We start from the raw sequence: 57,671 nt of genomic DNA, 5'->3' as shown, positions 1-57,671 counted from the left end.
TGGAACACCTCGTCCGGGCCGATGCGCTCGTCCGCCCACATCCTGGCTATGCCCGGCAGGCCGACGATCGGTGTCCGGTAGGGCCCCTGCAGATAGCTCGCGTCCGCGGTGAAGATCGTGGCGAGCAGCTCCGTCCCCGGCGCCCGCCACGCCTGCTCGTACGCCCCGAGCCAGCCAGTCACCTGCTCCCTGTCCACAGGATCCAGCTTGCCCGGTGACTGACCTCTCCCGGCGGGGATCGAGCCGGACGGTGAGGACTGCGCTGGCGGATCCACCTGATCCTGGTGGACCGCGAGATTGCGCTGACGAGCTCGGGTGAGTGATGTTTCGCTACCCGGCCGACGAAGCGAGCAAAAAGACCCAGGTCATGATCGGCGACAAATCGATGACCTGGGCCTTCCCACTGGGCCGCCTGACGGAATCGAACCGTCGACCTACCCATTACGAGTCAGCACCCGGGCGCGGGCCCACCACCCTGGTCCTTATACGGTCACGATGCCCAGCCCATTCCATAGGTGCTGGTCATCAGCTCCCGGAATCTGGGAACAGGTAAAGGTCGAACCACAGTCCCTGACTGTCAACCTCCAACTGCTGGCTGCTGCCCGAGAGGCTGGGCGGGCCAGCATAAGTGCCGGTCAGCGTGTAGAGACCCGGATCAACAGCGAATTGAAAGCCGCCGTCAGAGCCAGTAACAACCTCGATCCCCACCGGCTCCAGCCGGATCGTCGCCCCCGCCACCGGCAGCCAGGTGTTCATGTCGAGCGCCTGGCCCCTGAGGCTCCACATGACGGACACCGTGAAGGATCCCTGCGTCATGGGACTGACCCGGCCTCGGCGGTCGACTGCCACCGCGTACACCGGACGCTCACCGTTCACGTTGCCGACGTCGATCGTCACATTGGCCGCCCCGTCAGGCCCCGCCGGGACCATGCTGTCCAGGCTGGTGCCGCCGACGCTGTACCGGTAACTGGTCACCGAGGTGTCACCGTTCGCGTCGAACCTGATGGCAAGCTGACCGCCTTCGACCACGCTGTCCCCGTTCGGGAAGCTGATCGTCGGCTGGAGGGGCGCCTTCGTCTTGACCGACCGCGCGACGCCCGCCGACGCGGGCGGCGCCAGCAGCGTCGAACCGGCGGCCAGCAGCACCAGCGACGCGGTCAGCGCAACGAGCCCACGACGAGTGGAACGGGTGCGCGCACCCGAGGTTGATTCGATTAACAATTCCGGCCCCCGAATCATCAGAACGTCATATCGTGGTCAAACTAGTCGGCAAGTTGACCTCCGTCAACATCCTTCAATCCAGCGAGCTGCCAATTTTCGAGGTACAGCTGATGGTGAATCAAACTGCCAACAGCAAGCAGTTTTGAGCAACAGGGCTCAGCGGCGGTCTACGTGAAGCCGGTGGAGGGTCGGAGTCGGCACCGCCTCCCACGCAAATGCGGTCAACTCACGGTCGTGTTCGTCGCACAACACCAGCCGGACCGCGAGGTCCTTGACGGAGCGGTTGAGCTTGATCCTCTTCTGGTGCCGCTCGATTCCCTCCAGCGGCTCGTCGGTCCACGCCTCTCCACGGGTTGCCGGACGATGACGGCTCTCGAAGTTGAGCAGGGTTCTCGGCTGGGGCGACGGGCGACCCGAAACCCAGGCCGATCCGAGGTTGAGGTACTCAGCGCCTGGTCTCGTACCTGGTCAGGACCACGCCGTCAGGGAACGTCCGGGTCTCCACCAGGGTCAGGTTCACCCAGTTGTCCAGGGCCGCAAAGAACGGCGTGCCGCCACCTACCAGGACCGGATGGGTGACGATCGCGTACTCGTCGATCAACCCGTCCCGCATGGCCACTGCGGCGAGTGTGGCGCCGCCGATGTCCATGGGGCCGCCGTCCTCGGCCTTCAGCCGGGTGATCTCGGTGACCGCGTCGCCGGTGACCAGGCGGGTGTTCCAGTCGACCGTGCTGGTCGTCGAGGAGAACACCACCTTCGGCATGTCCCGCCAGCGGCGGGCGAACTCGATCTCCGCCGGTGTGGCATCCGGCTGCTGGTCGGCGGTCGGCCAGTGGGAGCTCATCGTCTCCCACAGTCTGCGCCCGTACAGCGCCGTGCCTGTCGCCCTCACCCGGTCGGACCACCACTGGAACAGCTCGTCGCTCGGCACACTCCAGCCGAGGTCGTCGCCGGGCGCGGCGATGTAGCCGTCCAGGCTCAGGTTCATGCCGAAGGTCAGTTTTCCCATGGTGTCAGCCTCCCGTGAGTCGGTACTCGGCATACAGACCAGCACGGCGCGGAAGAATCATCGGTCAGGCCACACCGAGGGCTGGTTCACCGAGGATGTGTCGAGCCAACTTGGCGTTCCGGTGAGCACCCTCCACCAGTGACGCTACGGGCGGCATGAGCTGGCGTCACGGCGTCAGATCCTTGTTCGGTGACGACCTGGACGCGGTCGCGAACCGGCTGGACGAGGCGGTCGCGGCGCGGGATGCGGACTGGCACGGCCAGCGGCGATGCGGTCGACCTCGGGAAACGGCGAAGCCCAGGCCTATGACCTGGGCTTCTATACCGAGCCGCCTGACGGAATCGAACCGTCGACCTACGCATTACGAGTGCGTCGCTCTAGCCGACTGAGCTAAGGCGGCAACGATCAGCAAGTGTACGCCACGCCCCGACCACCGGCCGAGGGGGTTCCCTTCCCCGACCCGACCAACGACCCGGACACCACCCGGCCCGTCGATCGATCCCGACATCGCGCACGATCGGGCCGTTCGCCGGACAGCGGTAGCGGCAGGTCCGGACTACGCTCCGCCGGGTGACGGACGATTCAGGAATCCACCCCGAAGCCGCTCACCCCGAGGACGGCGAGCACGTCCCCGGTGAACGGGCCGTCCGCCGGCCGCGCAGCCTCGACCCGGTCGAGCTGGGCTTCACCCCACGCAGGCCGGTCCCGTGGCTCGCGCCGTTCCTGCTGATCAGCACCGGCATCCGTACGCTGCTGGCGATGCTGTTCGGGGCGTACCTGGACAAGCGGGAGCTGCAGAACGCCCTGGACGCGAGGATCGCGAGGCAGGTGGGGCCGGACGGTGGGCTCTGGCTGGACTACGTGGCGGACCTGGGTGACGGCTTCAACGCCACGTACTCGGTGGCGTACCTGCTGGCGCAGCCGGAGCTGGTGGTGGACGGGCACCGGCTGCCCCGGGCGCAGACGCTGGTGATGGGTGGCGACCAGGTCTACCCGTCGGCGGGCTACGAGGCGTACGAGGACCGCTGCAAGGGGCCGTACCAGGCCGCCATGCCAGTGGCCCCACCCGAGCGTCCGACGCTCTTCGCCGTGCCCGGCAACCACGACTGGTACGACGGCCTGACCGCCTTCCTGCGGATCTTCGTCCGCTCCCGGGACCGGCACTTCGGCGGCTGGGGCACCGGCCAGTCCCGGTCGTACTTCGCGGTGGAACTACCCGGCGACTGGTGGCTGCTCGGCCTCGACGACCAGTCCGGGTCGTACCTGGACGATCCGCAGCTCGCCTACTTCGACGAGGTGGCCCGCCGGCTGGGGCCGGGAAGCCGGGTGGTCCTGGCAGTGCCGGCGCCGACGTGGGTCAAGGCCGTCGACCATCCCACCGCGTACGACTCGATCGACTACTTCATTCGTACGATCATCGCCCCCACCGGCGCGCACGTACGGCTGCTGATCTCGGGCGACCTGCACCACTACGCCCGGTATGCCGGCCCGGACCGGCAGCTCGTCACCTGCGGCGGGGGCGGGGCGTACCTCTACCCGACGCACAAGCTCCCGCAGCGGATCGAGGTGCCGCCGAAGGACACTCTCTCCCGGCGGGCCAGCCGCACCCGCGGGTACGACCTGGCCGGCTGCTACCCGGACGCGGCGCGCTCCCGGCGGTACGGCTGGGGGATCTTCGCCCGGCTCCCGTTCCGCAACCCGGGCTTCACGACGCTGCTCGGCACCGTGCACACGCTGCTGATGCTGGCCATGGCCGGTACGGCGGCGAACCGGGCGGGCACCACCGAGCAGCGGCTGTTCAGCGTCCCGCTGGTGATCATGGTGGGGGTGGCGTTGCTCGGCGCGGCGTTCTTCGCCAAGCCGCCGAGCGCCGGCGGGAAACGGCACGTCCGGCACTGGATCCTGGGGATCGGCCACGGCTTGACGCACGTCGGGCTGGCCGCCGCCGGCACCTGGGCCTGGCTGGCGTTGCCTCTCTACGAGTGGCCGTGGCCGCTGCCGGCGGTCGCCGCGGCGGTCGTCTACGGGCCGGTGATCGGGCTGGTCTCCAGCCAGGTGGTGGCCGCGTATCTGCTGATCGCGGGCAGTTTCGGGGTGAACCTCAACGAGCTCTTCGCCGGCCAGGGCATCGAGGACGCGAAGTCGTTCCTGCGCCTGCACGTCACTCCCGACGGCGCCCTGACGATCTACCCGATCGCCGTCGACCGGGTCTCCCGCGACTGGCGCCTCAACCCCGACCAGTCCCCCACCGCCAGCTGGCTGCTCCCGAAGGGCCCCCTCACCCCCCGCCTAGCCGAACCCCCCATCACCCTCACCTGACTGCAAACCTGTCCGGATAGCCCCCCCCCACCACCCGACCACCCACCACCGCCCACCGGCAGCCGGAGTTGACCAAGAAGTTTGCGGCGTCCAGGGGGGTCGGATCAGGACCAAAACTTCTTGATCACCGGCGAAGGGCCGGGGCGGGGGTGGGACGTCCGGCTCACCTGGTTGGAGGCAGCGTCACGTGGCGAAGGATTCGATGAACCTGTGGAAGTTCCGGGAGCCCTCGCAGAGGAAGGTCAGCGGCTCGTCGTGGCCGGCGACCAGCGCCCTTACGTCATCCCGCGCCAGATGTGGTGCTCGTGCCCGAGACCGTCCAACGGCTCACCAGTCTCCGGGTCGCCTTGATAAGCCAGTTCCCGGTCACCATTGATGGCATGGTAGCCGCGCCGCTGCAACTCTTTGCAGACCGAAGTCTTGCCGGTTCCGGAGACGCCTTCGATCAGATAGTTCCGCACGCCCATCGCGGGATCACCGCCGTGAGCGACGAGGCACGTCGATCATCGCGCTGCACCCTCCGGGCCTGACAGGTCACGGCTTTCGTAGGCGCGGCGGGAGCCGCAGACGTCGGCGCGGGAGCACATGGAGCGCGAGCCGTCGGCGTCCAGGCGGACGGTCACCGCGTCTCTCGGCACACTGTGGCTGACCACGCGGCCCTCCCCTTCCGGCGTGGTGACGCGGGTGCCGATGGCCGGGGCCGACTCCTGGAACCGCTGGTAGAGCGGGTGCTCGTACTTCAGGCAGCACATCAGCCGACCGCAGGCGCCGGAGATCCGCAGCGGGTTCAGCGGCAGGTCCTGGTCCTTCGCCATCCGGATGGTCACCGGCTCGAAGTCGTTGAGGAAGGTCGCGCAGCACAGGTCGCGCCCGCAGGAGCCGATGCCGCCCTGCACCCGCGCCGAGTCGCGTGCCGATAGTTGGCGCAGCTCCACCCGGCAGTGCAGGGTCGCGCCCAGGTCACGGACCAGCGAGCGGAAGTCGACCCGGTGCGGGGCGGTGAAGTAGACCGTGGTCCGGTCGCCGGAGCCCTCGACGGTGCCGAAGACGTGGTCGACGGCGACCACCTTCATCGGCAGCCCGTGCTCCCGGATCAGCCGCTTCGCCGCCACCTTCGCCTCGGCCTTGCGCCGGCGCAGCAGTTCGTCGCGGCGCAGGTCCTCCTCCTGCGCCAGCCCGGCCAGCTTCGGGAAGCCGTCGGTGTCCTCGGTGACCCACTGCGCGGCCCAGACGCACTCCGCCACCTCGGGCCCGTCGTCGGTGGGCACCAGCACCCGGTCGCCGACCTGCGGACGCAACTCACCCGGGTCCAGGTAGTAGAGGCGCCCGTACCGGTTGAAGCTGACCGCGCAGAGCATGCCCATGCGCTCCACCCTACGACGGACGACCGGCCACCACCGGCCCACCCGTCGCCGGCCGGTCACCCCGTGCAGTCGTCCACGGTCGCCGACTCGTGCCCTGATCCCTCGCCCGGACGGTGGAATCCGGCCGGTGCCGGAGGACAAACGGCCACGGTGGGCGTTGAGTGGAGTCAGACCTGCGGGGGGTGCAGGGGAAAGGCCACGGCGCCGCCGCCGGGCCCGGCCGGTCCGGGCGTCGCGCGCGGCGCCGTGGTCCGCCCGCCTGAGGATCAGCGCTCAGCGGCCCACGCGCAGCGTGCCGTCGTAGCGGACCCCTGCCGTGCCGGCCTGCCCGCGCCACGTCGACTCGGCCAGGCTCGGCGACCACTCGCGCAGCAGCGTCTCCGCGCCGTCGTACGCCACGCCGAGCACCGAGAGCACCCGGGTGGCGATCTCCGCCGCCGCGAGGGTGCCCGGACCGGGTTCCGCACCGAGGGCGGTGGCGGCGTGCACGTGTACGGCCTCGGTGGAGCCGATGACCTCGGCGAGCACCCGGGCCACCGCCAGCCGGCTCCCCTCCACCCAGTGGGCCAGGGCGTCGGCGTAACCGGCGGTCGACTCCAGCCGCCCGACCAGGCTCTCCGGCCCCTCGTCGAGGTGGCGCAGCAGGGCCGAACGGGCCTCGTCGTACGCCGACGCGGCCGGACCGGACCACAGGCCCGGATCGGTCAGGGCGGCGGACGCGTCGTCGTACCCCCGGACGAGCCGGCGCACCGCGTGCCCGGCGGTCGCCAGCGGCGCGGGGTGCAGGTCGAGGAAGGCGCGCAGCGCGTCGCCGGGGAGCACCTGCATGCGGCGCAGCAGCGGCCAGAGCCGGTGCCCCTCGGGAGCCCCGGCGGCGAGCAGCCGATCGACCCGGCGCAGCAGGTCCAGGCCGGGCTCGGCGAGCCGGTCGAGGGCGTCCATCAGCGCTCCCCGGCCAGCCGCCGCCGGGCGATGTCGTCGGCGTCGGCGTAGCGGTCGGCGGCGCTGCGCACGGCGGAGGCCGCGGCGGCGAGCCGGGCGGCGGCCGCGCTCGCCTCACGGGCCCGGTCGCCGGTGGCGGTGGTCCACTGCCGGTGCAGGGCACGGCCGATCTCCCCGGGCCGGCCCGGGGCGTCGGCGCCGAAGGCCGGGTGGGCCGGGTCGGCGGCGGTGACCGTGCGGGACAGCACGGCCAGCGTGGCGCTCGCCTCCTCCAGCCGGGCAGCGAGGGCGCGCAACGTGTCCATCAGGCCCCCGCCAGCGGCCGGTACGCCGCGAAGGTCTCGTTGTGCAGCTTCTCCCGGGCCCACTGGGCGGCGTCCGCGGCGGCGGTCACCGCGGCCTGCACCGAGCCGGCGACGTCGCGCGGGTGGCGGTGGTGCAGCGGCCCGAGGAAACGCACGTCGGTGATCCGGCCGCCGGCGGTCACCACCACCTCGACCAGCCCGTCGGGCGAGCGGACGGTGACCTCGACCGTGTCGACCGCCTGGTCGAACTCGGCCTGCAGGGACTCGATACGGCGGTAGCGCCGCACCGCCTCCTCGATCCACGCCTCGTCGATCTCGCGCGGCATCGGTTCTCCCCCCGGCCGACCTCACCCTGCGTACCGCCACCGTCACCACGGCACACCGGACCGTACCGCACGCCCACGACGCCTGTCGATGCCGCCCGGGGGTGGCCCCTACCCCTTCCAGAGGGCGAGCATCATCGCCTCCACCGCGATCCGCGGCTTGACGTTCGCCTCGATGGCCGTGCGGCACTCCAGCACGGCCTCCAGCCGCCGCAGCGCGCCCTCGGCCGCCCACTTCTGCGCGCCCGCCTCGGCCATCGCGGCGGTGTCGGTGTGCACCGGGGCCACCGGCGCGCGCAGCGCCATGGTGAGCGCGTCCCGGTAGAAGCCGGCCAGGTCGACCAGGGCCCGGTCGAGGGCGTCGCGCTGGGCCCGGGTGGCCCGCGACTTCTGCCGCTTCTCCAGGTCCTTGAGCTGCCCGGCGGCGCCGCGCATCGCACCGGCCGCACCCCGCCCGGTGCCGCCCGCGCCGAGCGCGGTCTGCAGGGCGGCCCGCTCGGCCGCGTCGGCCTCCGCGACGGACGCCTCGGCCTCCGCCTCCGCCGCCTCGATCAGCGCGGACGCCGCGTCCAACGCGGTGCCGACACCGGTGAGCCGGCGCGGCACCGCCAGCACGGCGTCCCGGCGCTGCCGGGCCTCCGGGTCGCGGGCCAGCCGCCGGGCCCGCCCGACGTGCCCCTGCGCGGCCGCCGCCGCCCACTGCGCCACGTCGGGCGCGATGCCGTCCCGGCGGACCAGCACCTCGGCCACCGCGCTGGCCGGCGGCTGCCGCAGCGGTACGACCCGGCAGCGCGAGCGGATGGTCACCGACACGTCGTCCGGGTGGGTGGACGGGGCGCAGAGCAGGAAGACGGTCCGCGGTGGCGGCTCCTCGACCGCCTTGAGCAGCGCGTTGCCGGCCGCCTCGGTGAGCCGGTCGGCGTCGGAGACGATCACGATCTGCCAACGGCCGCCGGAGGGGGTGCTCGCGGCCCGGAGCACCAGCGCCCGCATCTCGCTCACCCCGATGGAGAGCCCTTCGGGCACCACCAGCCGGACGTCGGCGTGGGTGCCGGTCATCGTGGTGTGGCAGCCGGGGCACTCGCCGCAGCCGGTGCCGTGCACGCACTGGAGGGCGGCGGCGAAGGCGCGGGCGGCCACCGACCGGCCGGAACCGGGCGGGCCGGTGAAGATCCAGGCGTGGGTCATCCCCGCGCCCGGGTCGACCGCGGGGCCGTACCCGTCGAGGTCGTCGGGGGCCGGCCCGGGCCCGTGGGCGGCGCGCAGCACGGCGGCGGCCGACGCGGCGGCGCGGCGCAGCGTGTCGACCGCCTCGTCCTGGCCGACGAGGTCGGCGAAGACGTCCGGCATCAGGTCCGATGCTCCATCGTCACCAGCTCCGCGTCGGATAACTCGGGCTGCACCGAGGTGTCCGGCCCGTGGGCGGGGCGCGGATGCACGATGCCGGCCGGATCCACCAGGAACTCCTGCACCCGGCGGGCGACCAGGGCGGAGATCTCCTCGGCCGGTCGGGAGGCGTCGAGCACCAGGTAGCGCTTCGGGTCGTTGGCGGCCAGGTCGAGGAAGGCGTACCGGACCCGCTCGTGGAAGGCGAGCGACTCGGCCTCCAGCCGATCGGTGCCCTGGTTGCGGGAGGCCACCCGGGACAGGCCGGTGTGCGGGTCGACGTCGAGGAGCACCACCAGGTCGGGCTTGAGGCCGCCGGTGGCCCAGGAGGAGAGCCAGGAGACCTCCTCGACCGGCAGCGTCCGCCCGGCCCCCTGGTACGCCAGGGAGGAGTCGACGTACCGGTCGCTGATCACCACCGCGCCCCGCACCAGCGCCGGACGGACCACGGTGGCGACGTGGTGGGCGCGGTCGGCGGCGTAGAGCAGTGCCTCGGCGCGTGGGGACGGGGCGTCGGCGCCGGAGTTCTCCAGCACCAGCGAGCGGACCCGTTCCCCCACCGGCGTCGCGCCCGGCTCGCGGGTGACCACGACCTCGCGTCCCTGCCCGCGCAACTGCTCGGCGAGCGCGCGCAGCTGGGTGGACTTGCCGGCGCCCTCGCCGCCCTCGAAGACCACGAACAGCCCGCTGGAGACGAAGGGCTCGGCCGGCATCAGCGGACGGCCCCGGATCGAGCCCCACAGGTCGGCGAGGACCGGTACACCCTTCTTGTCGTCCATCTGCCCGAAGGCGCTGATCCCGGCGAAGATGCCGGCGGCACCCGCGGCGAGCAGCAGCAGCCGGGTCGAGGAGACGGAGATGCCCAGGTCGGCGATGGTGAGCTGGCGGGAGCCACCGACGCCGACCAGGAGACTGCTCAGCGCGATGGCGAGGATCAGCACCAGCCGGGTGCCGATCTGCACCACCGCGAAGACCCGGCCGCGCACCTCGTCGGCGACCTCGCCGCCGAGCAGTGTGGTGCCGGCGAGGAAGGCCATCCCGGCACCGGCGCCCACCATGATCGCGCCGAGCATCGCCATGGACAGGTGGATGGCGAAGGCGAGCACCAGCACGGAGGCGCTGGCCAGCACGATGCTCATGCCGAACCAGCGGCGGCGGGACATGTCCCGGACGATCATCGGACCGAGCCCGATGCCGACGGCCAGGCCGATGAAGATCGCGCCGAAGAGCATGTAGAACGCCGCGTCGCCGGCACCCAGCGAGGCGGCGAAGAACTTGGCCGTGCCGATCACGATGCCGCCGCCGGCGAACGCGCCGAAGATGCCGAGCACCAGGCCGCGCACCAGCGGGGTCTGCCGGATGAACTTCCAGCCCTCGGTGAACTGACGCATCATGCTCTGCTCGGTGCGCTCCCGCTCACTGGCCTGCGTCTGGCTGATCTCCTTGATGCCGAACGCCACCACCAGCGCGGTGGCCAGCCGGGAGAACGAGTTGAACCAGAGGGCGAGCTGCGCCGGCTCGGCCCAGCCCGGCATCTCGCCGCCGGTCACCGCGCGGACGCTGCGGTCGAGCACCGCCAGGGCGACGGCGGCGGCCACCGGGGTCAGCCCGTACGTGGTGATCAGGGTGAGCTGGTTGGCGGTCTCCAGCCGGGCGCGCGGGATCAGGTTGGGGACCGCGGCCTCCTTGGCCGGGATCCAGAGCAGGGTGACCGTCTCGATTCCGAAGGTGGCGATCGCCGCCCAGGTGACCACCACGCCGCCGCTGGCCCCGGTGAGCGCGAGCAGCGGGATCGAGGCGAAGAGCACGAAGCGCAGCAGGTCGCAGATGACCATCGTCCAGCGCCGGTCGAACCGGTCGGCGAGGACGCCGGCCACCGGGCCGAGCACCAGAGCCGGGAGCAGCCGGATCGCGATCAGGGTGCCGAAGGCGGCGCCCTTGGCGGTGCTGCCGGAGACCTGGGCGGCGGCGAAGACCGAGGTGGCGAGCAGGCCGAGCCAGTCGCCGAAGGAGGCCGCGCCGAGCACGATCCAGAGCCGGCGGAACGGCCGGATGCGCAGTACCGATCGGATCGCGGCGTACCCGGAGCGGTCGGACTGTGTCCCGGACGACGACACGCCGGACGACTCGCCGTTCTTCTGGCTTTCGATGGCCGTACCTCCACGTGCCGGCCCAACACTGGGCGGTCCCGGTGCAACACTCTAGTCCCGGTGGGAGGCCTTCCCACCGCGACATTCTCCTGCTCGCCGAGCCTAGGCCGCCGGAACCAGCGTCCGCAGCCGACGGACATGAGGGTGTTTCGCATTAGTATCCCGGACAGTTAGCGTGCAACCGTGGCCACCGACAGCGACACCCTGCGCGAGCGCCTCGACCGGGCGACCGCCCACCTCGACCCGCCCTACGCCGTGGTCGACCTCACCGCCTTCGACGCCAACGCCGCCGCGCTGGCCGGACGCAGCGGCGGCAAGCCCGTCCGCGCCGCCAGCAAGTCGATCCGGGCCCGGGATCTGATCAGCCGGGCGCTCGACCGGCCCGGCTGGGCCGGGGTGATGGCGTTCACCCTGCCCGAGGCGATCTGGCTGGTACGTACCGGCGTGACCGACGACGCCCTGGTCGCCTACCCGACGGCCGACCGCCGCGCGCTCGCCGAGCTGGCCGCCGACCCGGCGCTCGCCGCGGCGGTCACCCTGATGGTCGACGGGACCGAGCAGCTCGACCTCGTCGACACGGTGTGTGCCCCCGGCCGCCGGACCGAGCTGCGGGTCTGCCTCGACCTGGACGCCTCCTGGCGACCGCTGGGCGGGCGGGTGCACGTCGGGGTGCGCCGCTCGCCGGTGCACAGCGCCCGGGCCGCCGGCGCGCTCGCCGCCACCGTCGCCGCCCGGCCGGGCTTCCGGCTGGTCGGGCTGATGTCGTACGAGGCGCAGATCGCGGGGCTCGGTGACGCACCGCCGGGGCGGGCGGCGCTGGGCGCCGCGATCCGGATCGCCCAGCGCGGGTCGTGGCGGGAACTGCTGGCCCGCCGAGGGGCGGCCGTGGCAGCGGTACGCGAGCACGCCGACCTGGAGTTCGTCAACGGCGGAGGCACCGGCAGCGTGGCCGCCACCAGCGCCGATCCCGCCGTCACCGAGGTCACCGCAGGATCGGGCCTGTACGGGCCGACGCTCTTCGACGCGTACCGGGCCTGGCGGCCGACCCCGGCGGCGTTCTTCGCCTGCACGGTTGTGCGCCGGCCGGGGCCGGGCCTGATCACCGTGCTGGGCGGGGGGTGGACCGCCTCGGGTCCGGCCGAGCGGAGCCGGTTGCCCCGACCCTGGCTGCCGGCCGGGTTGACGCTGGTCGGCACCGAGGGCGCCGGTGAGGTGCAGACGCCGCTGGCCGGTCCGGCGACGGCCGGGCTGCGGGTCGGCGACCGGGTCTGGTTCCGCCACGCGAAGGCCGGTGAGCTCTGCGAACACGTCAACGAACTGCACCTGGTCGAGGGGGACGAGGTGTTCGGCGTCGTGCCCACGTACCGGGGCGAGGGCCACGCCTTCCTCTAGACCGGGCGCCGGCCGCGCCGGACGCCGCCCGGCGCGGCGGCCGGACGGCCGGGCGGTCAGCCCTGCGTGACCGGCTCGGCCGGTGCGTCGACGTGCCGGTGCAGGTACTCGCGGATCAGCGCCTTCGCCTCGGCCAGCACCCGCTCGTCACCCTCCGGCTTACGCCGGAACGCCAGCTTGATCAGGGCGTCCGCGGCCTCGACGGCGATCTCCAGACAGAACCGCAGCCGCGGCTCGTCGACCATCCCGAACCGCTCGGTCAGCACCCGGGCCAACTGGTCGGCGATCACGCCGTTGTTGTCGCGCTGCTCATCGAGCAGGTGCAGGTCGACCACGTCGCCGAAGTGCAGGGTACGGAACCCGGGGACGGTGCGGTGCATCGTGATGTACTCGTCGATGCCAGCGTCGACGCCGTCCCACCAGTGGGTCAGGTCGTCCGAGGCGAACCGCTCGTCGAGCCGCTGCAGGTAGGACTCCATCGTGCGCAGGGTCAGCGCCTGCACGATGGCCCGCTTGTCCGGGAAGAACTGGTAGACCGATCCGATCGCCACCTCGGCCCGCTCGGCGAGCAGCGTGGTGGTCAGCCCCTCGTACCCCACTTCGTCGACGAGTTCGGCACAGGCGTCCAACATCCGCTGGACCCGCGCGACACTTCGACCCTGCACCGGAACGCGGCGCAGCGGTCCGGTCGTGGCGGCTGGTGTGGACACTCGGCGCCACCCCCCTTCGACGGAAGAACATATCTGCATGTCACGTGCTCGTGACTACCGGTACAACGAGCGGACCTCGATTCCGGTATTTACCAGCTACAACGTTCCTGATATGAAGATGGCTCATATTCACGTCGAGGAGCGCCGATGGCCGGTACCACCACCGCATGGTCCAACTGGGCAGGGAACCAGCACAGCCTCGCCAACGCCATCCTGCGCCCGAGCACGGTCGACGGCGTCACCGAGGCCGTCCGGGACGCCGCCGCGGCGGGCGAGCGGATCCGGGCGGTGGGCAGCGGCCACTCCTTCACCCCGATCGCCCGGCCCGACGGGCGGCTGCTGGACCTGACCGCGCTGGAGACCGACGTCCGGGTGGATCTCGCCAGCCGGCTCGTCACCGTCCCGGCCGGGATGACCCTACGTACGCTCAACGCGCTGCTCGCCGCGCACGGCCTCGCCATGCCCAACCTCGGCGACATCGACGCCCAGACCATCGCCGGAGCGATCTCCACCGGCACCCACGGCACCGGGGCGGCGTACGGCTGCCTCGCCACGTTCGTCGAGGCGCTGACCCTGGTCACCGGCACCGGCGAGGTGCTGCACTGCTCCGCCGACGAGCACCCCGACGTCTTCGCCGCCGCCCGGGTCGGGCTCGGCGCGCTCGGCGTGCTGGTCGAGGTGACCCTGCGCTGCGTCGACGCCTTCGTGCTGCGGGCCCACGAGCGCCCCGCGCCGCTGTCCGCCGTGCTCGCCGACCTGCCCGGGCTGATCGACCGGCACGACCACGTCGAGTTCTACTGGTTCCCGTACACCGACCGGGTGCAGGTCAAGACCAACGACCGGGTGCCCGCCGACGACCGGCCGCTGCCCCGCTGGCGCGGCTGGCTGGACGACGAGTTGCTCGCCAACACCGTCTTCGCCGGAGCCTGCCGGCTGGGCAGAGCCGTGCCGGCGCTCGCCCCGACCATCAGCGCGGTCTGCGCCCGGGCCCTCACCGAACGCACCTACACCGGCCGCTCCGACACGGTCTTCTGCACCCCGCGCCGGGTCCGGTTCGTGGAGATGGAGTACGGCGTCCCGCGCGCCCACCTGACCACCGCGCTGGAGGAACTGCGCCGTATCGTCGACCGACTGCCGTTCAAGGTGCTCTTCCCGGTCGAGGTGCGGTTCACCGCCGCCGACGACATCTGGCTGTCGCACGGCTACGGCCGGGACTCCGCGTACATCGCCGTCCACCAGTACGTCGGGATGCCGTACGAGCCGTACTTCCGGGCGTTCGAGGAGGTGACGACGGAGCTGGGCGGCCGACCCCACTGGGGAAAGATGCACTGGCGCGACGCCGCCTCGCTGGCCACGGCGTACCCGAGGTTCGCCGACTTCCAGGCGCTGCGCAACCGCCTGGACCCGGACCGCATCCTCAGCAACTCCCACCTCGACCACATCCTCGGCACCTGAGGCCACGGCAGGAGCGGTGACCGCACCCGATACCCTCCGCACGATGTCCCGGAACCGACGGCCCCGCGCCGGACTCGCCGCATGCTTGGGTGCGGCCCTGGTCTTCGCCGCCTGCACCCCAGCGCCCGCCCCGGCGCCGCCCACCTCCGCCGCAGACACGGACCCGGCCACCGAGGTCACCGCCTTCGTCGCGCAGCTCCAGCCCACCGCGGCGTACCGGAACCCGACCGCCGAGGAGCGCCGGCACGCCCGGGGCGCGGTCGACCTGCTCCTGGACGGCCGGGACGGGCTGGACGAGGCGACCGGACTGCTGACCGCCATCGGGTACGACGCGCGGGTCGGCACTGACCCGGAAACCGGCCGCGAGTACGCAATCTTCCGCACCGAGGCGGGCGGCGACCGCCCCTGGGGGATCCTGCTGGTCGACCTGTCCCGGCAGGTGGAACTGGCGATCGAGGTGCCGCACCCCAACTCCGACCTGCACACCGAGGACGTGGGGCTACGGCTGTTCCGGGCCGTGCCCGGGTCCATGCTGGTCGTCGCGGGCGCGCACCGGCGGGCCGCCGACGAGCGGGCGGACGCCGCGCACAACGAGGACGGGCTGTTCCAGGTCGTCACCGGCCGGTTCGCCCGGCGGGACCTGAACCAGATCCAACTGCACGGCTTCGCCGACAAGAGCCTTCCCGACGAGGACGCCGTGGTCTCCAACGGTCAGCGCCGTTCCAACGCGCCCCTGCGCCGCGTCGCCGATGCGTTGGAGGACGCCGGCTTCGCCACATGCCGCGCCTGGACGACCCGCTGCGGTCAGCTCGAAGGAACCACCAACACACAGGCCGAGGAGGCCCGCCGGCGCCGGTCGATCTTCATCCACCTGGAGATCACCTGGGCCGTCCGGCGGGACACCGAGCGTCGGGCCGCGCTGGTGGCGGCGCTGGCCGCCGCCGGCCTCACGGCGGACTGACGACCCGTGCCCCGCCTCCCGGTCAGATCCGGCGGGCGGTACGCAGCTTCGTGGCCCAGTAGCCGCCGCCGTCCAGCAGGGAGTCGCCGCCGAAGTCGCCCATCGTCGGGCCGTCCGCCTTGGACCGGCTGGAGATGAACCGGTGACGACCGGAGTCGTCCAGCCCGAGGTAGATGCCGGAGTGTTCGATGTGCTTGCCGCCGATCGGCCCGGCGTTGAAGAAGAGCAGGTCACCGGGCTGGAGCAGCTCGAAGTCGCGGACCGCCCGCCCGGTGTTCGGCATCAACTGGACGCCCGGGCCGAACTCCGCCATCGCGTACGCCCGGCGGGGCAGGCCGGTCCCCTTGGTGTTGGTGCCCCGCAGCGGGTACTTCATCCGGTAGCCGTACACCATCCGGATGTATCCGGAGCAGTCCAGGGCGCGGAAGTGGCTCCGCGACGGCTGCTCCTTCTTGCCGTCGGGGAACTTCCACGACACGCCGAGATAATCGTAGAAGTCCGAGTTTTCCGCCCGGCCGTCCGGGTCGGTGGCCGAGAGCGGCCCGAAGGAGGCGTCGCCAGCGGTCTGGAGCCCGTCGGCGTTGCGGCGGGGCTTCGCGCCGTCGATGTAGTCCATCATGATGGCCAGCGCGTCCGGACTCCGGTCCGCGAGCGCCTTGTCCAGCCAGGGCTTGAACCAGCCGGCCTTCTCGGCACCCGCACGCCACTCCCGGGGCGCGAGCCGGATCCAGGCGTCCGTGGTGACGGTGGCCTTGGTGAACCGCGGCTCGCTGAAGGTCCGCTCCCGTCCGGTGAGCCGGACCGTCCGCGCACCGTCGGTGAAGACCGCCACCACCCGGCCACCGCCGTCGCGCACCTCGGTCCGCGCCGGGTTCTCCAGCCGGGTGAAGGTCGGCTCGCCGGTGCCCGCCGCGGCGCCGCCGGGCGCGGCCACCGCCACCGGAGTGTCGTCGGCCGGGTCGCGGTCGGTGGCCTGCCACATGACGAGGCCACCGCCCGCGACGAGCACGAGCGCCATCAACGCCCAGATCCATTTCCTGTCCACCGCGATGTTCCCTTCGCGCCCCGGTCAGCTCACCGGCACCAGGCCGGCAAGGATGCCACTGATGACGATCAGATACGAGCCCACCGTCACCGCCCCGGTGGCGAGCAGGGTGGCTACCGGCGGCTGCCGGACGAGTTGGTAGGCGATCAGGCCGGGCGCGACGAAGCCCAGCGTCTGGTGCGAGAAGAGCAACGGGAAGTCCTGCTGGACCACCAGGAACAGCGTCGTCTGGAGCAGCACGCTGAGCAGCACGATCGCCGCGAACAGCCGCTTGCCGTAGAGGATGACGACCTTCTGCATGAGCCTCGTCAGCCCCCAGGTCACCCCGGTCATCACCACGATCACCGCGACCTGCCGATACTCCTCGACCAGCGCCAGCGCGACCCAGCCCGGCGTGATCATGCCGCCCGGGGAGAGGTTCGTGGTCAGGTAGCAGGCCAGCGCGAGCACCAGTCCCACGCCGAGGCAGAGGGTCGCCAACGCGGGGGTCAGTTCTCCGTTGATCATTCAGGGCTCCGGTAGACGGACGGCCGCTGCCATGGCGGCGGCCCGGGGGCGGATCCGGGACGACCGGACTGGTCGGGGTCATCGGGCGGCGGGCCGTACCGGGCGGGGTGACCGGCGCCGTTCCAGCCGGGGGCCGGCTGCTCGGCGGCCCCCGGGGCGGACCAGCCGGGGTAGGGCGCGTCGGAGCCGCGCGGCGGACCACCGAGGTCGTCCTCCGCGAGCGCCCGGTAGGCGGCGGCACCCGGGCCGCGACCCGGCTCTGGCGGCGCGTCCGGGCCATACCCGCCGGGGACGCTGCCGCGCTGATGGTGGTCGTACGAACGGCTCCCCGCCGGCGGGCGGGACGGGACCGCGTGGTCACCGTGACCCTGCTGGCGGTGATCCCAGCCGCCCTGTTGGGGGTCAGGCCGGTGGTGACCGGCCGCACCCGGTGCGGTCGGCCGGGCCGGCACCGGCTCCGCCGTGCTGTACCGGGTTGAGGTCGGGTCGGGGCCGACCCTCGACCGGGAACCCTGGGTCCGGTCGCGGTCGTGGTGCTGTGCCGGGACCGGCGGAGGTCCGGGCGGAGCCGGCGGAGGTCCGGGCGGAGCCGGCGGAGGTCCGGGCGGAGCCGGCCAGGTGGCAGCAAGCCCTGCTTCCGCGCCACCGGCAGCGTGCCCCCGAGGTCCGGCCGCCCAGGACGGGCCGGCGGCCACAAGCCCGCCTGGGGCCTGCCCGGCGGCGGCCCGCTGGGCCGGCGGCGCCGACGCCGGACGGCCGTACGTGGACCGCACCGCCTGGACCTGCCGCGGCAAGACGACCTCCGTCGGCGCGTCCGTCACCGGGACGGCCGGAGCGTGTCCGGCCGAGGGGACGGCGGACTCGTGGGGCGCCGGCCGCTCCAGTCGTTCGAGCTGGGCGAGCAGGATCTCGCCCTGGCCGTGGATGTTGCCGATGGCGAGCACCGAGGCGTACCGGTCGATGGTGCCGAGCACGCCGTCGAGGAGTTCTCCGGCCTCCAGCTTTCCGCCCAGGTCCACCACCCGGTCCTGCCACTTGTCGTCGATCTTCACGCGGGCGCTGCGGGTCGGGTCGCCGATGAGGATCACCTTGTCGGGATCGATCCGGGACACCAGCGAGCCCATCTGCCCGTTGCGCTCCACCCGGTCCGGCCGGCAGTTGATGAGCACATGCAGCGGACGTGGGATGGACCCCTGCGCCTGCAACTGTTGGATGTTCATGAAGGTCGACTCGGGGTCGTTCGCCGCGAAGATGTTCGCGAACCGCAGCGACTTCGCGTCCGCCCGGTACTCCTCCACACTGAGCACACCCGGGTCGGGCGGGGCGGTCCACATGCCCTTCAGCGCGTCCCGCCGGCTCACCCCGAGCAGCTCCGCCACGGCGAGCACGATCGCGACGTTCTCCTTGAACGTCGTCCAGCTGAAGCCCTTCATCTCTTCGTCGGTGACCGACTCCGGGTCGACCGCGACCAGCTTGCACTGCCGGCGGTCGGCCTCCTCCTGGAGTATGTGCAGCCGGTCCTTCTCCGCCGTCACGCAGATCCCACCGACCGGCATCGACCGGCTCAGCGACCGGGCAACGTCGTCCAACGTCGGGCCCATCTCTGCCAGGTGGTCCTCTCGCACGTTGCAGAGGATGCCGATTGTGGACTGGATCAGCTTGGTCTGGTTGAGCTCCTGCAACGGCGGCATGACCGCCATGCACTCGATGACCAGCACGTCGGGGAAGTACGAGGCGGCCCGCCGGACGATGCCGATCTGCTCGACCACGTTGGCGATGCCGAACTTCCGGTAGACCGGCTCTTCGCTGGCGTCAGGGAAGATGAACCGGGCGGCCGTGCCGGTGGTCTTGGCCACCACGGTGAGCTTGCCGCCGCGCAGTGCGCCCGCGCAGAGCCGGGTGATCGAACTCTTGCCGCGGATGCCGTTGACCAGCACCCGGTGCGGGATGCTGTGCAGGCTCTTGTGGTGGTTGCGCTGCTCCACGACGCCGGCGGCCAGCAGGCCGAGGCAGGCGAGGACGAACACGACATAGAGGAACAGCATCTCAGCCGCCCCTCCGGCGCCGCTCCGGCACCTTTGTCATGATCACGGTGTTCATCCCCTCCACGCCACGCAGCCGGGCCGCGCCGCCGAGCCGCTGCTCGCCGTGCACCGCGGCCTGGCGGCAGACCTCCAGGCACACCGCCACCGCGCCGATATCGTCGTGCCAGCGGGGTGAGACGACCCGGTTGGTCTTCCCCTCCGCCAGCGCGCCCGCTTCCCGGGCCAGGTTGCGCAGCGGCCGCAGCTGGAAGAAGTAGTGCCAGCTGAACAGCAGTAGTCCGATGCCGACCGCCACCACGAGCACCAGCATCGACCCCTTGCGCAGGGCGTTGTTCGGCAGCGCGTAGTCGGACACCGGCCGCCGGGCCACGAGGGTCCACTCCAGCTGCGCCGTCGTCCCCTCCAGGGAGACCGGCGTGGCGACCAGCAACTCCCGACGGCCGTCGAGCTCGGTCACCTCGGCGTACGGCCGGCCGGTCAGCGCGGCGGCCGACGCCGACCGCACCTGCTCGACGGTGACCGCCTCGAAGGCGAGATATCCCGAAGTGTCCAGGATGTCGCGCTGGTCGATGTCGAGCACCTGGACTCGCCCCGGCATCCGGTCCAGCAGCCGGGACAGGTGCCGGACGTCGTACTCGGCGACCAGGGCCCGGCCGTCGGCGAGCTGGTAGTAGGCGTAGACGATCGGCAGCCGGCCCTGCACGTCGTAAAGGTTGACGCCGCTCTCCCCCGGCACCGGGCCCGCCGGTCGCATCGGCTCCCGGCCCGCGCCGACCACGGTGTCACCGCCCGCCGACACGAGGTAGACGCTACGGAAGCGCGGGTTATCGTCCACGAGGCGGTCGACGACCTTGCGCATCCCCGAGGTGTTCGCCTTGCCATGGTCCCGTCCGGTGTCGGCCAGCATGGCGAAACCACCGTCGAGGGTGTCGCTGAGCGAAGCGGCGACCGCGCTCGCCTGGTTCTGCGCGTCCCGGACGACCTGGCCGGGCAGTTCCCGCTCGGCCGGGGCGAGGTTGGCCACGATCAGGCCGCTCGACGCCAGGATCACGAGGGTGGCTCCGATCACCCACCACGTCGCGCCGACCCCGCCGGGCCGCTCGTCCCGCCGTACCCCCTTCGTGCCGTCACGCTGAGTCGCCAGCGTGTCGAAGGCAGCGCCGATCCGGTTGGCCTCCCGGTTGACCGTCCGCAGCGGCCCGGCGACGGGATTGCCCGACGCGGTCGCCTTGGCGTGGTCGAGCAACCGGCGTACCGGCCGGACCAGGCCCAGCCACGTGACGAGCAGGACGAGCAGCGACGCGACGAAGAGGACGGCCGCGGTGAACAACGGTTCACGGCTCACCCGCTCGACCGTGACCGGGGCGGACACCACCGAGACGACCGAGAAGCCGAGGTTGCCGACCACCGAAGCCGTGACCAGCGGGGCGACCGGATCGGCGGCGGTTGCGTCACCGGTCGGCGCCGGACCGGCGATGCCCGACCGGGTGACGGTGTGTTCCTCGGCGCTCGCGGTGAGCGCGCGGTCGAGCAGGGCCTCGACCGGGCCACCCGCCTCGACCGGGGTGCCCTGGGCCAGGGCGCGGCCGACGCCGGGAACAGCGATGAGGATGGCCTGCCGGGACCGCGGGTCGAGACGCAGCGAGCGCACGCCCAGGTCCAGCTCGCCGACGAGGAGGGCGCCGCTGGCGAGCGGCTCGACCAGCAGCAGGCGCGGGTCGTTCCCGTCGACCAGCGGCAGTGCGGCCCGGGTCGGGGTGAGGCCAGGCGGCAGCGTCACGGGCTGACCGACCGCCGCCGTCGGGGCGCGGCTGGTGCTGTCCACAACGGCCACGCCCCGCCACATCGGATGGCCGTCGACGAACCTGCTGAGCAGGGGCCGGGCCTGACCGGGACGGTCGTTGCAGTCGGCCGCGAGCTCGGTCAACTCGTCACGGCTGCGGCCCACGGAGTTGCCCAGGCCCCGGGCGAGCCCCTCCACGAACTGGCGCTGCGACTCCGTGACGGCGGTCGGCACCCCCGCCGGGCTTACCCGGTCGAGGTGGACGAAGGCGAAGGCGGCGAGGAGCGCGAGCAGGATCGAACCGACCACGACCGGTGCGCCGAGACCGGTGAGCGGACGCGGCGTGGGGAGCTGCTTCTCCAAGCTGATCAGACGCCACCGGGCGAGCTGCTCAGGGGAGTCACCTGGTCGCCGGCGGTCCGGACGGCCGGCGGGAGGTGCCACGTTCATCCGCGGGCCCCGGCCTGGACAGTGTCAGCCAACGTCGTTTCCTCCCCGTGACGGCCAGCAGGCGAGGCTAGCAAAAGAGCGTCCGGCGTGCCCAGCGCCGACCGTCGATCGGTGACAAGGTACGCCCGACCCGCCCTGGCCCCGCTCATGCGCTCGGCGTGGAGGGCGTTCCGGGGTCGCCGGCGTCCGCAGTGGCCGGTGGCGGGCCCAGGACCCGCAGGCCGGCGTCGTCGCCGCCCTTGGCGAACAGGTGGCCCCGAATCCGGTCGAGCGCGGCCTGGTAGACGATCCGACGGCTGTCCGACGTGGCTGGGTCCGCCAGCGCGGCCGGCAGGTCGACCAGCCGGACGTCCGGGTTGAGGTCCACCCAGGTGGGAATCGCCTCGGCGGTGGTGATCCGCCACTTCTTCGACGCGATCTCGGTGAACGTGAATCGGGCCATCACCCCCTCCCGGTTGGCGAACACCGGCTCGGCGTGCCGGGCGACCTGGTTGCCCATGCCGTAGACCACCCAGTCCTGACCCATCTTCTCGATCGGCTGCACCACGTGCGCGTGGTGGCCGAGGATGAGGTCGATGTCGGCGGACCTGATCAGCGGCCCGGCCCACTTCTCCTGGTTGGCGTCCGGCTGGTTCTGGTACTCGGTGCCCCAGTGCAGGCTGAGCACGACGATCTCGGCACCGGCGCCGCGCAGCTTCTTCGCTGCGGCGAGGATCTTCCGGGGCTCGATGAGGTTGGCGATCCACTCCTTGCCCGCCGGCCGGGTCAACCCGTTGAAGTGCACCGTGTACGACAGGTGCCCGACCTTCACCCCGGACCGCTGGTAGATGCGGGGAACCAGAGCCTCCTTCGCGCTGCGCGCGCTGCCGGTGTGCCCGATCTTCGCGGCGTCGAGCGCGTCGAGGGTGCGCCGGACCCCTTCCTCGCCGTGATCGACCGTGTGGTTGGACGCGGTCGAACAGGCGTCGAATCCAGTCCCCCGGATGGCGTCCACCACCTGCGGCGGAACGCTGAACTTCGGGAAGCCGACGAACGGGCCGGCCGTCGGGGCCAGCGGGGTCTCCAGATGGCAGATCGCCAGGTCGACGGCGGCCACGGTGGGGCGAACGTGCTGGAACAGCGGGTTGAAGTCGAGCCCGTCCCGGATCCCGGCGCGCTCGGCGTCCCGCCGCGCCTGGTACGTCAACTCCGGGTGCACCAGCACGTCACCGGCCCCGAGGATGGTGAAGAGCCGCCGACCGGACTTGTCCCGTCGAGGCTCGGGGTCGCGTGGGGTCTCCCGGGTACCGGCCGCGGCGGGCGCGCGCCCCGGCTTGACGGACTCCGTGGTGGCATCACCGTCCCGCCCCCCGAGGCCCCACACCATCATCCCGGCCCCGGCGAGCACCGCCAGCACCAGGATGACGATGCCCGTCACCCTGGCCCCGCCGAGCCCACCGCCTCCGCCGTCCCGTTTAGACACCGCGACAGCGTAGGACAAGATTCCACCTCAGGTGGAACCGACCGGAATGCCGTTGGTCACTCGCCCTCGGTGACGGCAGCCGCCTTCCGCGGTGCGGCCTTCTTCGCGGGCGCGGCCTTCTTCGCCGTCGTCTTCTTGGCGGCCGTCGTCTTCTTCGCCGCCGTCTTCTTCGCCGGGGCCGCCTTCTTCGCCGCCTTCTTCTTCGGCGCCGGGCCCTTGGCCCGCTTCTCCGCCAGCATCTCCGACGCCTCTTCGAGGGTCAGTTCCTCCGGGGTCTGCGCGCGCCGCAGCGACGCGTTGGTCTCCCCGTCGGTGACGTACGGCCCGAACCGCCCGTCCTTGATGACCAGCGGCTTCTCGGTGAGCGGGTCGTTGCCCATCTCCCGCAGCGGCGGCGCGGCGGCCCGGCGCTGGCGCGTCTTCGGGGCGGCCAGCAGGGCCAGCGCCTCGTCCAGCGTGACGGTGAACATCTTGTCCTCGGAGTCCAGCGAACGGAACTCGTCACCACGCTTGACGTACGGGCCGTAGCGGCCGTTGTTGGCGAAGACCTCGACGCCGTCGGGGGCCACCCCGACCAGGCGGGGCAGGCTGAGCAGCTTCAACGCCTCGTCGACGGTGAGCGATTCCGGCGACTGGGAGCGGAGCAGGGAGGACTTGCGCTCGCCGCTGGCCACGTACGGGCCGAACCGGCCGGACTTCAGCAGGATCGGCTCGCCGGTGGCGGGGTCGTCGCCGAGCTTGCGCTCACCCCCGCCGCCGAGGAACAGCTCGTGCACCTTCTCCGGGGTCAGCTCGTCCGGGGCGAGGCCCTCCGGGATCGGAGCACGGTCGCCCGGGGCACCGCCCTCCTCACCCTCCCCGGTCGGGGCCGGCTGCTCGCCGGGCACCGCCCGCTGGAGGTACGGCCCGTACCGGCCCACCCGGACGACGACCTCGCGCCCCTCGTCGTCGGTGAAGAGCGGGATGGAGTTGACACTGCGCGCGTCGATGTCGCTGAGGTTCTCCGTGACCAGCTTCTTCAGCCCACCGGCGTGGGCGATCGCCTGGTCGCCGGTGCCGTTGGCGCTGCCGAAGTAGAAGGAGGTGAGGAAGTCGACCGCGGCGTGGTCACCACCGGCGATCTCGTCCAGCTCGTTCTCCATGCTGGCGGTGAAGTCGTAGTCGATCAGGCGCGGGTAGTGCCGCTCCATCAGACCGATCACCGCGAACGCCAGGAACGTCGGGATCATCGCCTGGCCGCGCTTGGCGACGTATCCGCGGTCCTGGATGGTCTGCATGATCGACGCGTACGTCGACGGGCGGCCGATGCCCAGTTCCTCCAGCGCCTTGACCAGCGACGCCTCGGTGTAGCGCGACGGCGGCTGGGTGTGGTGGCCCTGCGCGGCCAGTTCGTCGGCGGTCAGCGGCTGGTCCTTCACCAGGTTCGGCAGCCGGCGCTCGGCGTCCTCGGCCTCGGCGGTCTCGTCGTCGCTCGACTCGACGTACGCCCGCAGGAAACCCGGGTCGGTGATGGTCTTGCCGGTCGCGCCGAAGTCGGCCTCCTCCTGGGCGGAGGAGACCGCGCGGATGCGCACCGAGACGCTGGAGCCGACCGCGTCGGTCATCTGCGACGCGATGGTCCGCCGCCAGATCAGCTCGTAGAGCTTGAACTCCTCGGCGGAGAGCTCCTTGGCCACCTCGCCCGGGGTGCGGAAGTTGTCCCCGGCCGGGCGGATCGCCTCGTGCGCCTCCTGCGCGTTCTTCACCTTGCCGGTGTAACGACGCGGCTCCGGTGGCACGCTGCGCTCACCGTACAGCTCGACGATCTGCCGGCGGGCCGCCGCGATGGCGGTCTCCGACAGGTTCACCGAGTCGGTACGCATGTAGGTGATGTAGCCGTTCTCGTAGAGCCGCTGCGCGGTGCGCATCGTCTGCTGCGACGAGAACCGCAGCTTGCGGGCCGCCTCCTGCTGGAGGGTGGAGGTGATGAACGGCGCGTACGGGCGGCGGCGGTAGGGCTTCTCCTCGACCCGGGTGACGGTGAACTGCCGCCCCTGAAGGCGGGCCGCCAGGCCGCGCGCCCCGCTCTCGTCGAGGTGCACGACGCCCGCGCCGGGCCGCACCCGGCCGGTGGTCGGCTCGAAGTCCTTGCCGGTGGCGATCCGGTCGCCGTTCAGCGCGACCAGGGTGGCGGAGAAGTTGCGCGGCCCCTCGCCCGGCCGGGCCACCGCGAGGGTGGCCAGGATGTCCCAGTACTCGGCGGTGCGGAAGGCCATCCGCTGCCGCTCCCGCTCGACCACGATGCGGGTCGCCACCGACTGCACCCGGCCGGCCGAGAGCTTCGGCATGACCTTCTTCCACAGCACCGGCGAGACCTCGTAGCCGTAGAGGCGGTCGAGGATGCGCCGGGCCTCCTGGGCGTCGACCAGGTCACGGTCGATCTCCCGCGGGTTGGCGACCGCGGCCTGGATCGCCGGCTTGGTGATCTCGTGGAAGACCATCCGCTTGACCGGCACCTTGGGCTTGAGGGTCTCCACCAGGTGCCAGGCGATCGCCTCGCCCTCGCGGTCCTCGTCCGTCGCCAGGAAGATCTCGTCGACCTCCTTGGCCAGCTTCACCAGCTTGCTGATCTGCTGCTTCCGGTCGGCGGAGACCACGTAGAGGGCGTGGAAGCCGTTGTCGACGTCCACCCCGAGCCGGGCCCACGGCTCGCCCTTGTACTTGGCCGGCACGTCGGCGGCGTTGCGCGGAAGGTCGCGGACATGACCGAAGCTGGCCTCCACGACATACCCCGGGCCGAGATAGCCCGAGATCGTCTTGGCCTTCGCCGGTGACTCGACGATGACCAGACGGGTGGTTCCAGCGTTGCTCGGCACGTCTCTCCCCGACCTCACTCCTGCTCCATGCCCGATTCGGGCCGTGTTGCACCTGCCGGACCACCGGCGGTCCGGATGTCCAACGTAACGCGCCGCCCGGGTTTCGGGTTTCGCGGGCGGCAATCAGCCCCGCGCGGTGGTACGCGACCGGTGCCGCGCGGGCTTCACGGGCCGGACGGCGCCACCGTACACCGTGGGTAGGGTGCCAGGCGGGTCACTGTGACGATGGCGGACCCTCGGCCGAGGTCCACCGGCCCGTTCCTACCCGGCGGAGCGCCGGCCGGCTGTCCTTGATCGGACACCTCGCCGCCTTGACCGCCGCGGGACCGACGCCCGGGGCGAGCCCAGCCGTCCGCAGGGCCCGTCGTGATCGACTCCGTTGCGGCGAAAGAGCGCCGTCCCGGCCGCCTCGACCCCACCACTACGCCGCCATGGAGTTGATCAAGGCAGCCGGGCCGGCCCGAGCGCGGACAGGGCCGGGCCGGCCGGAGCGGACAGGGCCGGGCCGGTCGTCAGGCCGGGGCCGCCGGCCAGGCCTCCGGCGGCGCGGCGGCCGGTCGCTCCCCGACGAGTTCGGCCAGCCGGGCGAGTCGCCGCCGGCCGGCGATCCGGAACGCCGGACCACCGACGTCCGGCTCCACCACCGCCGTCGGCAGTCCCACGGCGGCCAACGCCGCCCGCACCGCCGGCCACCACTCCTGGTCGGCCGCGCCCAGTCCCAGCAGGAAGCCGGCGGGATCGCCGGCGCCGGCGGCAGCCAGCCAGAGCCGCAGCCGCCGCCCGTTGAGATGGAAGCCGGCGGGCGGCCGCTTGCCCACCGGACCGGCCAGCCAGGCCGAGGCCAGCGGCGCCAGGGTCCTCGCGTACGACGTGCGGACCGCGAACCGCTGATCCTCGGTCGCCTCCCAGCCCGCGGCGAGCCCGCGCAGCCGCAACTCGGCGACGAGCACGTGCACCCGCCAGGCGGCGTCGACCACGATCGACAACCGGGCCGTCCGGCCCATCCGGACCACCTCCCCCGGGCCGGCGAGCAGGCCGGCCAGATCGGCGACGGACGGATCCGCCGCCTCGGTGCCGAACAGCGAGAGCTGGCGCACCGGTCCGGGAGGTGTGTCGGGAGGGGTCAGCGACACTCCGGAACCTCGTCGAAGGCCTGTTTGAGCTCTTCAGAGTTGAGCTTGCTGGTGTCCAGCGCGCTCGCGTCGTACTCCTTGGTCAGCGTGTCGACCGCGGCCTTGACACCGTCGTAGAAGGCGGTGGCCTCGCCGGTGCCGAGCCCGTCGATGGTGTCCCGGGCCCGGCCGTACGCGTCGCGGACCTTCTCCAGCGTGGCGCGGAAGCCCCGGGAGATCTCCTCACCGTGCTCGGTCTCCGGGACGCCCGCGTCGGCGACCCGGCGGCGGGCGGTCTCGCTGGCCTCCTCCGCACCGGCGAAGAGCCGTACCAGGTTCTCCTTGGCCTGCGCCGGGGTGGTCTGCGCGGTCATCTGTTGGTCGGTGCTGCTGGTCAACTTGCTGATCTCGGCCCGCCAGGGGGTGAGCGCCTCGCAGACCGAGGCGGCCCAGGCGCGCGGGCTGGGCCCGCCACCGCAGCCGCTGACGACCAGCACGAGCGTGGCCAGGACCACCGTGAGCTTTCCGGCGGCTGCCGCCCGGCACGTACGCATGCGTTGCAGCGTACGGCCTCGCGGTGAATGCGCCACCGCTCAGGCGGACGGCGGACGGGTCCCCGGCCGGCACGCGACACCGGCCGGGGAACCCGCCGTCGTGACTCAGGCGCTGACCGCCTCGGCACGCTCGGCGCTGCCCGCGCCGGGGTCGTTCCCGTCGGCGGACGAGTCCATCGCGACCCCCTTGCGCTTGCTGAAGACCACCGCGGCGACCACGATCAGGGTCGCGACCACCGCGACGCCCACCCGCAGCGGGGTGTTCTTCTCGTCGCCCACGCTCCAGGCCACCACGGCCGGCGCGATCAGCAGCGAGACCAGGTTCATCACCTTGAGCAGCGGGTTGATCGCCGGCCCGGCGGTGTCCTTGAACGGGTCGCCGACGGTGTCGCCGATGACCGTCGCGGCGTGCGACTCGGAGCCCTTGCCGCCGTACGCGCCGTCCTCGACGAGCTTCTTGGCGTTGTCCCAGGCGCCACCGGAGTTGGCCAGGAAGACCGCCATCAGCGTGCCGGCCCCGATCGCCCCGGCCAGGTACGACGCCAGCGCGCCCGGGCCGAGGCCGAAGCCGACCGCGATCGGGGCGAGGATGGCGAGCAGGCCGGGGGTCATCAGCTCGCGCTGCGCGTCCCGGGTGCAGATGTCGACGACCTTGCCGTACTCGGGGCGCTGGGTGCGGTCCATGATCCCGGGCAGCTCGCGGAACTGCCGGCGGACCTCCATCACCACTGCGCCGGCCGAGCGGGACACCGCGTTGATGGCCAGCCCGGAGAAGAGGAAGACCACCGCCGCGCCGATGATCAGGCCGACCAGGTTGCGCGGGTTGGACACGTTGAGCGCGTTGAGGATCTCGGTCCCGACGTCGCCGACGCCGGCGTCGGCGTACGAGGTGCGCAGCGTGTCGGTGTACGACCCGAACAGCGCGGTGGCGGCGAGCACCGCGGTGGCGATCGCGATGCCCTTGGTGATCGCCTTGGTGGTGTTGCCGACGGCGTCGAGCTCGGTGAGGATCCGGGCCCCGTTCTCGTCGATGTCGCCGGACATCTCGGCCACACCCTGGGCGTTGTCGGAGATCGGGCCGAAGGTGTCCATCGCGACGATCACGCCGACGGTGGTGAGCAGGCCGGTGCCGGCCAGTGCGACCGCGAAGAGCGAGAGCGTGATGGAGCTGCCGCCGAGCAGGAACGCCCCGAAGACGCCGGCGCCGATGAGCAGCGCCGAGTAGACGGCCGACTCCAGGCCGACGCTGATGCCGGCGAGGATGACGGTGGCCGCGCCGGTCTGCGAGCTCTTGCCGATGTCCTGCACCGGGCGCCGGTTGGTCTCGGTGAAGTAGCCGGTCAGCGCCTGGATGGCGGCGGCCAGCACGATACCGATCACCACCGCGCCGATGGCCACCGTCCGCGGGTTCTGGTCGACGTCGGTGAGGCCGCCCTCCAGTTCGCCGAAGGTCGCCGGGAGGTACTGCCAGGTGGCGATGGCGACGAGCACCGCGGAGAGCAGCGCGGAGATGTAGAAGGCCCGGTTGATGGCGGTCAGGCCGTTGCGGTCCGAGGCGCGCAGCCGGGTGATGAAGACGCCGATGATCGCGATGAGCACACCGATGCCGGAGACGATCAGCGGGAAGACCAGGCCCTGCTCGCCGAAGGCGGCGCGGCCGAGGATCAGCGCGGCGACCAGGGTGACCGCGTACGACTCGAACAGGTCGGCGGCCATGCCGGCGCAGTCGCCGACGTTGTCGCCCACGTTGTCGGCGATGGTGGCGGCGTTGCGCGGGTCGTCCTCGGGGATGCCCTGCTCGACCTTGCCGACCAGGTCGGCGCCGACGTCGGCGGCCTTGGTGAAGATGCCGCCGCCGACCCGCATGAACATGGCCAGCAGGGCGGCGCCGAAGCCGAAGCCCTCCAGAACGGTCGGAGCGTCGCCCTCGAAGATGATGACGACCAGCGCGGCGCCGAGGAGGCCGAGCCCGACGGTGAGGAAGCCGACCACACCGCCGGTGCGGAAGGCGATCTTCATGGCGGCCTCGCGCCCGCCCTGGGCCTCGCGGGCCGCCGCGGCGACCCGGAGGTTGGCTCGGGTGGCCAGCCACATGCCGGCGCCGCCGATGAACGCGCTGAACAGGGCACCGACCACGAAGAACGCGGACCGGCCGATCTTCACCGCGACCTCACTGCCGTCGGTGTCGTGCACCGGTAGCAGGAAGAGGAGCACGACGGCGACGACGACGAAGATCGCCAACGTCCTGAACTGCCGGAGCAGGTACGCGGAGGCGCCCTCCTGCACCGCCCCGGAGATCTCCTGCATGTTGGTGGTGCCCTTACCGGCTGCCAGCACGGCCTTGGTCAAGGCGGCGGCGAAGACGAGGGCCACCGCGGCGATGACCGCCGCGATGACGACGTACGTCAGGTTTGCTCCGGTGAGGGACAGCGCGCCGCCTTCGGCGGCCAAGGTCCCGGACATCTATGTCCTCCTGTACCGAACACTGTCGCGTCGGCCGGCGGACGTACTGACCGACGCCTGGATGCGGTGGCGCACGCGCTCCTGCCCAGCCGGCGGACCAAGATCAACGTCCATATCCGCTGGCTGCGGGAAGGAACCCGTGCTGACAACTCACAGACTGTAGCCCCGCCGCGTGTCGGAGGTCACATGCGGGGGACGCCGTGTTTGGATGATCTTCGCAACTGTGTTATGAGGAAAAATCTGATATAGGGGGCCATCAGCACGACGAGGCCGTGACCCCACACAGGGTCACGGCCTCGTCGGCGGAGCGTATTGCGGTCAGCGGCCGACCGGCCACACCATCCGCACCTCGGTCCCGACACCCTCGTCGACCGGGCGGACCTGCAGATCCTCCACGAAACCGGCGAGCAGGGCGAAGCCCACACCGGTGGTCAGCGCCTCGTCGGTGAGCGACTCGTTGGCCAGCTCGTCGGCGTTCAGCGCGGCCAGGCCGATGCCGGCCTCGATCGGCGCCCGGTCGACCACCCGCACCTGGTACGACCCCGAGTCGGACATCTCCACCAGCACCGGGTCGGGCACCCCGTACTGCCGGTGCAGGGCGACGGCCCGGGTGCACGCCTCACCGATGGCCAGGCGCACCTCGTCGAGCAGGTCCTCGCGCACTCCGGCCCGGCGGGCCACCGCCACACCGACCAGGCGGGCGGTACGCACGTGCACCGGGGCCGGGGAGAAGGAGAGCCGGACCGTCGCCATCACGCGCCGGCGCCTGTGGGATCCGCCGCGATCGCCGCCTCGACCGTGGGGTGCAGCGGGAAGACCTGGTCCAGTGCGGTGATCCGGAATATCTTGAGCAGCGGCTCCTTGTCGCAGACCAGGGCGAAGGAGCCACCGGCCGCGCGGAGCCGCTTGAGGGCGCCGACCAGCACGCCGAGGCCGGTCGAGTCGAGGAAGTCGACCCGGCCGAGATCGACGATCACCTGCCGGACCCCACCGTCGATCAACTCCAGGAGCCGTTCGCGCAACCGGGGTGCGGTGTAGACGTCCACCTCACCGCCGACCTCGAGCACCGTGTGCTCCCCCACGGTGCGGGTCGCCAGCGACAGCTCCATCAGTCCCTCCTCCGAGAGCCGTAAACTCTCCTGGGCATCTAACCATCCCCGCCACAGTGACCTCCGGTCACCGGCGGCGGCTCCTCCTTACCCACGCCCCCGGTCGTTCACCACCCGAACACCAGTGCGAAAGTGCAGGACGTGAACCCCGCAGCCACCGTATCCGCAGGTCCGGGCTCCGGTCGACCGCTGACGGCGGCGCCCGGCGACCTGCTGCGCCGGCTGCGCGCCCGCCACCACGGCATCGACCCGGTGACCCACGTGCAGCGGGTGCCGGCCCGCCCCGGGCAGCCCGCCGGATGGCCCGGGTGGGCCCCCGAGGAGCTGCGGGTGGCGCTCGCCGGGCGCGGCGTCGTCGCCCCCTGGCGGCACCAGGCCGAGGCCGCCGAGCTGGCGTACGCCGGAAAGCACGTGGTGGTGGCCACCGGGACGGCGTCCGGCAAGTCCCTGGCGTACCAGCTCCCGGCCCTGTCCACGCTGCTCGCCGACCCCCGGGCCACCGTGCTCTACCTGGCACCGACCAAGGCGCTCGCCGCCGACCAGCTACGCGCCGTCGCCGGCCTGGAACTCGACGGGGTACGCCCCGCCACCTACGACGGGGACACCCCACGCACCGAGCGGGAGTGGATCCGCCGGCACTCCCGGTTCGTGCTGACCAACCCGGACATGCTGCACCACGGCATCCTCCCCGGGCACGCGCACTGGTCCGGCTTCCTGCGCCGGCTGGCGTACGTGGTCGTCGACGAGTGCCACACCTACCGGGGCGTCTTCGGCTCCCACGTCGCGCATGTGCTGCGCCGGCTGCGCAGACTCAGCGGAAGTCCGGGCCGTACCTCCTCTGCCGCACTCGCCGGCTCGCGCCGGGCCCCGACCTTCATCCTGGCCTCGGCGACGTCGGGTGACCCGGCGACGGCGGCCGGCCGGCTCACCGGCCTGCCCGTCACCGCCGTCACCGAGGACACCTCGCCGCGCGGCGGGGTGACCTTCGCGCTCTGGGAGCCACCGCTGCTGCCCTCCTCCGACGCGTCCGGCACCGACGCCGACCTCCGCCAGGTCCGCCGGTCGGCGCTGCGGGAGACCGCCGACCTGCTCGCCGACACGGTCGCCGAGGGGGTACGCACGCTCGCCTTCGTCCGCTCCCGGCGCGGCGCCGAGGTGGTGGCCGCCAACGCCCGGCGGGCGCTCGACGAGGCGGTGCCGGGGCTGGGCGACCGGGTGGCCGCCTACCGCGCCGGCTACCTGCGCGAGGAGCGGCGGGAACTGGAACGCGCGCTGCTGCACGGGGAACTGCTCGGCCTGGCCTCCACCAACGCGCTGGAACTCGGCGTCGACCTGGTCGGACTGGACGCGGTGCTGATCTGCGGCTGGCCCGGCACCCGGGCCTCGCTCTGGCAGCAGGCCGGCCGGGCCGGCCGCTCCGGCGACGAGGCCCTCGCCGTGCTGGTCGCCCGGGACGACCCGCTAGACACCTACCTTGTGCACCACCCCGAGGCGCTGTTCGGGCGGCCCGTCGAGGCGACCGTGCTCGACCCGGCCAACCCGTACGTGCTCGCCCCGCAGCTCGCCTGCGCCGCGTCCGAGGCCCCGCTCACCCCCGCCGACCTGGAACTCTTCGGCGACGGCGCGAAAGAGGCGGTGGACTCGCTGGTCGAGGCGGGCGCCCTGCGACAGCGCCCGACCGGCTGGTACTGGCGGCACCGGGAGCGGCCCGAGGTCGACCTGCGCGGCGAGGACGGCACCCCGGTCTGCGTGGTCGAGGCGGCCACCGGGCGACTGCTCGGCACCGTGGACGGCGGCTCGTCGCACTTCCTCATCCACCCCGGCGCGGTCTACCTGCACCAGGGCGTCTCGTACGTGGTCGACTCGCTCGACCTGGCCGACGGCTGCGCACTGGTGCACGCCGAGGAGCCGGACTGGTCCACCCACGCCCGGGACGTCACCTCCCTCTCCGTGGCGTCGGTCCGGTCGTACGTGGACGCCGGGCCGGTCGGACTCTTCCTCGGCGAGGTCGACGTGACCAGCCAGGTGGTGTCGTACCAGCGCCGGCGGATCGCCTCCGGCGAGGTCATCGACACCCGGCCGCTGGACCTGCCCGCCCGGGAACTGCGCACCGTCGCGGTCTGGTTCACCGTGTCACCGCGGTCGCTGGCCCTCGCCGGCGTCGAGGCGGCCGACATCCCGGGCGCGCTGCACGCCGCCGAACACGCCGCGATCGGGCTGCTGCCGCTGATGGCGACCTGCGACCGCTGGGACATCGGGGGCCTTTCGACGGCCGTGCACCCGGACACCGAGGCGCCGACCGTCTTCGTCTACGACGGCCACCCCGGCGGCGCGGGCTTCGCCGAGCGCGCGTACGCGACGGCGGCGGCCTGGCTGCGCGCCACCCGGGACGCGATCGCCGAATGCGGCTGCGAGTCCGGCTGCCCGTCCTGCGTGCAGTCCCCGAAGTGCGGCAACGGCAACAACCCGCTGTCCAAGCCGGACGCCGTCCGGGTCCTCGACGTGGTGCTCACCAACCTCCCCGCACCGTCCGAGGACGAGCCGGCAGCGGTGGCGTCGCCGGCCGGCGACGCCACACACGGGGCGGCACCGGAAGGTGCCGTGGTGGCGGGGTCTGCGGCGACCGGGGCAGCGGCCGGCGGGTCGGCGCCGACCGGCGACCCGGGTCGTGACGTGACCAGTGGCTCGGGGCCGACGGTGCCCCGCCAGGTGGGGCAGTAGCCGCCGGGCGGCCGTGGCCCTGCGGCACGCCGCAGCGGTGAGGTCTGCGCGACGCGCTGGCCCGCTGGCCGCGACGGCCTGCCCTCGCAGTAGTCCGCCGGACAGCCGTGGCACCGTGACTCGCCGGAGCGGCGTCGTCTGGGCGAGGAGCGGCGTTCGTCAGTCGGGATACGGCGATCGCCCCGCAGCGGTGTGCCTCGCGTCCGTCGGACCGGGTGGCGGAAGGTGTGCATGAGCGACGCGGCAGGTGGGCAAAAGAGCCTATGGGAGCGCTTCCATCATCGGCCTGGCCGGTTCGGAGGCACCCGACCGACCAGCTGACCCTGCCGTTCTTCTTGTCGAGGAGGAGCCGTGGCCGACACGATCGCCGAGACCGTCGACCTGCTCTACACGATCGACCAGGACAAACTCACCCCCGACCAGCAGATCGCCCTGGGCTCCGCATTGGCCACCCTCGCGCAGGCGGAACGACTGGACCAGATCAACGAGCGACTGCGCAGCATCCACCAGGTGCTGAACACCTGGGCGATGAAGTCGACCCTCGAGGGAGGGCGTTGACCGGCGGGTTGTGCGAGACTCCGGCGCACACTTCGGAGGAGATCTTCATGCAGCTCGACAGTTTGCAGACCCAGCACCAGTTCCACATCCGGCAGCGGATCCGGATGATGGTCAACCAGTACGAGGTCCACGCGGTGGCGCCGGACGGCGCCGAGGGGGAGCTGCTGGCGTTCGCGCAGCAGAAGCGGCTCGCCTTCAAGGAGCAGGTGACCATCTACACCGACGACTCCAAGCAGCAGCCCCTGCTCGGCTTCAAGGCCCGGCAGCGGCTCGACCTCGGCGCCACCTACGACGTCACCGACCACGCCGGCACCCCGATCGGGCTGTTCCGCAAGGACTTCGCCCAGTCGCTGCTGCGCTCCACCTGGCACGTCGAGCAGCCCGGCCTGCCGCAGGTCACCGGTCAGGAGCGGAGCATGCCGGTGGCGCTGCTGCGCCGGTTCGTCGACTCGCTCTCCTGGCTGCCGTACCACTTCGACTTCGTCGCCGGCGGCCAGCCGGTCTTCTCGGTGATCAAGAAGTGGGGCCTGCGCGACCGGTACGTCGTCGAGGTGCAGAACCCGCAGATCGACCGCCGTCTGGTGATCGCGATGGCGATCGGCCTGGACGCGCTCCAGGGCCGCTGACCCACCCGCCGGCTGGGGTGTGTGCCGTACGACCCGCACCCCGGCCGGCCCTTCCGCAGCCCGCCGGGAGTGGGGACCCGGGCGATCGGCCCGGCCGCGCCGGCCTCGACCGCGCCGACTCCGACCGCCAGCCTGGACCGCACGGTCCCGGCGACACGGTCCCGGCCGCACGGTCCCGGCCGCACGGTCCGGGCACGGTCAGTCACGGATCGGACCGGCGCGGGCGGTGGCGGTGGCCGTCCGGTGGAACCCCGGCAGCGGCGTCACCGGCACCTGCACCGTCACCAGCGCGTCGAGCCCGTCCAGCCGGCACCCGGTCAGCCGGGCCCCGTTGGCGGAGGCCAGCTCACCCGCCGCAGCACAGGCCGACGCGTCACCACGCAGCGCCTGCCCCGCCGCGGCGAGCGCCGCGAAGTCGGCACCGACCCGGGCCTGGTGCCGCGCCACCCGGGCACTGCCGATCGCCGCGCCGAAGACGCCCACCAGCACGAACACCAGACCGACGACGAGCAGGCACACCGTCGCACCGCCCCGGTCGGCACGACACCGGTCGACCCGGGCCCACCCCGGGCACGGTGACCTCGACAGACGCCCACGGCAGCCGGCCGGCGAGACCCCGCCGGAGCGGTCCCCCACCGGACGCCCGGAGTGATCCACCGTCACGGCTCGGCCCCCGGGGATCCCGGTTCGACGGCGGCCACCGCGGTGACCTCGACGGTGAGCCGGGGCAGCCGGGCACCGAGGGCGCGTACCGGGGCTCGGACCGTCGCGGTGGCCCGGTCCCCCTCGACCGACACCGAGACCGTCGCGGCGGACGGGGCGATCCGCGTACCGGCCGCCACGCCGTCCGCGCCCCGGGCGGTGGCCAGCGCCGCTTCCCGGGCCGCGTCCAGACAGGCGGCCCTCGTGGTGACCGCGTCGACCGCGGTCACACCGGTCAGCAGGAGCAGGAGCAGCGCCGGCAGGCCGGCCGCCAGTTCGGCGGTGAACGAGCCCCGGTCACGGCCGGCCCGCCGGCGCGGGCTCACTTGAGGGCCCGGTCGATCACCGCGGTCAACGCGGACTGGACGTTGCCGGAGGTGAGCACCTTGAGCAGGATGCCGGCGAAGGCCACCGCGGCGAGGGTGCCGACGGCGTACTCGGCCGTGTTCATCCCGGCGTCCCCACGCAGCCGGGTGCGGATTCGGGTACGGAGTCTGCGCACTGTGTGTCCCTTCTCGATGGTTGTCAGAGCACGTCGCCGAGGACGGCGACGATCACCGGCACCAGACCGGCGAGAATGAAGGCCGGCAGGAAGCAGAGCCCCAGCGGCAGCACGATGAGCACCCCGGCCCGGCGGGCGGACGCCTCGGCGGCGGTGGACCGGTCGGCCCGCAGGTCGTCGGCGACCCGGGTCAGCGCACCGGCGAGCGCGGCACCGCTACGCGAGGAACGCAGCGCCGCAGCGACGAGACGCTCCGCACCGGGCACCGGGGCCAGGTGCGCCCAGGCCTCCTCCGGACCGCCGCCGAGCAGCAGCGTCCGACCGACCCGGCCGAGACGTTCCGCCAGTGGCCCGCCGAGCGCGTCGGCGACGGCCAGCACCGATCGGTCCACCGGCGCCCCGGCCCGTAGCGCCATGGCCAGCAGGTCGGCGGCGAGCGGAAGGTCGCCGGCCTCCCGCAGCCGGCGGGCGCGGGCGGCCCGGGGCTCGATCCGCCGCAGCAGCCGGTCCGCCACGAGCGCGGTCACCGCCCCGGCGAGACACCCCGGCACACCGCCGAGCAGCACCGCGACCGCCAGCCCGGCCAGCCCTGCGCCGAGGCGTACCGGGTCGGGCCACCAGGGCGGTCGGCTCCGCCCGGCCGGCGCCTCCACCGGGACCGGACCGGTGGCCCCCGCACGTTCGGCTTCGCTCCCGGCGTTGCCGACCCCACCCGGAGTACCGGCGGGCAGCATCCGCAGCCGCCGGGCCGGCGGGGACGCCGCCGGGCGTACGGCCGCCACCAGCGCCGCCACGACCAGCAACACACCCGCGACCGCCGGGCTCATCCGCTGTCCCCGTCCGGGACCCGGCCCAGCCGCTCGGTCCAGAGCAGACCAGCGATCTGAAGAACCATCGCGGTCACCGCGCTGACCGCCCCGACAGGGGTGTGCAGGAGCACCGCCAGCGGGTCGGCGCCGATGCCGTAGCCGAGCCCGATCCCGCCGAGCGGGAGGGCTGCCAGCAGCAGCGCGGTGGCCCGCGCGCCGGCGGCCTGCGCGGAGGCGGCGGCGAGCCCGCGGTCGAACGCCCGGGCGTCGGCCTCGACGCGTTCGAGGAGTTCCGCCAGGGGCGCGCCGGTCCGGTCGGCGAGCCGCACGGCAGCCCGGGTCAACCGGCCGAGTCGGTCCGGGTCGCCGTCCGGCTCCGGGACGGGCAGCCCGGCCCGCAGGTCGGCGGCGAGGGCGCTGAGCTGGTCCAACCGGCGGCGGCGCTCCCGAGCGGCGTGCCGCCCCGCCCGGCCCCGGTGGACCGCTCGGGCACCCAGCGCCGCGTACCCGGCGAGCAGGAGCCCGGCGACCGGGCCGGCGGTGACGCCGCCCACGCCCGCGCCCACCACGCCCACCAGGAGCAGCGTTCGGCGAGGGTGGGCCGACAGTCGCCAGCCTGAGACGACCGTCGACACCGGGCCGGACAGGTGATGGGTGATCTCGCCACCCGCCCGACGGCGGGCCGCCGGAGCGAGGCCGGACGCCGGGGCCGGCCCGACCGCCGGTGCGGGCTCCGGCAGCCACGGCGGGCGACGAGAGTCCCGCCGCCCAGGTGGGCGGGGCGACGGTGGGCGGCCTCCCGACCGGGGCGGACCGGCCGGCACGTCCTGGGCGGCCGGTGCCGCCACGCATCGCCCGTCGCTGCTCGACCGGGACAGCGGTGGCGACCCGGCTCCGGCGGACGACGGCGCGACGGGACCGGACGACGGCGGCGCGGCGGACAGGGCGGGGAGAGCGGACACGCCGGCACCGAGCAGCGCCCGGCGACGACGTCGGATCCGGCGTGCCGGCCAGGCGACCACCATCGCTGCGGCGGCCAGAAGTGCCGCCACGGTCCAGAACGTGGACGTCATGCCGGGCTCGCCGATCCCGGCCACGGTTCGCAGAGGATCGGCGGCACCGCCACGCCGCGATCCCGCAGCAGGGTGGCGAGCGCCCGACCGGCCAGCCCGAGCCCTCGCCCCCGGATCCAGACCGGGACCACGGTGACCAGCCGTTCGGGCCCTTCGGGGAGCAGGAGGCAGATCGACTCCAGCACCCGACCTCGGGATCCACGGCGTACCTGGAGCAGCACCTGGAGCGCGGCCGCCACCTGGGCGTGCAGTGCCGCACGGGGCAGGCCACCGAGCAGCCCGAGCGCCTCCAGCCGGGCCGGTACGTCCGCCGGGGTGTTCGCGTGCAGCGTGCCCGCCCCGCCGTCATGGCCCGTGTTGAGCGCGGCGAGCAGGTCCACCACCTCCGCGCCCCGGCATTCCCCCACCACCAGCCGGTCGGGACGCATCCGCAGCGCCTGCCGGACCAGGTCGCTCAGCCCGACGACGCCCGATCCCTCCACGTTGGCCGTCCGCGCCTGGAGGCCCACCACGTGCGGATGCACCGGGTGCAGCTCGGCGGCGTCCTCCACCAGTACGATCCGCTCGGTCGCCGGCACCAGCCCGAGCAGGGTGTTGAGCAGGGTGGTCTTCCCGGATCCGGTGCCCCCGGTGACCAGGTACGCGAGGCGGGCCGCCACCACCGCCGACAGCAACGGGGCGACGGGGCGCGGCACGGTGCCCTGGCGTACCAGCTCGTCGAGGGTGAACGGGCGCTGCCGGAAGGTGCGCAGGGACAGGTAGGGGCCGTCGGTCGCCACCGGCGGCAGCACGGCGTGCAACCGGGTGCCGTCGGGCAGCCGCGCGTCGGCGTACGGGCAGCCGTCGTCCAACCGGCGGCCGGCCGCTGCGGTGAGCCGCTGCGCCAACCGTCGTACGTCGTCGACGGAACCGAGCGGCACCGCCACCTGGCGCAGCCCTTCGCCCCGGTCCACCCAGACCCGCGTGCCGTTGACCAGGACGTCGGTGACCTGCGGGTCGGCCAGCAGCGGGGCGAGCGGCCCAGCGCCGACGAGATCGTCGTGGACCCGGTCGGCCATCCGCAGCACAGCGGTGTCGCCGAGGACGGCGGCGGTGGGCTCGGCGCGTACGGCGGAGACGATCGCGGCCGGGGTGACCGGGACAGCCGAGCCGGCGATGCGCTGCCGGACCCGGGCCGACAGGTCCTCGGGGCGGGCGCTCACGCCGCACCCGGCACGGGCAGGCCGGTCAGTTCACCGACGAGGCGTCGGCAGAGCGTCGCGAGCGGCCCACGCCCGGCAGCCGCAGGCGCCTCACCGCGTTCGAGCCCCCGGCACAGCGCCGGTTCGGGTCGGAGGGTGCCGGCGAGCGGCAGGCCCAGGGCACGAGCCACCTCGACGGCCTTCAGCCGGCCGGGGGCGGGGCCACGCACGATCACCCCGAGTGCCGTGCAGTGCGGTGCCGCCGCGGCCACCACCCGGGCCGCCGACGCGGTGGCCCGCAGCTCGGCCGGTACGACCACATACGCCTGGTCGGCCGCCTGCAACGCGACGACGGCGGCGGCGTCGAGCTGACGGGGCACGTCGACCACGACGAAGTCCCGCCCTCGGCGGGCGGCGTCCATGGTGGCAGCCATCGCCTGCGCGGGCAGGGCGAGCAGGTCGCCCCGGTCCCACGAGAGCACCACCAGGTCGCCCCGGCTGGGCAGGGCCCGAACCAGCGCGGGGGCGTCCACCCGCCCGTCGGCGTCGGTGAGCGCCGGCCAGCGGAGGCCGTCGAGTTCCTCCCAGCCGAGCACCAGGTCGAGCCCGCCACCGAGCGGGTCGGCGTCGACGAGGAGGGTGTGCAGCCGGGCGCGGGCGGCGGTGACGGCGAGGCCACCGGCGAGGACGCTGGCCCCGGCGCCGCCCCGACCGCCGAGCACCGCGACGGTCCGCGCCGCCCCGCCGGCCGGACGGTCGGACCCGCACTCGATGAACCGGTCGACCAGCCAGGGTTCGGCGGCGGGAAGGGTGGCGACGTGTTCCGCGCCGATCAGCTCGGCGATCTCCCAGCTGGGGTCCAGTTCACCGGCGCGTCCGACCAGCACGGTGCGCGGCCGCCGGGGCAGCCGGGCACGCAGGCACGCCTGCGCCTGGTCACGGCCGACGAGCACCAGCGGGGCGGGCAGCCAGCGCGCCCGGGCGGCGGCCGGGTCGGCGGCCAGCTCGACCTCGGTGCCGCCGGCCGCAGCGAGCCGGAGCAGTTCGTCGAGGAGGTCGCCGTCGGAGGTGACCAGCAGCGGCAGCCGCCGGTGGGGTGGGAGGGAGGTACGGGGCATCACGGCCTCCAGCGGTCGGGCTCGGGGGTGCTGACCGAGACCCTGCTCCGGGGGAGCCAGGTCCGCCGGCCCGCCACCATCACCTGTGGACGACGGAGGGGCCTGTGGACGACGGCCGTACCGGGCGACGATCTGCTATGGGGGCCCGGGACCGACACGTAGCGTCACCTCAGGAATTCCATAACAGCGTCGTGGATCTGAATTCCGTTACACGCGACAGCGACGCGGCGAATGAATTGACCGACCGACCATCCGGAACTCCCCGTTGCCGCGCAGGGGCGGCAGAACGGGCGGTGAAAGAACGTCCCGTTTTCCACCCTCTGAGCCATTGACGACAGGGATCCCTGTGCGCCGATAATCGTGGCCCGCGCCACCGCTGGAGGTGGCTCCCGCGTTCTCGGAACGGGGCCATGCCCGAATCACCCGACGATGTGCACCGCACCGACCCCACCCTGCGGATCGGCGGCTGGCTGCCCGAGTCGCGCCGGCACGCACCGCCCCCACCGCCACACCCCATGGTCAGAGCCCACGACGGCCGGCACCGCGCGCAGGCGCCGCCGCCCGCGTCCCCGCCCGGCCCCGGCGGTCCCACCCGGACCCTGGTCCTCGGCTGCGTCGCGGTCGGCGTGATCGCCACGCTGGTGTTCGCGCTGTCACCGTTCTGGTCCACCTCGCCCCGCCCGGAGGACCGGCCCGTGGCCGTCCCGCCGACCGGTGCCGGGCAGGCGGACGGGACCGAAGCGGTGAGCGCCACGCCGAGCTGGACGTACTCGCCGGCACCGGTGTCGCTCTCCACCCGGGCGTCGCTGCCCTCCCCGACCCGCGCGGCGTCGCCCACCCATCAGCCCACCCGGCCCGCCGCGGGTACGACCACCCGGCCGAGCCCGTCGCCCACACCACCGAGGCCCCCGGCCCCCGAAGAGCCCCGCCCCGACGAACTGGAGCCGCTGCCCCCGTCCCAGGAGCCGTCCCTGCGATCAAGCAGCGGCGGGCCGGAGACCTTCGTCGACTTCGTCAACACCCGCGGCACGCTCGTCGTCGTCCACTGGCTGGACTACGGGGGCCAGCGGCAGCGGTACGCGGTGCTGCAACCGGGCCAGGGCTACCGGCAGCAGACCTACGTGGGTCACCCGTGGGTGGTGACCGACGGCGACGGCCGAGGGCTGGTCTGCTTCCTTCCCGCCCGGGAGATCAAGAAGGCGGTGATCAGGTAGGCGGCGATCGACCGCCTCCTCCACGGAGCACACAAAGGGACGACCCCCGTCGGGGGGAGACGGGGGTCGTCGGGAGGTTCGGCTCCGGGGGGGTTGAGCCGAACCACTCAGCGGTTACGGGGGGTGCAACCGCCGAGGGTCTGCAACTGTCCGAGATATGAGCACTCGTCGTGATGACAAGCATGCCCGAGCAGACTGTTCACGTCGAGTGGTGCCGACCCCACTCACTGCGAAAATGTGACCACAGCGTGTGACGGCCGTCACGTTCTGCAGGGGTTGCGCGATTGTGCCCGCAGGTCGGGGAGGGTGTGGACCCCAGGCACCCGCCGACGATAGACCATCGGGCTAGACTTTCGCGCCGTGGGCCGAAGTGCCGCTTTCTTCGATCTGGACAAGACCGTCATCGCCAAGTCGAGCGCCCTGGCGTTCGGTCGGCCGTTCTACCGGGACGGGCTGATCACCCGGCGGGACGTGGTCAAGTCGGCGTACGCGCAGCTGATGTTCCGGCTGGGCGGCACCGACGAGCAGACCATGGCCCGGACCCGGGACTACCTCGCCACGCTCTGCAAGGGCTGGCAGGTGGAACAGGTCCGCCAGATCGTCGCGGAGACGCTGCACGAGCTGATCAACCCCTACGTGTACGCCGAGGCCGCCGCCCTCATCGAGGAGCACCAGGCCGCCGGCCGGGACGTCGTCCTGGTCTCCGCCTCCGGCGAGGAGATGGTCCGGCCGATCGGTGAGCTGCTCGGCGTCACCGACGTGATCGCCACCCGGATGGCGGTCGAGAACGGCCGCTACAGCGGCGCGGTGGAGTTCTACGCCGCCGGGCAGAGCAAGGTCGACGCGGTGAGCGAGCTGGCCGAGGTCCGGGGCTACGACCTCGCCGACTGCTACGCCTACTCGGACTCGTACAGCGACCGGCCGCTGCTGGAGTGCGTCGGCCACCCCAGCGTGGTCAACCCCGACCGGACCCTGCGCAAGTTGGCCGTGGAGAACGCCTGGCCGGTGCTGGAGTTCCGGCACCCGATCCCGTTGGGCCGGCGGCTGCGGGGGCGCCCCGCCGTGCCGGTCGCCGCGGCGGCGCTCGGCGTCGGTGTCGGGGTGGCCATCGGCATCGCCTGGTACGGCCGACACCGCCGGACCCGCTCCGCCCGGGTCGCCTGACCGACCACCGCAGCTCACCTGCTCGGCGGGCGGAGCTGGCCCCGACCCGGGGAACCCGAGCCGCGAGCCGACGCGTCCGACGGACCAGCTGACCGCGTCCCGGCAGGCCGGCTGACCGGGCCAGGAGGCGGCGCTGCCGTGCTCAGGAGGCGGCCAGCACCTCGTCGCCGATGACGGTGAGCTGGTCGGCGCCCACCTCGACGGCCGACATGTAGTGCCGGAGCCAGGACCGCAGCCCGTCCGGGGTGCCGGTGGCGAAGGCGCCGGCCGCGCCCACGTACTCCGGCTCCCGCTCGCGGTGCCCCACGTCGACGGCGACCAGGCCGCGCGGGTCGAAGCCGCGGGACATCAGCACCAGCCGGGCGGCGGCCCGGGCGACCACGCCGGACGGCCCGGCGAACGGCCGCAGGTTCAGCAGTTCGCCGTGCACCACGGCGGCGAGCACCAGGGGCGGGACAGTGGTGCCGCCGGCGACCAGCCCGGCCAGCCCGTCCAACCGGGCGGCGACCACCGGGTCGGCCACCGGCCGGCCCAGCTCCGCCTCGGCGACCACGTCGCGGGCGGCGAGCACGTGCAGTTTCGCGAGGGCCTGCCGGGGCGCCTTCGGCCACAGCTCGCTCAGGGTGGGCAGCGCGCCGGCGACCCGCAACGCGCCTTGGAGCACCGGCTCGGTGACCGTTCCGGCGCGAACCTCCTCGCGCTCGTGGGCGTACCCCTCCAGGGCGGCGCTGGCCACCGCGGACCGGAGGCTGACCTCGGCCGCGACCTGGCCGCCGTGCCGGCGCAACGCGCGGTGCCGCATTGCCTGGTCGACCCGCTCGCGGGCCCGCTCGACGGCGGGGGCGATGTCGGCGAGCGCGAGCAGCGGGGCGAGCGGATCGGTGGTCACCCCGCCACGCTAGCGACCCGGACGCCCCGGCCGGGCGGCACCCGCCCGGAAGGCGACCCGGACCACCGGCCGCCGAGGGCTGGACGGTCGCGGCGGGCGATGGCGGCGGCCTGGCGGTGTCCCGATCACTCCGACCCCGCCATGTTCCCGCTGTGGAGTCGATCAGGCGGTGGCCCCGCCAGCGGTACCGGGCCGGACGGGGGCTGGGCTGGGCCGCCGGGCCCGCCGCCGGACGCGCCACCACGACGCGCGGGCCTGCGAATGGGAGCACCGGACGCGCGCGAAACCGGGGGCGACGAGCACGTGGGACGCGCGGGCGGGCGGGCGTACGCCGCCGGGCGCGCGACGGCGTCCGCTGGGCGCGCGACGGCCGGTGGAGCTGTCGCGGCGGTCGCCGGCCGCGACTAACCTCACCCGGGTAGGAGACGCAGGTCACGCGACGAAGGAGTCACCGCATGAGCGAGCGAAGCGAGCGAATCATCAGGCTCGGAGCGGAGGAGCCTCCTGGCGTCGCCGAGCGAAGCGAGGTGGCGGCATGAGCGAGGCTCTGGCCAACCTGCTGAACGAGACGCGCCAGTTCCCGCCGCCGGCCGCGCTCGCCGCGGCGGCCAACGTCACCGCCGACGCGTACGCGGAGGCCGACGCGGACCGGCTCGGCTTCTGGGCGGAGCAGGCCGGGCGCCTGACCTGGGCGCAGCCGTGGGACCAGGTGCTCGACTGGTCGAAGCCGCCGTTCGCGAAGTGGTTCGTCGGGGGCCGGCTCAATGTGGCGTACAACTGTCTCGACCGGCATGTGGAGGCCGGCCGGGGTGACAAGGTGGCGATCCACTGGGAGGGCGAGCCGGGCGACACCCGCACCCTCACCTACGCCGACCTGCACCGAATGACCTGTCAGGCGGCGAACGCGCTGACCGAGCTGGGGGTGACCGCCGGCGACCGGGTGGCGATCTACCTGCCGATGGTCCCCGAGGCGGCGGTGGCGATGCTCGCCTGCGCCCGGATCGGCGCCACCCACAGCGTGGTCTTCGGCGGCTTCTCCGCCGACGCGCTGACCAACCGGATCCAGGACGCCAGCGCCAAGGTGGTGATCACCGCCGACGGCGGCTACCGCCGGGGCAAGCCGTCGGCGTTGAAGCCGACGGTGGACGAGGCGGTGGCGAACTGCCCGTCGGTGGAGCATGTGCTGGTGCTCCGCCGCACCGGCGAGGAGGTCGCCTGGTCGGCGAAGGACCACTGGTGGCACGAGACGGTGGAGACCGCGTCGGCGGAGCACACCGCCGAGGCGTTCGACGCCGAGCACCCGCTCTTCATCCTCTACACCAGCGGCACCACGGCCCGGCCGAAGGGCATCCTGCACACCACCGGCGGCTACCTCACCCAGACGTCCTGGACGACGCACGCGGTCTTCGACCTGAAGCCGGAGACCGATGTCTACTGGTGCACCGCCGACATCGGCTGGGTCACCGGGCACTCCTACATCGTGTACGGGCCGCTCTCCAACGGTGCCACGCAGGTGATGTACGAGGGCACCCCGGACACCCCGCACAAGGGCCGGTTCTGGGAGGTCGTCGACAAGTACAAGGTCAGCATCCTCTACACCGCGCCGACGCTGATCCGCACCATGATGAAGTGGGGCGATGACATCCCCGCCGGGTACGACCTGAGCTCGTTGCGCCTGCTCGGCAGCGTCGGCGAGCCGATCAACCCCGAGGCGTGGATGTGGTACAGGCAGCACGTCGGCAGGGGCGAGCTGCCGATCGTGGACACCTGGTGGCAGACCGAGACCGGCGCCATCATGATCTCCCCGCTGCCGGGCGTGACCGAGGCCAAGCCGGGCTCGGCGATGACCCCGCTGCCCGGCATCGTCGCCGACGTGGTGGACGACCAGGGCCGGTCGGTGCCGAACGGCGGCGGCGGCTACCTGGTGCTGCGTGAGCCGTGGCCGTCGATGCTGCGCACGATCTGGGGCGACGACAACCGGTTCATCGAGACGTACTGGTCGCGGTTCGAGGGCATGTACTTTGCCGGCGACGGGGCGAAGAAGGACGACGACGGGCACATCTGGCTGCTCGGCCGGGTCGACGACGTGATGCTGGTGTCCGGGCACAACATCTCCACCACCGAGGTGGAGTCGGCGCTGGTGTCGCACCCGGCGGTGGCCGAGGCGGCCGTGGTCGGCGCCACCGACCCGACCACCGGCCAGGCGATCGTCGCCTTCGCCATCCCGCGCGGCACCACCGACACCGCAGGGGAGGCGGGCGAGCAGCTCATCGCCGAGCTGCGCAACCACGTGGCGAAGACGCTCGGCCCGATCGCCAAGCCCCGGCAGATCATGCTGGTGCCGGAGCTGCCGAAGACCCGCTCCGGCAAGATCATGCGCCGGTTGCTGCGGGACGTGGCGGAGAACCGCTCGCTGGGCGACGTGACGACGCTCCAGGACTCCTCGGTGATGGAGCTGATCTCCTCCGGCATGGGCGGCGGGAAGTCCGACGAGGACTGACGCGTCGCGTACACCCCGGGGTGGGTGACGGTCCGTACGGACCGTCACCCACCCCGCTTCCGTTTTCCGGGTACGAATCGTTCGGTCGGTGGAGGCGAGGCGGGCTGAACGGTCAAAGGCGCTCGTCGCCCCCTGTCGGGCGGCTTCTTTCTCATTTAGGTTCAGCCGCATCGCCCGGATTTCGACGCGCGTCACTTCGGCCCGCAGCCGGCGATTCATCTCTCCCCATGCCCGAGAAACGGAGCGGCATGAACATCAATCCCCGAACCGGGTCACGCCGACGCCTACTCGTCGCGCTGCCCGCCATCGCCCTCGCCGCCACGTCACTGACCGTGACGGGCAGCGCGGCCGCCCAGGAGAACGGCCCCGCCCGGGCCACGATCGGTGCCGACGAGTACTACATCAACTACGCCGAGCCGGCCGTACAGCCGGACACCGACGGCAAGGAGGTCAAGGGCAAGGGCGGGATCCACGCCCCGGCCGTCGACGAGGCCCGGGCGTACGACCGCAAGTTCGCCCGGGGCAACCCGGTGGCCGCCCGCCAGCTCGCGAAGACCGAGGCGCAGGCGATCAAGACCGGCAAGAACCCCCGGCAGATCAAGAACGCCAAGGGCACCCAGACCGCCAAGCTGCTGACCCTGCTGGTGGAGTTCAACGACCAGGCCGACGACGACTTCACGAACGTCATGGTCCCCAACACGGTCTTCGAGGACCGGAGCTGTGTCCCCGGCACCGTGCAGAACGGGCCGAAGCACAACAACATCCCCGACCCGGCCTCGCTGCCGCACCTGGACAACAACTCCATGTGGGTGCCGGACTTCTCGCCGGAGCACTTCGACAAGATGCTCTACACGAAGGAGGGCATCACCGAGCGGGTCCGCAAGGACCTGACCGGGCCGGACGGCAAGCCGGGCATCGACCTGGCCGGCCGGACCATGCACAACATGTACCTGGAGATGTCCAAGGGCGCGTACACGGTGGACGGGCAGGCCAGCCCGTGGATCACCGTGCCGCACTCCGAGGGCTGGTACGCGGCCTCACGCTGCTTCCAGGACGAGAACGGCAACTGGGTCGCCGGCCGGCAGCAGTCGATGAACGGCCACCCGGACAACCCGCAGGGCGCGGGCCGGCTCGCCACCGACGCCATCGACACCCTCGCGAAGATGGACCCGGACTTCCCGTGGGCCGACTACGACATCGAGGACCAGGGCGACCGGGACGGTGACGGCAACGTCCTCGAGCCGGACGGCGTGATCGACCACCTCGTGCTGGTGCACGCCGGCCAGGGCAAGTCCCGGGGCGGCGGCGCGGAGGGCGTGTACGCGGTCTGGGCGCACTCGTCGTCCATCGCCGGCGGCTACACCATCCCCGGCACCGACCTGCAGGTGTCGAACTACATCGTGCAGCCGGAGGACGCCGGGGTCGGCGTCTTCGCCCACGAGTTCGGCCACGACCTGGGCCTGCCGGACCTCTACGACACCTCCGGCAACGCCGACTCGGACGTCGACTTCTGGGACCTGATGGCGTCCGGTTCGCACTCGGGCGAGATCTTCCAGGCGCTGCCGACGCACATGGGCCTGTGGGACAAGTGGGTGCTCGGCTGGGCCGACCCGCTGAACATCGCGCCGGGCAGCGAGCCGCGTGACGTCCAGCTCGGGCAGACGTCCCGGACGCCGGTGGGCACCAAGGACGGCATCAAGATCAACCTGCCGAACAAGGTGGTCACGCTGGCCACGCCGCACAGCGGCGCCAACATGTGGTACTCCGGTGCCGACCAGGACTGGGCCGACGTCAAGCTGAGCCGCCAGGTGGCGGTGCCGGCGGCGGCCGACGCGAAGTTCTGGATGTGGAACAACTACGTCATCGAGGAGGACTGGGACTACGGCTTCGTCGAGGTCTCGACCGACGGCGGCGCCACCTGGGCGGAGCAGAAGGTCTACGACTCCACCGGCACGCTGGTCAGCACCGACGACGGCTACGCCGACCCGAACGGCCGCATGGTCGACTTCGGCAACAAGAAGTACGGCCTGACCGGTGACACCCACGGCTGGCGGCACGACTACGTCGACCTGTCGGCGTACGCCGGCACGACGGTGCAGCTGCGGCTGCGGCAGGCCACCGACGAGGCGTTCCTCGAGCGGGGCTGGTTCGCCGACGACTTCTCGGTCACCGGCGGCGGCGTCACCACCTGGAGCGACGACGTCGAGGGCGGCGCCAACGGCTGGATTCAGACCGGCGGCACCTTCGTCGACACCACCGGCGCGGGCTGGCGCATCGACAGCGGCACCAGCAGCCAGGCGCACTACTACCTGGCCGAGTGGCGCAACTTCGACGGCTTCGACAACGGCCTGAAGTACGCCTACGACACGGTCTACGCCCGGGACGCCTGGAAGGTGGACAAGCTGTCGTACAACGCGCCGGGCATGCTGGTCTGGTACCGGGACACCGCGCTCGGCGACGTCAACCACGTCACCGCGCAGCTGACCGCGCTGCCCAGCTACGGCGCCAAGGGCGGCCTGCTCGTCGTCGACTCGCACTTCGACCCGTACCGCAGGCAGGGCGCGGCGGCCGAGAAGGACCCGTCTGCGCTGGACAACCTGCCCAGCCGGCCGCAGTCGGCGAACGCGGCCTTCTCGCTGAACTCCACGTACCCCTTCAAGGAGTGCCTGGAGGCGGCGGACGAGCCGTACAGCGAGTACTGCACCGACTTCGCGGCGCAGCCGGCGGTGCCGGTCTTCACCGACGCCAAGGGCTGGTACCCCGGCATCGAGATCCGCGACGGGCGCCTCTTCGCCCGGGACAACGACGCCTCGGTCGTGCTTCCGTCGCGGGGCAACGCGCCCTACACCACCCGGATCACCAACCCGGACGGCTCCCCGGCGACCGGCCTCTACGGCACCGACCTCGGGTTCACCGTCCTCGGCTCGGGCAACCCGGGTGACGCGGGCGTCGGCTACGGCGTCTCGATCAGGATCCTGCGGGCCGCCAAGGACAACTCGTACGCCACGGTCCAGGTGACGCCCGCGACGAACTGATTCGTCCGGTTCGTCCGTCGGGACACACGACGGGGCCCGTCGGTGAGCACACTGCTCACCGGCGGGCCCCTTCTCTTACGCGCCTGCGATGCTCGCGACCAATCGGTGTGACATTTTCGAGAGCTTGTTCGCTCCCCTAAGGGGACTCCATAATCGCCATCACGCTAGGTGATCGTGGCCGAAACGTAACGTGAATCAGCGGCATTTTTGCGGCTGCATTCGAGCCGATTTGATCCGATTTGAAGCCCGCTTCCGGCCGTGATTGACCCGTGACAACCGCCGAAACCTCTGCCATGGTGAGTGGCGCATCACATGACAGTGGCGGCCTCGGCTGCCCCGGTCATGTAACAGATCCACAAAGGAGGAGGACCTTTGAGGAGACGAGTCACAGCCGGCCTGGCCTCGGCCGCGGCCGCGCTGCTGGCAGCCGGTGTCGTCACGGCCCCGGCGACCGCCGCTCCGGTGGCGGAGCCGACCCCCGGCGCCGACAAGGCGAAGCACGGCAAGGACAACCTCCCCGATCCGAAGGCGGATCAGCAGCGGGAGATCAAGAAGCAGGCCATCTCCGACCTGCTCTCCGGCAAGGCCAAGCTTCAGACGCGCAACGGCTCGAAGGTCATCCAGGTCAAGGACGACCTGTTCGTCGAGTACCAGCAGGCCCCGAAGACCGACCCGATCTTCACCATGCTGGTCGAGTTCGGCGACAAGACGGACCCGCGGACCGGTGGAACCGCCGGCCCGCTCCACAACCAGATCCCCGAGCCGGACCGCACCTGGGACGGCAGCTCGACCGACAACAACAGCACCCTGTGGCGGTCGGACTTCAACCGGGCCCACTTCCAGGACATGATGTTCGGTCCTGGCGAGTCGATGCGGGACTTCTACTTCAAGCAGTCCGGCGGGCGCTACACGGTCAACGGGGACGTCAGCGACTGGGTGAAGGTGCCCTTCAACGAGGCCCGGTACGGCAGCCCTGCCATCTCCGAGGCCGACGGGTACTGGAACTTCGTCAAGGACACCGCCACCGCCTGGTACGACGCCCAGAAGGCGGCGGGCAAGACGCCGGCGCAGATCAAGGAGTACCTGGCCCAGTTCGACGTCTGGGACCGGTACGACTTCGACGGCGACGGCGACTTCAACGAGGCCGACGGCTACATCGACCACTTCCAGGCGGTGCACGCCGGTGAGGGCGAGGAGGCCGGCGGCGGCGCCCAGGGCGAGGACGCCATCTGGTCGCACCGGTGGGCCGCCTTCCCGAACCTCGCGGGCTCCGCGGGTCCGGCCGGCAACCTCGCCGGTGGCGTGCAGATCGGCGACACCGGCATGTGGATCCGTGACTACACCACGGAGCCGGAGAACGGCGGTCTGGGCGTGTTCGCCCACGAGTACGGCCACGACCTCGGTCTGCCGGACTACTACGACACCGCCGGTGGCGACAACGGCGTGGGCTTCTGGAGCCTCATGGCGTCCGGTTCGTGGCTGAGCCACGGCACCGACGACATCGGTTCCACCCCGGGTTACATGGACCCGTTCTCCAAGCTGTTCCTCGGTTGGCTGAACTACTCGACCGTGGAGTACGGCAAGGGCAGCACCCAGGTGACCCTCGGCCCGGCCGGTGACAGCGACGGCCCGAAGGCTCAGGCCGTGGTGGTCAACCTCCCGCCGCAGACCCAGACCACCTCGTACAACACCCCGTTCGCGGGCTCGTACGAGTGGTGGGGTGGCAGCGCGGACGACCTGAACACCACGCTGACCCGGACGCTGGACCTGAGCGGCTCGACCTCCGCGTCGATCACCGCCAAGGCCTGGTACGACATCGAAGAGGACTACGACTACCTCTACGCCGAGGTGTCCACCAACGGTGGCGCCACCTGGGCTCCGCTGAGCAACTCGTCGATCGACGCCGGTGAGACCGGGGTCGACGGCTCCACCAGTGGCAACTGGGTCGACCTGACCTACGACCTGTCCGCGTACGCCGGGCAGACCGTGCAGTTCCGCTACCGCTACCAGACCGACGGCGGCGTGCACCTCGCCGGCGCGTTCCTGGACGACATCTCCCTCATCTCCAACGGCGCGGTCGCCTGGACCGACGACGCGGAGACGCTGGCCGCCGAGTGGACCGCCAAGGGCTTCACCCGGATGACCGGCTCGGTCACCGACTCGTACCCCCGCTTCTACATCGCGGAGAACCGGTCCTACGTCGGCTACGACGACACCCTGCGCACCGGTGGGTACAACTTCGGTTTCGGCAACACCCGGCCGGACTTCGTGGAGCGCTTCGCGAACCACCCCGGCATGCTGGTGTGGTACGTGAACCTCGCGTACGGCGACAACAACACCTCGCAGCACCCGGGCTACGGCCTGAACCTGCCGGTGGACGTGCGCCCCGACAAGATCAACGTTGGCGGTCAGGGCACCATCACCAACCGTCGCAACGGCTACGACGCGACGTTCAGCCGGTACGCCAAGCCGGCGCAGACCTTCCACGTCAACGGCGTGGCGGTCACGGTGCCGGAACTCGAGCCGAACCCGGTCTTCAGTGACAAGGGCATCGGCAAGTACTGGACCGCGGGCAACGCGTGGAACTCGGTGAAGGTCGCCGGCAGCGGCACCACCATCGAGATCCTCGAGCAGGGCACCAACCCGACCGACGACATGGTCGTGAAGGTCACCAACTGACCGATTGGTCGACAATGGGGGCCGGTGGCAGACGCCACCGGCCCCCACCGTTTTGTGTGCCACCGGAATCTGATCGAAATCTGTCACTGCGATTGCCGCGCCGCAGGTCTTCGCAGCTCACCACCGCTGATGAACAGCGTATGTGTGACGGTGAAAAGCATTCCCATCAAGAAGTTGCAACAAATCGACGCGCGCGTCTTCCCACCGGTCCCGGCAGTGTCTATCTTCACCATGAGTCCCACTGGTCCCACCAGTCGGACGTATTCACCGGCCCGTACCCCCGTTGGGCCGGTTCCCTCACACCGGAGGTACCACGTGCGCAAAGTCGCAGTGGGTCTGCTCGGGCTCTCGCTGACGGCGACAGGACTGGTGACAGGCACGTCCGCCAGCGCCGCGCCGACGCCGAAGTTGCCGGCGGCCGCACCGTCGGCCGCCGAGCCCGCCCATGTCGACCACGATCTGCCCAACCCGCTCGAGACCAAGCGGCGGGCGCTGCGCCAGGAGGGCCTGAGCGAGGTCCTGTCCGGCAAGGCCAAGGCGCAGAAGATCAACGGCAGCACGGTCGTCAAGGTCGGCAAGACCCAGGCCGAGGGGCGTAGCGCCCGGTCGTTCGGGGCTTCCACCCCGACGCAGGACCAGTACGTCGAGCTCTCCCGCCAGCAGACCGACCGGATCTTCGTGATCCTGGCGGAGTTCGGCAACGAGCGGCACCCGAGCTACCCGGACCAGGACACCGACCCGGACACCCCGGGTCCGACCCGGTTCGACGGGCCGCTGCACAACGAGATCCCCAAGCCCAACCGGGCGGTGGACAACACCACCGTCTGGCAGGCCGACTACAACGCCGACCACTACCGCAAGCTCTACTTCGGCACCGGTCAGGGCGACGAGTCGCTGAAGCAGTACTACGAGGCCCAGTCCTCGGGTCGCTACAGCGTCGAGGGCAAGGTCACCGACTGGGTCAAGGTCCAGTACAACGAGGCCCGGTACGGCCGCTCGGGTGGCTACCCGTGCGGCTCGAACGTCTGCACCAACACCTGGGCCCTGGTCCGCGACGCCGCCAACCAGTGGGTCGCCGACCAGAAGGCGCAGGGGCGCTCCGACGAGGAGATCGCCGCCGACGTCAAGGCGATGGACCAGTGGGACCGCTACGACCACGACGCCGACGGTGACTTCAACGAGTCGGACGGCTACATCGACCACTTCCAGATCGTCCACTCCGGCGGTGACGAGGCCGACGGTGACCCGTACCAGGGTGAGGACGCCATCTGGAGCCACCGTTGGTACGCCTTCGCCTCCGACCAGGGCTCGACCGGCCCGACCAACTTCCCGGCCGGCGGCACCCAGATCGGCAACACGGGCGTGTGGATCGGTGACTACACCATCCAGCCGGAGAACGGCGGCCGCAGCGTCTTCTACCACGAGTACGGCCACGACCTCGGTCTGCCGGACGACTACAACGTCAACAACGGTGGGGACAACAACAACGAGCACTGGACCCTGATGGCCCAGAGCCGGCTCGGCGCCAAGAACGACGGTGGCATCGGCGACCGGGGCGGCGACCTCGGCGCATGGAACAAGCTCCAGCTCGGCTGGCTCGACTACGAGGTCATCGTGGCCGGCCAGAAGCGCACCCTGGAACTGGGCCCGCAGGAGTACAACTCCGCCAAGGCCCAGGCCGCCGTGGTGGTGCTGCCGCAGCGGGAGTACACCTTCCAGAACGGCAAGCCGTTCGAGGGTGAGAAGCAGTTCTTCTCGGGCAACGAGGACGACCTGAACAACTCGATGACGCGGACCATCGACCTCACGGGGAAGAGCAGCGCCGCGCTGTCGATGAAGGGTCGCTACAACATCGAGGAGGACTACGACTACCTCTTCTTCGAGGCCTCGACCGACGGTGGCCAGAGCTGGGCCACGCTGCCGGGCACGGCCAACGGCAAGGCCCTCAAGGAGATCTCGGCCGGGCGCTTCGCCCTCGACGGCTCCAGCGACGACCAGTGGGTCGACGTGACCATTCCGATGGACGCGCTCGCCGGCCAGGTCGTGCAGTTCCGGCTCCGCTACCAGACCGACGGTGGTGTCTCCTCCGGTGGCTTCTACGGTGACGCGATCACCGTGACCGCCGACGGGCAGACCCTGCTCAGCGACGGTGCCGAGGCCGGTGCCGAGGGCTGGACCCTCAACGGGTTCAGCGTTCAGGAGGAGACCTACACCCGCCTGTTCGACAACTACTACATCGCCGGCCACCGGTCGTACGTCTCGTACGACCAGTACCTGAAGACCGGCCCGTACTACTTCGGCTACGCGAACACCCGCCCGGACTACGTGGACCACTACGCGTACCAGGAGGGTCTGCTGATCTCCTACTGGAACACCCGGTGGGCGGACAACGACACCTTCGACCACCCGGGCGAGGGTCGTAACATGATCATCGACGCGCACCCGCGGCCGATCTACAACCTGACCGGGCAGCCCTGGCGCTCCCGCGTCCAGGTCTACGACGCGCCGTTCAGCCTGAAGAAGGCGGACTCGTTCACGCTGCACATCAACAGCCAGCCCTCGTACATCCGGGGTCAGGCCGCGCAGCCGCTGTTCGACGACACCAAGAAGTACTGGTTCGAGGAGCTGCCGAACCACGGCGTCAAGCTCCCGGCCACCGGCACCAAGATCCGGGTGCTGGAGCAGAAGGGCACCTCGCTGAAGGTCCGCTTCTCCTGATCCGCTGATCAGCGCACCACCGATGCCCGGGCAGGGTCACCTGCCCGGGCATCGGCCTTTCTCCCACCCGGACGAGCCTGCACGGCACACCGGGAACCGGCGGGGCCGCTGACGCGTCCGAGGAGTGTGACACCACGTACCGCCGGCCTGCCGGCCGCGCTCACGCTGGCCCTGCTCGTACCCCTGGCAGGCTGTGCCGGGAACGGAGACACCGTGTCCGAGGGACCGACGTCCACGCCACCCGCCACCACGCCGGTGTCGCCGCCGGCCCTGCCCACCGAGGTCCCCTCCGGCACGCAGCCGCCGCCCGACCGGCCGGTCCCCTCCGCCGGCCGCCCCACCCCGCTCTCCGCCACCGAACTGCCGACCCTGCCGCCGACCCCCACCCTGCCGAAGACGCCGACCGACAGCCGCCGCACCGACGTGCTCGCCGGCCGGATCGTCCGGGGCGGCTCCGGCCCCTGCTACGGCCTGGTCACCGACGACGGCCGGGAGTACGCCCTGTACGGCGTGGGGATGGGCAGCTACGGCACCGAGACCACCGTCAAGGTCACCATCTCCTCGGCCGTGCCGAGGATCGACTGCGGGCCCGGCATCCCCGCCAGCATCGTGAAGATCAGCCCGGTCGGGTGACCCCGGGCGGCCCGTCCCGGCCACCCGGCGCATCGGCGAAACGGGCCGACCGGCACCGGGGCCCTAGGCTGTGGCACATGACCGAGCAGCGTGGCGGGGCCGTCGACGAGTCCTGCGTCCTGACCGAGGGGCCGTGGACGCACCGCTTCGTCGGCGCGAACGGCAGCCGGTTCCACGTCGTGGAGGCCGGGACCGGGCCGATGGTGCTCTTCCTGCACGGCTTCCCCGAGTACTGGTGGGCCTGGCACGAGATCCTCCCGGCGGTCGCCGACGCCGGCTTCCGGGCCGTCGCCGTCGACCTGCGCGGCTACGGCGCCAGCGACAAGCCACCCCGGGGGTACGACGGCTACACGCTCGCCGCCGACGTCGCCGGACTGATCCGCGCCCTCGGGGAGCGGTCCGCGACCGTGGTCGGCAGCGGCGCGGGCGGCCTGATCGGCTGGACCGCCGCGTCGTTCCACCCCACCCTGGTCCGGCGGCTCGTGGTGCTCGGGGCACCGCACCCGCTGCGGCTGCGCGCGGCCATCTTCGCCGACCCGCGCGGGCAGTTCACCGCCTCCACGCCGACGCTGAAGTTCCAGCTGCCCCGCTACGAGCACGTGCTGACCCGGGACGGCGGGGCCGCCGTCGAGGAGATCCTGCGCCGCTGGGGCGGCCCTCGCTGGACGCAGAGCCCGGAGTTCGAGGCGTACGCGCGGTGCTGCCGGGAGGCGATCCAGATCCCGCAGGCCGCCTTCTGCGCCATGGAGGGCTACCGGTGGGCGTTCCGGTCGGTGCTGCGCCTGCACGGCTACCGCTTCGTCCGACTGATGCAGAAGCCCCTCGTGACGCCCACCCTGCAACTGCACGGCGCGCTCGACGCCGCCTCGCTGCCCCGTACCGCTCAGGGCTCCGGCCGGTACGTCAGCGCGCCGTACGAGTGGCGGCTGCTCGACGAGGTGGGGCACTTCCCGCACGTCGAGGCCCGCGAGGTGGTGCTCGGCGAGATCCTGCGCTGGACGAAGTCCTGACTCAGACCCGCTGCTCGCGCAGGTCCGCCACCTCGGCGGCGGGGGCCCAGCCCTGGTAGACGCCGAAGTCGAAGACCTCCAGGCCCATCGCCTTCGCCACCGGCCAGCGTCCGCCGGTGTACTCCACCCGGAGCCACCCGTCGTGCTCGCCGAGGACGATGAACGGCTGCCCCTGCCAGGTGCAGGTGGTCCGCACGTACGCCAACTCCTCCACCTCGGCGGCCGGCAGGACCCGGACGTGCCGGCCGGGGCGGACCTCCTCGAAGCCCTCACCGGGCTCGGGCTGGTAGATCCGGATGTCGTCGCCGTCGGGGCTGGCCTGGTACTCGCGCCCGCGCCAGCGGGCGACGTAACCGTCGCGCGTCACGGCTCACCCACCTGTCGCCACAGCAGCGTGTCGGTGTCGAGGATGGCGATCACCCGCTCGGTGCCGTCCGCGCCGATGCGCCACAACTGCGTGCCGTGCGGCAATCGGGCGCTGTCCACCTTGAACTCGGCCACCACGTCGCTGCTCTCGCCCGGCGCGAACCCGTTGCCCCGGAACGGTGCACGCTCGATGACCCACCCCTCCATCGCCCGCATGGCGGCCTCGTTCTGCCCGCCGTACGGGATGCGGTAGAGGCTCGGCCGGTACGCCGGCCAGCGCAGCACGTAGATCGTCTCGGCGTCCCGGGCGAAGGGCGAGTCCGGGTAGCCGAGGCCGAGCGCGTCGTGCAGCTGGGCGGGGGTGGTCAGGTGCGCCAGCTCGTTGGCCCGGTGCACGAAGCCGGAGACCCGGTCGTAGCCGCGCTCCAGGTAGTAGGCGAGCTGGCTCGGCGCGATCGCCTTCTGCATGACCACCGGCTTGGTGGGATCGTTGGCCGTCGGGACGTACCGCGGGGTCTCGGCCGGCGCCGGCTCGGTCGACGCCTCCGGCTCCGCGTCGTCGCCGAGCCCCATCTCCGCCGCCCAGTTGGCCAACGCGACGATCTGCTCACCCGGCAGCTTCGCCCCGACCGGCGTGCCCGGGTTCACCGCGAACGACCACTGCTCGTCCGGCCAGCTTCGGATCAGCTGCACGAACCGGACCTCGACCGTCTCCACGACCGCGTCCGTGTGGTCGGCCAGCCGCTCCGGCGAGGTGTGCACCACCACGTAGCGCTCCCCGTCCAGCTTCTCGGTACGCCAGACGAAACCGGGGTCGCCGGGGCGGCTCCCGGAGGCCGAGTCCGGGGCGACGGGCAGCAGCACCCGGGCCAGCAGCAGGGTCGACAGGAAGGTGTCGGTGCTGCCGGCGCCCGCCGCGTCCAGCAGTTCCTCCTCGACCTCGTTGGCCGGCAGGAAGGCCGGGTCGACGGGCGGGTTGACGGCCGGCGGGGACACGGCCGGCTCCGGAGCGGGTCGTACCGCCTCCCCCGGACCGTCGTCCACCGGGGACGCCTCGTCCACCGGGGAGGCGACCGGCGGGCGGGGGTCGTCCGGACCCTGGACCGGCTCGGATGCGGGGCCCGGCACCGTCGCCGGGTCGGGCGACACCGCCGCCTCGGCCCGGTCCACCGACCCGAACGACACCGTCGGCTCCGCCCGATCCACCAGCTCCGACCGGTCCGCGAACAGCGACACCGTCGGCTCCGCCCG

At 72.3% G+C, this 57,671-nt stretch carries 47 protein-coding genes and 1 tRNA gene (1 of these 48 cut by a window edge); 15 read left to right on the top strand and 33 right to left on the bottom strand.

Annotated features, from left to right (window positions below):
* From GA0070560_RS21280 to GA0070560_RS21265, 4 genes are all read right to left on the bottom strand, one after another.
* A protein-coding gene (locus GA0070560_RS21280) for a nuclear transport factor 2 family protein (protein WP_245675636.1) crosses the window boundary here: on the bottom strand, positions 1 to 182 show its start. Its footprint begins 199 nt before the window's first position; only the first 182 of its 381 coding nucleotides appear in the window; it begins with the start codon at positions 180 to 182; the stop codon falls past the left edge of the window.
* Between the two features lie 343 nt (positions 183 to 525).
* The gene (locus GA0070560_RS21275; RefSeq protein WP_139131558.1) at positions 526 to 1,239 is read right to left on the bottom strand and encodes a peptidase associated/transthyretin-like domain-containing protein; all 714 of its coding nucleotides are present in this window, start codon (positions 1,237 to 1,239) and stop codon (positions 526 to 528) included.
* Between the two features lie 427 nt (positions 1,240 to 1,666).
* Positions 1,667 to 2,230, bottom strand: coding sequence for a dihydrofolate reductase family protein (locus GA0070560_RS21270; protein WP_091300742.1), 564 nt, complete (start codon positions 2,228 to 2,230; stop codon positions 1,667 to 1,669).
* Between the two features lie 326 nt (positions 2,231 to 2,556).
* Positions 2,557 to 2,630: transfer RNA gene (locus tag GA0070560_RS21265), tRNA-Thr, on the bottom strand.
* Positions 2,631 to 2,800: 170 nt separating this feature from the next.
* On the opposite strand from GA0070560_RS21265, the gene GA0070560_RS21260 reads away from it, so the two are divergent.
* Positions 2,801 to 4,549, top strand: a complete 1,749-nt coding sequence (locus GA0070560_RS21260) for a metallophosphoesterase family protein (protein ID WP_245675635.1) — start codon at positions 2,801 to 2,803, stop codon at positions 4,547 to 4,549.
* Positions 4,550 to 4,824: 275 nt separating this feature from the next.
* On the opposite strand, the gene GA0070560_RS21255 is transcribed toward GA0070560_RS21260, so the two are convergent.
* The 7 genes from GA0070560_RS21255 to tmk form a co-directional block, all read right to left on the bottom strand.
* Positions 4,825 to 5,016, bottom strand: coding sequence for a hypothetical protein (locus GA0070560_RS21255; protein ID WP_211565945.1), 192 nt, complete (start codon positions 5,014 to 5,016; stop codon positions 4,825 to 4,827).
* 36 nt (positions 5,017 to 5,052) lie between these two features.
* On the bottom strand, positions 5,053 to 5,913 hold the full coding sequence (locus tag GA0070560_RS21250; protein ID WP_091300699.1) for a PSP1 domain-containing protein: 861 nt from the start codon (positions 5,911 to 5,913) through the stop codon (positions 5,053 to 5,055).
* 273 nt (positions 5,914 to 6,186) lie between these two features.
* Entirely contained in the window at positions 6,187 to 6,855 is a 669-nt protein-coding gene (locus tag GA0070560_RS21245; protein WP_091300697.1) for a hypothetical protein, read from the bottom strand.
* Positions 6,855 to 7,160, bottom strand: coding sequence for a hypothetical protein (locus tag GA0070560_RS21240; RefSeq protein ID WP_091300696.1), 306 nt, complete (start codon positions 7,158 to 7,160; stop codon positions 6,855 to 6,857). The genes GA0070560_RS21245 and GA0070560_RS21240 overlap by 1 nt, the downstream gene beginning before the upstream one ends.
* Positions 7,160 to 7,486, bottom strand: a complete 327-nt coding sequence (locus GA0070560_RS21235; protein WP_091300694.1) for a YbaB/EbfC family nucleoid-associated protein — start codon at positions 7,484 to 7,486, stop codon at positions 7,160 to 7,162. Before GA0070560_RS21235 ends, GA0070560_RS21240 begins: the two co-directional genes overlap by 1 nt.
* 108 nt (positions 7,487 to 7,594) lie before the next feature.
* Positions 7,595 to 8,833 (bottom strand): DNA polymerase III subunit delta', encoded by a 1,239-nt coding sequence (locus GA0070560_RS21230; RefSeq protein ID WP_091300692.1) that lies wholly within the window; start codon positions 8,831 to 8,833, stop codon positions 7,595 to 7,597.
* Positions 8,833 to 10,929, bottom strand: a complete 2,097-nt coding sequence (gene tmk, locus GA0070560_RS21225) for a dTMP kinase (RefSeq protein ID WP_139131559.1) — start codon at positions 10,927 to 10,929, stop codon at positions 8,833 to 8,835. Before tmk ends, GA0070560_RS21230 begins: the two co-directional genes overlap by 1 nt.
* 273 nt (positions 10,930 to 11,202) lie before the next feature.
* Here tmk and GA0070560_RS21220 point away from each other — a divergent pair, with 273 nt between their 5' ends.
* Positions 11,203 to 12,411 carry an alanine racemase gene (locus tag GA0070560_RS21220; RefSeq protein WP_091300690.1) on the top strand — a complete coding sequence of 403 codons (1,209 nt, stop codon included), beginning with the start codon at positions 11,203 to 11,205 and terminating at the stop codon, positions 12,409 to 12,411.
* A 56-nt stretch (positions 12,412 to 12,467) separates the two neighbouring features.
* Here the strand turns inward: GA0070560_RS21220 and GA0070560_RS21215 are convergent, their stop codons facing one another.
* Entirely contained in the window at positions 12,468 to 13,043 is a 576-nt protein-coding gene (locus GA0070560_RS21215; RefSeq protein WP_091300689.1) for a TetR/AcrR family transcriptional regulator, read from the bottom strand.
* Between the two features lie 225 nt (positions 13,044 to 13,268).
* Here GA0070560_RS21215 and GA0070560_RS21210 point away from each other — a divergent pair, with 225 nt between their 5' ends.
* Positions 13,269 to 14,576: a D-arabinono-1,4-lactone oxidase gene (locus GA0070560_RS21210; RefSeq protein ID WP_091300687.1), complete on the top strand. Its 1,308-nt coding sequence runs from the start codon at positions 13,269 to 13,271 to the stop codon at positions 14,574 to 14,576.
* A gap of 43 nt (positions 14,577 to 14,619) precedes the next feature.
* A complete protein-coding gene (locus tag GA0070560_RS21205) occupies positions 14,620 to 15,537 on the top strand; it encodes a hypothetical protein (protein ID WP_139131557.1) in 918 nt (305 codons plus the stop codon).
* Positions 15,538 to 15,559: 22 nt separating this feature from the next.
* Here the strand turns inward: GA0070560_RS21205 and GA0070560_RS21200 are convergent, their stop codons facing one another.
* The 11 genes from GA0070560_RS21200 to GA0070560_RS21150 all read right to left on the bottom strand — a co-directional run bounded on the left by GA0070560_RS21200 (position 15,560) and on the right by GA0070560_RS21150 (position 30,922).
* Complete coding sequence (locus GA0070560_RS21200) at positions 15,560 to 16,582, bottom strand: C40 family peptidase (RefSeq protein ID WP_245675634.1); 1,023 nt, start codon at positions 16,580 to 16,582, stop codon at positions 15,560 to 15,562.
* 24 nt (positions 16,583 to 16,606) lie between these two features.
* Positions 16,607 to 17,089, bottom strand: a complete 483-nt coding sequence (locus GA0070560_RS21195; RefSeq protein WP_091300682.1) for a poly-gamma-glutamate biosynthesis protein PgsC/CapC — start codon at positions 17,087 to 17,089, stop codon at positions 16,607 to 16,609.
* Positions 17,086 to 19,134, bottom strand: a complete 2,049-nt coding sequence (pgsB, locus tag GA0070560_RS29560) for a poly-gamma-glutamate synthase PgsB (protein WP_091300680.1) — start codon at positions 19,132 to 19,134, stop codon at positions 17,086 to 17,088. The genes GA0070560_RS21195 and pgsB overlap by 4 nt, the downstream gene beginning before the upstream one ends.
* A gap of 1 nt (position 19,135) precedes the next feature.
* Positions 19,136 to 21,361, bottom strand: coding sequence for a hypothetical protein (locus GA0070560_RS21185; protein ID WP_139131556.1), 2,226 nt, complete (start codon positions 21,359 to 21,361; stop codon positions 19,136 to 19,138).
* Between the two features lie 151 nt (positions 21,362 to 21,512).
* A complete protein-coding gene (locus GA0070560_RS21180) occupies positions 21,513 to 22,829 on the bottom strand; it encodes a CapA family protein (protein WP_245675633.1) in 1,317 nt (438 codons plus the stop codon).
* Positions 22,830 to 22,885: 56 nt separating this feature from the next.
* Entirely contained in the window at positions 22,886 to 25,684 is a 2,799-nt protein-coding gene (gene topA, locus GA0070560_RS21175; protein WP_091300676.1) for a type I DNA topoisomerase, read from the bottom strand.
* A 512-nt stretch (positions 25,685 to 26,196) separates the two neighbouring features.
* Complete coding sequence (locus tag GA0070560_RS21170; RefSeq protein ID WP_091300673.1) at positions 26,197 to 26,817, bottom strand: hypothetical protein; 621 nt, start codon at positions 26,815 to 26,817, stop codon at positions 26,197 to 26,199.
* A complete protein-coding gene (locus tag GA0070560_RS21165; RefSeq protein WP_091300671.1) occupies positions 26,808 to 27,350 on the bottom strand; it encodes a hypothetical protein in 543 nt (180 codons plus the stop codon). The genes GA0070560_RS21170 and GA0070560_RS21165 overlap by 10 nt, the downstream gene beginning before the upstream one ends.
* A gap of 105 nt (positions 27,351 to 27,455) precedes the next feature.
* Complete coding sequence (locus GA0070560_RS21160) at positions 27,456 to 29,813, bottom strand: sodium-translocating pyrophosphatase (RefSeq protein ID WP_091300669.1); 2,358 nt, start codon at positions 29,811 to 29,813, stop codon at positions 27,456 to 27,458.
* Positions 29,814 to 30,131: 318 nt separating this feature from the next.
* Complete coding sequence (locus tag GA0070560_RS21155; RefSeq protein WP_091300667.1) at positions 30,132 to 30,569, bottom strand: ATP-binding protein; 438 nt, start codon at positions 30,567 to 30,569, stop codon at positions 30,132 to 30,134.
* On the bottom strand, positions 30,566 to 30,922 hold the full coding sequence (locus tag GA0070560_RS21150) for an STAS domain-containing protein (protein WP_088977080.1): 357 nt from the start codon (positions 30,920 to 30,922) through the stop codon (positions 30,566 to 30,568). The genes GA0070560_RS21155 and GA0070560_RS21150 overlap by 4 nt, the downstream gene beginning before the upstream one ends.
* A 141-nt stretch (positions 30,923 to 31,063) precedes the next feature.
* On the opposite strand from GA0070560_RS21150, the gene GA0070560_RS21145 reads away from it, so the two are divergent.
* The 3 genes from GA0070560_RS21145 (at position 31,064) to GA0070560_RS21135 (ending at position 34,827) form a co-directional block, all read left to right on the top strand.
* Positions 31,064 to 33,643, top strand: a complete 2,580-nt coding sequence (locus tag GA0070560_RS21145; RefSeq protein ID WP_245675632.1) for a DEAD/DEAH box helicase — start codon at positions 31,064 to 31,066, stop codon at positions 33,641 to 33,643.
* Between the two features lie 351 nt (positions 33,644 to 33,994).
* The gene (locus GA0070560_RS21140; protein WP_091300665.1) at positions 33,995 to 34,201 is read left to right on the top strand and encodes a hypothetical protein; all 207 of its coding nucleotides are present in this window, start codon (positions 33,995 to 33,997) and stop codon (positions 34,199 to 34,201) included.
* A gap of 47 nt (positions 34,202 to 34,248) precedes the next feature.
* Positions 34,249 to 34,827 carry an LURP-one-related family protein gene (locus GA0070560_RS21135; RefSeq protein WP_091300663.1) on the top strand — a complete coding sequence of 193 codons (579 nt, stop codon included), beginning with the start codon at positions 34,249 to 34,251 and terminating at the stop codon, positions 34,825 to 34,827.
* Between the two features lie 198 nt (positions 34,828 to 35,025).
* On the opposite strand, the gene GA0070560_RS21130 is transcribed toward GA0070560_RS21135, so the two are convergent.
* The 7 genes from GA0070560_RS21130 to ssd form a co-directional block, all read right to left on the bottom strand.
* Entirely contained in the window at positions 35,026 to 35,415 is a 390-nt protein-coding gene (locus GA0070560_RS21130) for an Rv3654c family TadE-like protein (protein WP_091300734.1), read from the bottom strand.
* Between the two features lie 71 nt (positions 35,416 to 35,486).
* Positions 35,487 to 35,855, bottom strand: a complete 369-nt coding sequence (locus tag GA0070560_RS21125; protein ID WP_091300661.1) for a TadE family type IV pilus minor pilin — start codon at positions 35,853 to 35,855, stop codon at positions 35,487 to 35,489.
* The gene (locus tag GA0070560_RS21120) at positions 35,852 to 35,980 is read right to left on the bottom strand and encodes a DUF4244 domain-containing protein (RefSeq protein ID WP_208418639.1); all 129 of its coding nucleotides are present in this window, start codon (positions 35,978 to 35,980) and stop codon (positions 35,852 to 35,854) included. Before GA0070560_RS21120 ends, GA0070560_RS21125 begins: the two co-directional genes overlap by 4 nt.
* A 74-nt stretch (positions 35,981 to 36,054) precedes the next feature.
* Positions 36,055 to 36,858 (bottom strand): type II secretion system F family protein, encoded by an 804-nt coding sequence (locus GA0070560_RS21115; RefSeq protein ID WP_425412686.1) that lies wholly within the window; start codon positions 36,856 to 36,858, stop codon positions 36,055 to 36,057.
* A complete protein-coding gene (locus tag GA0070560_RS29950) occupies positions 36,855 to 37,913 on the bottom strand; it encodes a hypothetical protein (RefSeq protein ID WP_091300731.1) in 1,059 nt (352 codons plus the stop codon). The genes GA0070560_RS21115 and GA0070560_RS29950 overlap by 4 nt, the downstream gene beginning before the upstream one ends.
* Positions 37,910 to 39,115, bottom strand: a complete 1,206-nt coding sequence (locus GA0070560_RS21105) for a TadA family conjugal transfer-associated ATPase (RefSeq protein ID WP_091300657.1) — start codon at positions 39,113 to 39,115, stop codon at positions 37,910 to 37,912. Before GA0070560_RS21105 ends, GA0070560_RS29950 begins: the two co-directional genes overlap by 4 nt.
* Entirely contained in the window at positions 39,112 to 40,212 is a 1,101-nt protein-coding gene (ssd, locus tag GA0070560_RS21100; protein ID WP_170839514.1) for a septum site-determining protein Ssd, read from the bottom strand. The genes GA0070560_RS21105 and ssd overlap by 4 nt, the downstream gene beginning before the upstream one ends.
* A gap of 410 nt (positions 40,213 to 40,622) precedes the next feature.
* On the opposite strand from ssd, the gene GA0070560_RS21095 reads away from it, so the two are divergent.
* Together GA0070560_RS21095 and GA0070560_RS21090 are read left to right on the top strand one after the other, a co-directional pair.
* Positions 40,623 to 41,426, top strand: coding sequence for a VHL beta domain-containing protein (locus tag GA0070560_RS21095; RefSeq protein WP_245675630.1), 804 nt, complete (start codon positions 40,623 to 40,625; stop codon positions 41,424 to 41,426).
* Between the two features lie 360 nt (positions 41,427 to 41,786).
* Positions 41,787 to 42,590: an HAD family hydrolase gene (locus tag GA0070560_RS21090; protein ID WP_091300654.1), complete on the top strand. Its 804-nt coding sequence runs from the start codon at positions 41,787 to 41,789 to the stop codon at positions 42,588 to 42,590.
* A 142-nt stretch (positions 42,591 to 42,732) separates the two neighbouring features.
* Here the strand turns inward: GA0070560_RS21090 and GA0070560_RS21085 are convergent, their stop codons facing one another.
* Positions 42,733 to 43,479: a Fic family protein gene (locus GA0070560_RS21085; RefSeq protein ID WP_091300652.1), complete on the bottom strand. Its 747-nt coding sequence runs from the start codon at positions 43,477 to 43,479 to the stop codon at positions 42,733 to 42,735.
* Between the two features lie 535 nt (positions 43,480 to 44,014).
* Between GA0070560_RS21085 and acs the strand changes: the two genes are divergently transcribed.
* From acs to GA0070560_RS21055, 6 genes are all read left to right on the top strand, one after another.
* Positions 44,015 to 45,979, top strand: coding sequence for an acetate--CoA ligase (acs, locus tag GA0070560_RS21080; protein ID WP_091300650.1), 1,965 nt, complete (start codon positions 44,015 to 44,017; stop codon positions 45,977 to 45,979).
* A gap of 248 nt (positions 45,980 to 46,227) precedes the next feature.
* Complete coding sequence (locus GA0070560_RS21075) at positions 46,228 to 49,014, top strand: immune inhibitor A domain-containing protein (RefSeq protein ID WP_091300648.1); 2,787 nt, start codon at positions 46,228 to 46,230, stop codon at positions 49,012 to 49,014.
* Between the two features lie 372 nt (positions 49,015 to 49,386).
* Entirely contained in the window at positions 49,387 to 51,693 is a 2,307-nt protein-coding gene (locus GA0070560_RS21070) for an immune inhibitor A domain-containing protein (RefSeq protein ID WP_091300646.1), read from the top strand.
* Positions 51,694 to 52,023: 330 nt separating this feature from the next.
* Positions 52,024 to 54,411: an immune inhibitor A domain-containing protein gene (locus GA0070560_RS21065; RefSeq protein ID WP_091300644.1), complete on the top strand. Its 2,388-nt coding sequence runs from the start codon at positions 52,024 to 52,026 to the stop codon at positions 54,409 to 54,411.
* A 213-nt stretch (positions 54,412 to 54,624) separates the two neighbouring features.
* Positions 54,625 to 55,044 (top strand): hypothetical protein, encoded by a 420-nt coding sequence (locus GA0070560_RS21060; protein WP_245675629.1) that lies wholly within the window; start codon positions 54,625 to 54,627, stop codon positions 55,042 to 55,044.
* Positions 55,045 to 55,121: 77 nt separating this feature from the next.
* On the top strand, positions 55,122 to 56,054 hold the full coding sequence (locus tag GA0070560_RS21055) for an alpha/beta fold hydrolase (protein ID WP_091300640.1): 933 nt from the start codon (positions 55,122 to 55,124) through the stop codon (positions 56,052 to 56,054).
* A gap of 1 nt (position 56,055) precedes the next feature.
* On the opposite strand, the gene GA0070560_RS21050 is transcribed toward GA0070560_RS21055, so the two are convergent.
* Both GA0070560_RS21050 and GA0070560_RS21045 read right to left on the bottom strand, forming a co-directional pair.
* The gene (locus GA0070560_RS21050) at positions 56,056 to 56,421 is read right to left on the bottom strand and encodes a hypothetical protein (protein ID WP_091300638.1); all 366 of its coding nucleotides are present in this window, start codon (positions 56,419 to 56,421) and stop codon (positions 56,056 to 56,058) included.
* A partial coding sequence (locus tag GA0070560_RS21045) for an SseB family protein (protein ID WP_170839512.1) occupies positions 56,418 to 57,671 on the bottom strand: 1,254 nt, incomplete at its 5' end. The genes GA0070560_RS21045 and GA0070560_RS21050, both read right to left, overlap by 4 nt.

Origin of the sequence: Micromonospora halophytica (genome assembly GCF_900090245.1) — a bacterium.
GTDB lineage: Bacteria > Actinomycetota > Actinomycetes > Mycobacteriales > Micromonosporaceae > Micromonospora > Micromonospora halophytica.
The sequence above is the reverse complement of the archived record's forward strand: the minus strand, read 5'-3'. Positions and strand labels throughout refer to the sequence as shown.

Bases quoted from the DNA above. Each gene is read 5' to 3' on its own strand.
- GA0070560_RS29950 (WP_091300731.1), bottom strand. From the start codon at position 37,913: ATGACGTCCACGTTCTGGACCGTGGCGGCACTTCTGGCCGCCGCAGCG.
- GA0070560_RS21205 (WP_139131557.1), top strand. From the start codon at position 14,620: ATGTCCCGGAACCGACGGCCCCGCGCCGGACTCGCCGCATGCTTGGGT.
- GA0070560_RS21245 (WP_091300697.1), bottom strand. From the start codon at position 6,855: ATGGACGCCCTCGACCGGCTCGCCGAGCCCGGCCTGGACCTGCTGCGC.
- GA0070560_RS21160 (WP_091300669.1), bottom strand. From the start codon at position 29,813: ATGTCCGGGACCTTGGCCGCCGAAGGCGGCGCGCTGTCCCTCACCGGA.
- GA0070560_RS21215 (WP_091300689.1), bottom strand. From the start codon at position 13,043: ATGTTGGACGCCTGTGCCGAACTCGTCGACGAAGTGGGGTACGAGGGG.
- GA0070560_RS21095 (WP_245675630.1), top strand. From the start codon at position 40,623: ATGCCCGAATCACCCGACGATGTGCACCGCACCGACCCCACCCTGCGG.
- GA0070560_RS21235 (WP_091300694.1), bottom strand. From the start codon at position 7,486: ATGCCGCGCGAGATCGACGAGGCGTGGATCGAGGAGGCGGTGCGGCGC.
- GA0070560_RS21120 (WP_208418639.1), bottom strand. From the start codon at position 35,980: ATGAACACGGCCGAGTACGCCGTCGGCACCCTCGCCGCGGTGGCCTTC.
- acs (WP_091300650.1), top strand. From the start codon at position 44,015: ATGAGCGAGGCTCTGGCCAACCTGCTGAACGAGACGCGCCAGTTCCCG.
- GA0070560_RS21250 (WP_091300699.1), bottom strand. From the start codon at position 5,913: ATGGGCATGCTCTGCGCGGTCAGCTTCAACCGGTACGGGCGCCTCTAC.
- GA0070560_RS21150 (WP_088977080.1), bottom strand. From the start codon at position 30,922: ATGGAGCTGTCGCTGGCGACCCGCACCGTGGGGGAGCACACGGTGCTC.
- pgsB (WP_091300680.1), bottom strand. From the start codon at position 19,134: ATGCTGTTCCTCTATGTCGTGTTCGTCCTCGCCTGCCTCGGCCTGCTG.
- GA0070560_RS21270 (WP_091300742.1), bottom strand. From the start codon at position 2,230: ATGGGAAAACTGACCTTCGGCATGAACCTGAGCCTGGACGGCTACATC.
- GA0070560_RS21275 (WP_139131558.1), bottom strand. From the start codon at position 1,239: ATGATTCGGGGGCCGGAATTGTTAATCGAATCAACCTCGGGTGCGCGC.
- GA0070560_RS21255 (WP_211565945.1), bottom strand. From the start codon at position 5,016: ATGGGCGTGCGGAACTATCTGATCGAAGGCGTCTCCGGAACCGGCAAG.
- GA0070560_RS21115 (WP_425412686.1), bottom strand. From the start codon at position 36,858: ATGAGCCCGGCGGTCGCGGGTGTGTTGCTGGTCGTGGCGGCGCTGGTG.
- GA0070560_RS21135 (WP_091300663.1), top strand. From the start codon at position 34,249: ATGCAGCTCGACAGTTTGCAGACCCAGCACCAGTTCCACATCCGGCAG.
- GA0070560_RS21195 (WP_091300682.1), bottom strand. From the start codon at position 17,089: ATGATCAACGGAGAACTGACCCCCGCGTTGGCGACCCTCTGCCTCGGC.
- ssd (WP_170839514.1), bottom strand. From the start codon at position 40,212: ATGCCCCGTACCTCCCTCCCACCCCACCGGCGGCTGCCGCTGCTGGTC.
- GA0070560_RS21055 (WP_091300640.1), top strand. From the start codon at position 55,122: ATGACCGAGCAGCGTGGCGGGGCCGTCGACGAGTCCTGCGTCCTGACC.
- GA0070560_RS21230 (WP_091300692.1), bottom strand. From the start codon at position 8,833: ATGCCGGACGTCTTCGCCGACCTCGTCGGCCAGGACGAGGCGGTCGAC.
- GA0070560_RS21210 (WP_091300687.1), top strand. From the start codon at position 13,269: ATGGCCGGTACCACCACCGCATGGTCCAACTGGGCAGGGAACCAGCAC.
- GA0070560_RS21165 (WP_091300671.1), bottom strand. From the start codon at position 27,350: ATGCGTACGTGCCGGGCGGCAGCCGCCGGAAAGCTCACGGTGGTCCTG.
- GA0070560_RS21075 (WP_091300648.1), top strand. From the start codon at position 46,228: ATGAACATCAATCCCCGAACCGGGTCACGCCGACGCCTACTCGTCGCG.
- GA0070560_RS21240 (WP_091300696.1), bottom strand. From the start codon at position 7,160: ATGGACACGTTGCGCGCCCTCGCTGCCCGGCTGGAGGAGGCGAGCGCC.